At 67.8% G+C, this 56025-nt stretch carries 57 protein-coding genes and 1 tRNA gene (2 of these 58 cut by a window edge); 20 read left to right on the top strand and 38 right to left on the bottom strand.

Annotated elements, in window-relative coordinates:
* The 11 genes in view from FHD67_RS03165 to FHD67_RS03215 are tightly spaced (at most 13 nt apart) and all read right to left on the bottom strand, a layout consistent with a single transcriptional unit that may run on beyond the window.
* A protein-coding gene (locus tag FHD67_RS03165) for a class I adenylate-forming enzyme family protein (protein WP_046000736.1) crosses the window boundary here: on the bottom strand, positions 1-63 show its start. 1431 nt of this gene lie to the left of the window's left edge; the window shows 63 of its 1494 coding nt (coding positions 1-63); it begins with the start codon at positions 61-63; the stop codon falls past the left edge of the window.
* Positions 60-869 (bottom strand): oxepin-CoA hydrolase, alternative type, encoded by an 810-nt coding sequence (locus FHD67_RS03170; protein WP_139597789.1) that lies wholly within the window; start codon positions 867-869, stop codon positions 60-62. Before FHD67_RS03170 ends, FHD67_RS03165 begins: the two co-directional genes overlap by 4 nt.
* Positions 866-1264, bottom strand: coding sequence for a PaaI family thioesterase (locus tag FHD67_RS03175; protein WP_139597790.1), 399 nt, complete (start codon positions 1262-1264; stop codon positions 866-868). The genes FHD67_RS03170 and FHD67_RS03175 overlap by 4 nt, the downstream gene beginning before the upstream one ends.
* Positions 1261-2259, bottom strand: a complete 999-nt coding sequence (locus tag FHD67_RS03180; RefSeq protein WP_046000733.1) for an acyl-CoA dehydrogenase family protein — start codon at positions 2257-2259, stop codon at positions 1261-1263. The genes FHD67_RS03175 and FHD67_RS03180 overlap by 4 nt, the downstream gene beginning before the upstream one ends.
* Before the next feature lie 4 nt (positions 2260-2263).
* The gene (locus tag FHD67_RS03185) at positions 2264-3445 is read right to left on the bottom strand and encodes an acyl-CoA dehydrogenase family protein (RefSeq protein ID WP_046000732.1); all 1182 of its coding nucleotides are present in this window, start codon (positions 3443-3445) and stop codon (positions 2264-2266) included.
* On the bottom strand, positions 3445-4620 hold the full coding sequence (locus FHD67_RS03190) for an acetyl-CoA C-acyltransferase (RefSeq protein ID WP_139597792.1): 1176 nt from the start codon (positions 4618-4620) through the stop codon (positions 3445-3447). Before FHD67_RS03190 ends, FHD67_RS03185 begins: the two co-directional genes overlap by 1 nt.
* Positions 4617-6701: a 3-hydroxyacyl-CoA dehydrogenase NAD-binding domain-containing protein gene (locus FHD67_RS03195; RefSeq protein WP_246071205.1), complete on the bottom strand. Its 2085-nt coding sequence runs from the start codon at positions 6699-6701 to the stop codon at positions 4617-4619. The genes FHD67_RS03190 and FHD67_RS03195 overlap by 4 nt, the downstream gene beginning before the upstream one ends.
* 13 nt (positions 6702-6714) lie before the next feature.
* Complete coding sequence (locus tag FHD67_RS03200; protein WP_139597794.1) at positions 6715-7548, bottom strand: IclR family transcriptional regulator; 834 nt, start codon at positions 7546-7548, stop codon at positions 6715-6717.
* Entirely contained in the window at positions 7548-8876 is a 1329-nt protein-coding gene (locus tag FHD67_RS03205; RefSeq protein WP_139597795.1) for a TRAP transporter large permease, read from the bottom strand. The genes FHD67_RS03200 and FHD67_RS03205 overlap by 1 nt, the downstream gene beginning before the upstream one ends.
* Entirely contained in the window at positions 8876-9382 is a 507-nt protein-coding gene (locus FHD67_RS03210; RefSeq protein ID WP_045980970.1) for a TRAP transporter small permease, read from the bottom strand. The genes FHD67_RS03205 and FHD67_RS03210 overlap by 1 nt, the downstream gene beginning before the upstream one ends.
* A gap of 4 nt (positions 9383-9386) precedes the next feature.
* A complete protein-coding gene (locus FHD67_RS03215) occupies positions 9387-10445 on the bottom strand; it encodes a C4-dicarboxylate TRAP transporter substrate-binding protein (protein WP_046000728.1) in 1059 nt (352 codons plus the stop codon).
* Between the two features lie 145 nt (positions 10446-10590).
* Here FHD67_RS03215 and FHD67_RS03220 point away from each other — a divergent pair, with 145 nt between their 5' ends.
* Together FHD67_RS03220 and FHD67_RS03225 are read left to right on the top strand one after the other, a co-directional pair.
* Entirely contained in the window at positions 10591-11934 is a 1344-nt protein-coding gene (locus FHD67_RS03220; RefSeq protein WP_139597796.1) for a L,D-transpeptidase family protein, read from the top strand.
* The gene (locus FHD67_RS03225) at positions 11931-12752 is read left to right on the top strand and encodes an extensin-like domain-containing protein (protein ID WP_046000727.1); all 822 of its coding nucleotides are present in this window, start codon (positions 11931-11933) and stop codon (positions 12750-12752) included. Before FHD67_RS03220 ends, FHD67_RS03225 begins: the two co-directional genes overlap by 4 nt.
* 4 nt (positions 12753-12756) lie before the next feature.
* Here the strand turns inward: FHD67_RS03225 and FHD67_RS03230 are convergent, their stop codons facing one another.
* Both FHD67_RS03230 and FHD67_RS03235 read right to left on the bottom strand, forming a co-directional pair.
* Positions 12757-13488 carry a Crp/Fnr family transcriptional regulator gene (locus FHD67_RS03230; protein ID WP_045980973.1) on the bottom strand — a complete coding sequence of 244 codons (732 nt, stop codon included), beginning with the start codon at positions 13486-13488 and terminating at the stop codon, positions 12757-12759.
* Between the two features lie 113 nt (positions 13489-13601).
* Entirely contained in the window at positions 13602-14924 is a 1323-nt protein-coding gene (locus tag FHD67_RS03235) for a FliI/YscN family ATPase (RefSeq protein ID WP_046000726.1), read from the bottom strand.
* Between the two features lie 99 nt (positions 14925-15023).
* Here FHD67_RS03235 and FHD67_RS03240 point away from each other — a divergent pair, with 99 nt between their 5' ends.
* The 10 genes from FHD67_RS03240 to FHD67_RS03285 all read left to right on the top strand — a co-directional run bounded on the left by FHD67_RS03240 (position 15024) and on the right by FHD67_RS03285 (position 20649).
* Positions 15024-15413: a FlgB family protein gene (locus tag FHD67_RS03240; RefSeq protein ID WP_139597797.1), complete on the top strand. Its 390-nt coding sequence runs from the start codon at positions 15024-15026 to the stop codon at positions 15411-15413.
* 12 nt (positions 15414-15425) lie between these two features.
* The gene (gene flgC / locus FHD67_RS03245) at positions 15426-15818 is read left to right on the top strand and encodes a flagellar basal body rod protein FlgC (RefSeq protein WP_139597798.1); all 393 of its coding nucleotides are present in this window, start codon (positions 15426-15428) and stop codon (positions 15816-15818) included.
* A gap of 12 nt (positions 15819-15830) precedes the next feature.
* Positions 15831-16115, top strand: coding sequence for a flagellar hook-basal body complex protein FliE (gene fliE / locus FHD67_RS03250; protein WP_127897719.1), 285 nt, complete (start codon positions 15831-15833; stop codon positions 16113-16115).
* 15 nt (positions 16116-16130) lie between these two features.
* Complete coding sequence (locus FHD67_RS03255) at positions 16131-16397, top strand: flagellar biosynthetic protein FliQ (RefSeq protein ID WP_042250834.1); 267 nt, start codon at positions 16131-16133, stop codon at positions 16395-16397.
* A gap of 1 nt (position 16398) precedes the next feature.
* On the top strand, positions 16399-17115 hold the full coding sequence (locus FHD67_RS03260) for a flagellar hook-basal body complex protein (RefSeq protein ID WP_045980978.1): 717 nt from the start codon (positions 16399-16401) through the stop codon (positions 17113-17115).
* A 9-nt stretch (positions 17116-17124) separates the two neighbouring features.
* On the top strand, positions 17125-17910 hold the full coding sequence (gene flgG, locus FHD67_RS03265; RefSeq protein ID WP_045980979.1) for a flagellar basal-body rod protein FlgG: 786 nt from the start codon (positions 17125-17127) through the stop codon (positions 17908-17910).
* Positions 17910-18323 carry a flagellar basal body P-ring formation chaperone FlgA gene (gene flgA / locus FHD67_RS03270; RefSeq protein WP_139597799.1) on the top strand — a complete coding sequence of 138 codons (414 nt, stop codon included), beginning with the start codon at positions 17910-17912 and terminating at the stop codon, positions 18321-18323. The genes flgG and flgA overlap by 1 nt, the downstream gene beginning before the upstream one ends.
* Positions 18324-18334: 11 nt before the next feature.
* Positions 18335-19060 (top strand): flagellar basal body L-ring protein FlgH, encoded by a 726-nt coding sequence (flgH, locus tag FHD67_RS03275; protein ID WP_046000723.1) that lies wholly within the window; start codon positions 18335-18337, stop codon positions 19058-19060.
* Positions 19061-19070: 10 nt separating this feature from the next.
* Positions 19071-19637, top strand: coding sequence for a hypothetical protein (locus FHD67_RS03280; protein ID WP_139597800.1), 567 nt, complete (start codon positions 19071-19073; stop codon positions 19635-19637).
* 85 nt (positions 19638-19722) lie between these two features.
* On the top strand, positions 19723-20649 hold the full coding sequence (locus FHD67_RS03285) for a glycosyltransferase (RefSeq protein WP_218062266.1): 927 nt from the start codon (positions 19723-19725) through the stop codon (positions 20647-20649).
* 3 nt (positions 20650-20652) lie between these two features.
* Here the strand turns inward: FHD67_RS03285 and FHD67_RS03290 are convergent, their stop codons facing one another.
* The 12 genes from FHD67_RS03290 to FHD67_RS03345 all read right to left on the bottom strand — a co-directional run bounded on the left by FHD67_RS03290 (position 20653) and on the right by FHD67_RS03345 (position 34882).
* A complete protein-coding gene (locus FHD67_RS03290; protein ID WP_045980982.1) occupies positions 20653-21756 on the bottom strand; it encodes a flagellar basal body P-ring protein FlgI in 1104 nt (367 codons plus the stop codon).
* Entirely contained in the window at positions 21753-22766 is a 1014-nt protein-coding gene (locus FHD67_RS03295) for a hypothetical protein (protein WP_045980983.1), read from the bottom strand. The genes FHD67_RS03290 and FHD67_RS03295 overlap by 4 nt, the downstream gene beginning before the upstream one ends.
* A gap of 2 nt (positions 22767-22768) precedes the next feature.
* Entirely contained in the window at positions 22769-24214 is a 1446-nt protein-coding gene (gene flgK, locus FHD67_RS03300) for a flagellar hook-associated protein FlgK (protein ID WP_139597802.1), read from the bottom strand.
* Between the two features lie 36 nt (positions 24215-24250).
* Positions 24251-25549 (bottom strand): flagellar hook protein FlgE, encoded by a 1299-nt coding sequence (locus FHD67_RS03305; RefSeq protein WP_139597803.1) that lies wholly within the window; start codon positions 25547-25549, stop codon positions 24251-24253.
* A 76-nt stretch (positions 25550-25625) separates the two neighbouring features.
* Positions 25626-26402, bottom strand: a complete 777-nt coding sequence (locus FHD67_RS03310; protein ID WP_046000719.1) for a flagellar motor protein MotB — start codon at positions 26400-26402, stop codon at positions 25626-25628.
* A gap of 79 nt (positions 26403-26481) precedes the next feature.
* Positions 26482-27696, bottom strand: a complete 1215-nt coding sequence (locus FHD67_RS03315; protein WP_139597804.1) for a phenylacetate--CoA ligase family protein — start codon at positions 27694-27696, stop codon at positions 26482-26484.
* A gap of 10 nt (positions 27697-27706) precedes the next feature.
* The gene (locus tag FHD67_RS03320; protein ID WP_045980988.1) at positions 27707-28528 is read right to left on the bottom strand and encodes an ABC transporter ATP-binding protein; all 822 of its coding nucleotides are present in this window, start codon (positions 28526-28528) and stop codon (positions 27707-27709) included.
* Between the two features lie 55 nt (positions 28529-28583).
* On the bottom strand, positions 28584-29864 hold the full coding sequence (locus FHD67_RS03325) for an ABC transporter substrate-binding protein (protein WP_046000717.1): 1281 nt from the start codon (positions 29862-29864) through the stop codon (positions 28584-28586).
* A 47-nt stretch (positions 29865-29911) separates the two neighbouring features.
* Entirely contained in the window at positions 29912-30988 is a 1077-nt protein-coding gene (locus tag FHD67_RS03330) for a branched-chain amino acid ABC transporter permease (protein ID WP_046000716.1), read from the bottom strand.
* A gap of 82 nt (positions 30989-31070) precedes the next feature.
* A complete protein-coding gene (locus FHD67_RS03335) occupies positions 31071-32054 on the bottom strand; it encodes a branched-chain amino acid ABC transporter permease (RefSeq protein ID WP_046000715.1) in 984 nt (327 codons plus the stop codon).
* Positions 32055-32087: 33 nt separating this feature from the next.
* Positions 32088-32909 carry an ABC transporter ATP-binding protein gene (locus FHD67_RS03340; protein ID WP_139597805.1) on the bottom strand — a complete coding sequence of 274 codons (822 nt, stop codon included), beginning with the start codon at positions 32907-32909 and terminating at the stop codon, positions 32088-32090.
* Positions 32906-34882: an AMP-binding protein gene (locus FHD67_RS03345; RefSeq protein WP_139597806.1), complete on the bottom strand. Its 1977-nt coding sequence runs from the start codon at positions 34880-34882 to the stop codon at positions 32906-32908. The genes FHD67_RS03340 and FHD67_RS03345 overlap by 4 nt, the downstream gene beginning before the upstream one ends.
* Positions 34883-35053: 171 nt before the next feature.
* On the opposite strand from FHD67_RS03345, the gene FHD67_RS03350 reads away from it, so the two are divergent.
* Both FHD67_RS03350 and FHD67_RS03355 read left to right on the top strand, forming a co-directional pair.
* Positions 35054-36940 carry a hybrid sensor histidine kinase/response regulator gene (locus tag FHD67_RS03350; protein ID WP_139597807.1) on the top strand — a complete coding sequence of 629 codons (1887 nt, stop codon included), beginning with the start codon at positions 35054-35056 and terminating at the stop codon, positions 36938-36940.
* Positions 36937-37638, top strand: a complete 702-nt coding sequence (locus FHD67_RS03355) for a response regulator transcription factor (protein ID WP_046000711.1) — start codon at positions 36937-36939, stop codon at positions 37636-37638. The genes FHD67_RS03350 and FHD67_RS03355 overlap by 4 nt, the downstream gene beginning before the upstream one ends.
* A gap of 232 nt (positions 37639-37870) precedes the next feature.
* Here FHD67_RS03355 and FHD67_RS03360 read toward each other — a convergent pair whose 3' ends face one another.
* Positions 37871-39313 carry an aldehyde dehydrogenase family protein gene (locus FHD67_RS03360; protein WP_139597808.1) on the bottom strand — a complete coding sequence of 481 codons (1443 nt, stop codon included), beginning with the start codon at positions 39311-39313 and terminating at the stop codon, positions 37871-37873.
* 141 nt (positions 39314-39454) lie between these two features.
* Between FHD67_RS03360 and FHD67_RS03365 the strand changes: the two genes are divergently transcribed.
* Entirely contained in the window at positions 39455-40111 is a 657-nt protein-coding gene (locus tag FHD67_RS03365) for a peroxiredoxin (RefSeq protein ID WP_045980997.1), read from the top strand.
* Here the strand turns inward: FHD67_RS03365 and FHD67_RS03370 are convergent, their stop codons facing one another.
* The 9 genes from FHD67_RS03370 to FHD67_RS03410 form a co-directional block, all read right to left on the bottom strand.
* Positions 40112-40936 (bottom strand): glycosyltransferase, encoded by an 825-nt coding sequence (locus FHD67_RS03370; RefSeq protein ID WP_139597809.1) that lies wholly within the window; start codon positions 40934-40936, stop codon positions 40112-40114.
* Positions 40933-41724 (bottom strand): hypothetical protein, encoded by a 792-nt coding sequence (locus FHD67_RS03375; protein WP_046000708.1) that lies wholly within the window; start codon positions 41722-41724, stop codon positions 40933-40935. The genes FHD67_RS03370 and FHD67_RS03375 overlap by 4 nt, the downstream gene beginning before the upstream one ends.
* The gene (locus FHD67_RS03380; protein WP_139597810.1) at positions 41721-42845 is read right to left on the bottom strand and encodes a rhamnan synthesis F family protein; all 1125 of its coding nucleotides are present in this window, start codon (positions 42843-42845) and stop codon (positions 41721-41723) included. The genes FHD67_RS03375 and FHD67_RS03380 overlap by 4 nt, the downstream gene beginning before the upstream one ends.
* A 91-nt stretch (positions 42846-42936) precedes the next feature.
* Positions 42937-45081 (bottom strand): polyribonucleotide nucleotidyltransferase, encoded by a 2145-nt coding sequence (pnp, locus tag FHD67_RS03385; RefSeq protein ID WP_046000707.1) that lies wholly within the window; start codon positions 45079-45081, stop codon positions 42937-42939.
* Between the two features lie 230 nt (positions 45082-45311).
* On the bottom strand, positions 45312-45842 hold the full coding sequence (locus FHD67_RS03390; protein ID WP_139597811.1) for a hypothetical protein: 531 nt from the start codon (positions 45840-45842) through the stop codon (positions 45312-45314).
* 298 nt (positions 45843-46140) lie between these two features.
* Complete coding sequence (gene rpsO, locus FHD67_RS03395; protein ID WP_045982834.1) at positions 46141-46410, bottom strand: 30S ribosomal protein S15; 270 nt, start codon at positions 46408-46410, stop codon at positions 46141-46143.
* Positions 46411-46544: 134 nt separating this feature from the next.
* The gene (locus tag FHD67_RS03400; protein ID WP_246071207.1) at positions 46545-47498 is read right to left on the bottom strand and encodes a calcium-binding protein; all 954 of its coding nucleotides are present in this window, start codon (positions 47496-47498) and stop codon (positions 46545-46547) included.
* A 197-nt stretch (positions 47499-47695) separates the two neighbouring features.
* A complete protein-coding gene (gene ykgO, locus FHD67_RS03405) occupies positions 47696-47821 on the bottom strand; it encodes a type B 50S ribosomal protein L36 (RefSeq protein ID WP_042245282.1) in 126 nt (41 codons plus the stop codon).
* An 82-nt stretch (positions 47822-47903) separates the two neighbouring features.
* Positions 47904-47978: transfer RNA gene (locus tag FHD67_RS03410), tRNA-Val, on the bottom strand.
* Between the two features lie 155 nt (positions 47979-48133).
* Between FHD67_RS03410 and FHD67_RS03415 the strand changes: the two genes are divergently transcribed.
* A complete protein-coding gene (locus FHD67_RS03415; RefSeq protein ID WP_245008393.1) occupies positions 48134-48997 on the top strand; it encodes an N-formylglutamate amidohydrolase in 864 nt (287 codons plus the stop codon).
* Complete coding sequence (locus FHD67_RS03420) at positions 48994-49404, top strand: NUDIX hydrolase (protein WP_139597813.1); 411 nt, start codon at positions 48994-48996, stop codon at positions 49402-49404. Before FHD67_RS03415 ends, FHD67_RS03420 begins: the two co-directional genes overlap by 4 nt.
* Here the strand turns inward: FHD67_RS03420 and FHD67_RS03425 are convergent.
* On the bottom strand, positions 49385-50089 hold the full coding sequence (locus FHD67_RS03425; protein WP_139597814.1) for a hypothetical protein: 705 nt from the start codon (positions 50087-50089) through the stop codon (positions 49385-49387). The two genes, FHD67_RS03420 and FHD67_RS03425, sit on opposite strands and share 20 nt — an antisense overlap.
* A 48-nt stretch (positions 50090-50137) precedes the next feature.
* A complete protein-coding gene (gene pyrF / locus FHD67_RS03430) occupies positions 50138-50818 on the bottom strand; it encodes an orotidine-5'-phosphate decarboxylase (protein WP_176695044.1) in 681 nt (226 codons plus the stop codon).
* A gap of 147 nt (positions 50819-50965) precedes the next feature.
* Here pyrF and clpB point away from each other — a divergent pair, with 147 nt between their 5' ends.
* A complete protein-coding gene (clpB, locus tag FHD67_RS03435) occupies positions 50966-53596 on the top strand; it encodes an ATP-dependent chaperone ClpB (RefSeq protein WP_139597816.1) in 2631 nt (876 codons plus the stop codon).
* Positions 53597-53634: 38 nt separating this feature from the next.
* Here clpB and FHD67_RS03440 read toward each other — a convergent pair whose 3' ends face one another.
* Positions 53635-54525, bottom strand: a complete 891-nt coding sequence (locus FHD67_RS03440; RefSeq protein ID WP_139597817.1) for a 5'-methylthioadenosine/S-adenosylhomocysteine nucleosidase — start codon at positions 54523-54525, stop codon at positions 53635-53637.
* 147 nt (positions 54526-54672) lie between these two features.
* Here FHD67_RS03440 and FHD67_RS03445 point away from each other — a divergent pair, with 147 nt between their 5' ends.
* Complete coding sequence (locus tag FHD67_RS03445) at positions 54673-55641, top strand: NAD(P)H-dependent flavin oxidoreductase (protein WP_139597818.1); 969 nt, start codon at positions 54673-54675, stop codon at positions 55639-55641.
* 65 nt (positions 55642-55706) lie between these two features.
* A protein-coding gene (gene msrB / locus FHD67_RS03450) for a peptide-methionine (R)-S-oxide reductase MsrB (protein WP_045982827.1) crosses the window boundary here: on the top strand, positions 55707-56025 show its 5' portion. 131 nt of this gene lie beyond the right edge of the window; only the first 319 of its 450 coding nucleotides appear in the window; the start codon lies at positions 55707-55709; the stop codon falls past the right edge of the window.

A 56025-nucleotide genomic window follows, 5' to 3' on the forward strand; every position in this document is an offset into this window, starting at 1 on the left:
CAGGGCCGGGCGGTCAGGATGGGCCGCGCGGGCGGCGTCGAACAGCTGGTGGATACGGGTCATGAATCCTCGCGAAGGCGGCGGAAATCGGGGGGGCGCTTGGCCAGGAAGGCGGTAATGCCCTCGGCCGCCTCGCGCGAGGCAAGGGCCGTGGCCATCGCGTCGCGTTCGGCGGTCAGCTGCGCCTCCAGCAGGGTGGCGCGGGCGCCGGTCAGCAGATGCTTGATCGCGGCCTGGGCCTCTGCGGGCCCTGCGGCCAGGCGATCGGCCAGGGCCATGGCGGCCATGATGGCCTCTCCGGGCTCGGTCAGTTCCTGGATGACGCCCAGGGCGTGCAGGCGTTCGGCGCCCACGGGCTGGCCGGTCAGGGCCATGGACGCGGCCATCTGCGGCGGCAGGCAGGCGGTCAGCGCCGCGGTCAGCCCGCCATCGGGCACAAGCCCGGCATTCACATAGGCTGCCGTATAGCGCGCGTCGCGGGCCGACACGATCATGTCGCAGGCCAGGGCCAGCGACAGGCCCGCGCCGGCGGCGCCCCCCTCGACCACGGCGATGACCGGGCGGGGGCAGGCCACGACCGCGCGCATCAGGTCGTTCAGCGCGTCGATGCGGGCGCGGCGCTGATCCTCGGACATCTCCTGCGCCTTGATCAGCATGGTCAGATCGCCGCCCGCGCAGAAGAAGTCGCCCTCGCCCATGATCAGCACGGCGCCGATGCGGGGGTTGTCGGTGGCCAGCTCCAGCGCGCGGTGCAGGCCCTTGTAGAAATCGGGCGTCAGCGCGTTGCGGCGGGCGGCGTTGCGGTTCTCGACCACCAGGCGGTCGCCCAGGTCGCTGATTTCGCAATGCGGATTGGTGAGGTCGGTCATGGGGCGGCCCTTGTCTTGCGGAAGACGCCGGTCGCGGTGGCGATCAGCGTGCCGTCCTCATGCCGCAAGGCGCCCTCGATGAACAGGGTGGCGCGCCCGCCCCCGGTGACGCGACCGGTGGCGGTCACGCGTCCCGGCAGGCCCGGCGCCAGATAGTTCACCGTCAGCGACAGGGTGGTGAAGGGATGGCGGCCCGTGGCATCGACCGTCAGGCTGCCCGTGGCGCCCATCGCGCTGTCCAGAAGCGTCGCGGCCAGCCCGCCATGCAGGATGCCCTGACGGTTCAGATGGCGGTCGTCCAGATCCAGCCAGCAGACCGCCCCCGCCCGGCAGCCCACGTCCAGGACATAGCCGATCAGGGACTGGGTGCCGGTTTCGCCGTGGATCAGGGTCATGCGAATGCGGGCTCGCCGCGCGCGAACCGCTCCAGATGGAAATCCGCGTCGCCCATGGCCGTGTCGGCGGCCAGCAGGCGGCGGATCATGCCGCCAAGCGCGTATTCCTCGGTCATGCCGATACCGCCATGCAGCTGCACCGATTCCTCGGCCACCAGCCGCGCGACCCGGCCCAGGGTGACCTTGCAGGCCTGCAGATGCCGGTCGCGCAGGGGCGCCTCGGCATCCAGATGGCCCGCGAAATTGGTGACGGCGGAGCGCGCCTGTTCGACCTCGACCGACAGGTCGGCGGCCCGATGCGCCAAGGCCTGGAACGCGATCAGCGGCTGGCCGAACTGCTTGCGGGTGCGCAGATAGTCCAGCGTCAGATCGACCGCTGCGCTCAGCGTGCCCAAGGCATAGGCCGCATGGGCCAGAACGCCCCGCGCCAGCACCGCGTCGAAATCGGCCAAGGCCCCAAGCCGCGTGGCAGGGGTGGCGTCAAGGATCAGGTCCGCGCCGCGCTGATCGTCCATCAGCGGATAGGGGCGCACCGTCAGCCCCGTCGCGTCGGGCGCGACCCGCCACAGCGCATCGGCGGTGGTGACGATGATTGCCGCCGCCCCTTCGGCCCCCGCCACCATGGTCTTGCGCCCGGTCAGGCGGTCGCCCTCCGCGCGGATCGCCACGCCGCGGTCGTAACGCGTGCCGGGTTCGGCATCAGCGAAGGCGATGGTGGCCCCGTCATCGGCAGGCTGGCCCGCCTGCGCCAGGGCCGCCGCCCCGATCATCGTGCCGATCAGCGGCAGGGACGCGCCCGCCCGGCCCAAGGCCTCGAAGATCAGCGCCACGGCGGCGCCCGATCCGTCGAAGCCGCCCTCGGCTTCGGTCAGCAGGGCGTGGGGGACGCCGGCCTCCAGCAGCGCGGGCATCAGCGCCTCGCCGGAATGGCGGGCCAGGATGCCGCGCAGGCTGTCCTGCAGCATGCGGTGGTCGTCGGAAAGCTGAAAATCCATGGGCTTATCCTTTCGCCAGCGCGCCGGAGATGATGCTGCGCTGGACCTCGTTCGAGCCGCCATAGATCGACAGCTTGCGGTTGTTCAGCCAGGTGGCGCTGGCGGCCAGGGCCTCGTCGGCGCCCTCGGGGCCTTCGTTGCCCTCCAGCGTCAGGGCCATCGCCTGCCCGCCATAGGCGCGCCGGGTCAGCGCATCCAGCCGCTGGCGGATCTGGGTGCCCTTGATCTTGAGCATGCTGCTCTCGATGCCGGGTGCCTGGCCCTGGGCCGCCGCCGACAGCATGCGCAGGTTGGTGGTGGACATGGCCATCAGCTCGATCTCGACGCCCGCCATTTCGGCGGCGAACAGCGGATCGTCGGACAGGGGCTGGCCGCGATGGCGCTGCGCCTTGGCCACGCGTTTCAGGTTGTCCAGCGCGGCGGTGGCAAAGCCCACGCCCGCGATGTTCGTGCGCTCATGCGTCAGCAGGTATTTCGCATAGGTCCAGCCCTGGTTCTCCTCGCCGACCAGATTGGCGGCGGGCACGCGGACATTGTCGAACCAGACCTCGTTCACCTCGGCCGTGCCGTCCAGCAGGACGATGGGGCGCACGGTGACGCCGGGCGTCTCCATGTCGATCAGCAGGAAGCTGATGCCCTCCTGCTTCTTGCCGGTGGCATTGGTGCGCACCAGGCAGAAGATCATGTTGGCGTGCTGGCCAAGCGTGGTCCAGGTCTTCTGCCCGTTGACGACATAGTGGTCGCCGTCGCGCACGGCCTCGCAGCGCAGGCTGGCCAGGTCCGATCCGGCGCCGGGCTCGGAATAGCCCTGGCACCACCAGTCGTCGCCGTTCAGGATGCGGGGCAGCCAATAGTCCTGCTGTTCCTTGGACCCAAACTTCTGCAGGACCGGCCCCAGCATGGCGATGCCGAAGGGCACGATGCGCGGCGCGTGCGCGCGGGCCGATTCCTCCTCGAAGATGTGGCGCTGGATCGCGGTCCAGCCCGCGCCGCCGAACTCCTTGGGCCAGTTCCCGGCCAGCCAGCCGCGTGATTGCAGCTTGGCGTGCCAGCCCTCCATCTCGGCCTTGGTCAGGTCGTGATGGAGCCGCACCTTGCGGGCCAGCGCGGGGTCCAGTTCGGCCTTCAGAAAAGCGCGGATCTCGTCGCGGAAGGCGGTTTCCTCGGGGGTAAAGCTCATGTCCATCAGAAGATCTCCAGAAGTCCGGCGGCGCCCTGGCCACCGCCCACGCACATGGTCACGACGCCCCATTTGGCGCCCCGGCGGCGGCCTTCGCGCAGCAGATGGCCCGCGGTGCGCGCGCCGGTCATGCCGAAGGGATGGCCGATGGAAATGGCCCCGCCGTTCACGTTGTATTTTGCCGGGTCGATGCCAAGCGTGTCGCGGCAATAGAGGCACTGGCTGGCGAAGGCCTCGTTCAGCTCCCACAGGTCGATGTCATCGACCGTCAGCCCGTGGCGCTCCAGCAGGCGCGGCACGGCAAAGACCGGGCCGATGCCCATCTCGTCGGGCGCGCAGCCCGCGACGGCAAAGCCGCGGAAGGCGCCAAGCGGTTCCAGGTTCAGCGATGCGGCCAGGTCGGCCTCCATCACCAGCAGCGCCGCGGCCCCGTCGGACAGCTGGGACGCGTTGCCCGCCGTGATGAACTGGCCCGCGCCGCGCACCGGCTCCAGCTTGGCCAGCGCCTCCAGCGTGGTGCCGGGGCGGTTGCCCTCGTCGGCGGCGATGGTGACCTCGCGGTCGGCGGTCTCGCCGGTCGCCTTGTCGGTGACGGACATGGTGACCGTCATCGGGATGATCTCGTCGTCGAAGATCCCGGCAGCCTGCGCCGCGGCCGTGCGGGCCTGGGATTCGACGGCATAGGCGTCCTGCGCCTCGCGGCTGACGCCATAGCGGGCTGCCACGATGTCGGCGGTCTCGAGCATGGTCATGTAGAGGTCGGGGCGGTTCGCCTCGATCCAGGCCTCGCGCGAATGGCGCACGGGCGGCTGGACCATCGAGATGCTCTCGACCCCGCCGACCAGCACGGCGCGCGCGCCCTCATGGGCGACCATCTGCGCGCCCTGCGCTAGCGCCTGCAGGCCCGATGCGCAGAAGCGGTTGACCGTGGCGCCCGCGATGCTGTCGGGCAGGCCCGCGCGGATCACCGCCTGGCGGGCAATGTTGCCGCCCGTCGCGGCCTCGGGATAGCCGCAGCCCCAGAGGCTGTCCTCGATCAGCGCGGGGTCGATGCCCGCACGCTCGACCACGGCGCGGGCGGTGGCGCCGGCCAGCACGGCCCCGTGGGTCTGGTTGAAGGCGCCGCGTTTCGCGCGCCCGATGGCGGTGCGGGCGGTCGAGACGATCACGGGCTGTTTCATGCGGATGTTCCTTGGTTCAGGTCGGCAAAGCCGCGGCCGTCGGCCACCAGTTCGGCCAGAAGCGGCGCGGGCTGCCAGAAATGGTCGTCGTCTTCGGCAAAGCGGCGGATGTCGGACAGGATGCGGTCCAGACCGTGGGCGTCGGCCCAGTGCATCGGCCCGCCCCGCCAGCGCGGAAAGCCGTATCCGTTCAGCATCACCACATCGACGTCCAGCGGTCGCAGCGCGGTGCCGTCGGCCACCGTGCGGGCAGCCTCGTTCACCATTGCGGCCATGGTGCGGGCGACGATTTCGGCGTCGTCGAAATCGCGGGGCGTGATGCCCAGATCGGACCGCACCGCGTCCAGGATCGCGGGCAGGTCCGGGTTCGGCTGCGGCTTGTCGTCGGCATAGACGTAATAGCCGCGCCCCGTCTTGCGGCCCAGATCGCCCTGTTCGTACAGGCGGTCGGCAAAGACCGGAACACGGTCGCGCGGATGGCGGTCGACCGCCTTGCGCTGGCGGGTCATCGCGCCGATATCCAGGCCCGCCAGGTCGCTGACCGCATAGGGGCCCATGGCGAACCCGAAATCGGTCAGCGCGCGGTCGACCTGCTGGGGCGACGCACCGTCCAGCACCATCGCATCGACCGCCGCGCGGTAATGCGACAGGATGCGGTTGCCGATGAAACCGTCGCAGACGCCCGCGCGGACCGCGATCTTGCCAAGGCGCTTGGCCAAGGCAAAGCCCGTGGCCACGACCTCGGGGGCGGTGCGGTCCGCGACCACGACCTCCAGCAGGCGCATGACATGGGCCGGAGAGAAGAAATGCAGGCCGATCACGTCGCGCGGGCGGCGCGTCGCGTCGGCGATGCGGTCCACGTCCAGATAGGACGTGTTGGTCGCCAGCACCGCATCGGGCTTTGCCACGCGGTCGATGGCGGCAAAGACCTGTTCCTTGACCTCCATCGATTCGAACACCGCCTCGACGATCAGGTCGGCCTGACCCAGGGCCGCGTAATCCGTGTCGGTGCGGAATGCCCCGGACAGGATCGCATCCCGGCGCGCGGCGGCCAGCTTGCCGCGGCTGACGGCCCCCGCCAGCAGGTCGCCGACCGTCGCCTGCGCGCGGGCGGTCGCTTGGTCGTCCCGTTCGATCAGGGTCACGTCCAGCCCGGCCAGCAGGCAGGACACCGCGATGCCCGCGCCCATCGTGCCGCCGCCGATCACGCCGATCCGGTCCAGGGGGCGCGGTGTCACGCCCTTGATCTGCGGCAGATGGGCCACGGCGCGTTCGGAAAAGAAGGCATGGATCAGTGCGGCGCGCTGCGGGCTGTCCATCAGCGCCATAAAGCCCGCGCGCTCGATCGCCATGCCCTGGTTGAAGGGCTGTGCCAGGCCGTCGGTCACCACGTCCACCGCCGTCGCCTGCGCGATCTGGCCGGGCAGCTTGCGCGCCAGGGTAGCCTTCAGCGCCTGCGCGGCATCCGGGTCCGGGGCGGGTGCGGGCAGATCGCGCGTCCGGCGCGGCGGCTGGCCCGCCAGCGTATCGGCCAGCGCGATCGCGTCCGCGGTCAGATCGCCCTGCGACAGCGCGTCGATCAGCCCCAGGTCCAGCGCCTGCGCGGCGGGAACCTGGCGGGCGCTGGTAATGATGTCCAGGGCGGCGGCGGTGCCGATCAGGCGCGGCAGGCGTTGCGTGCCGCCCGCACCGGGCAGCAGCCCCAGGGTCACCTCGGGCAGGCCCATGCGGGTGCCGGGGGCCGCGATCCGCGCATGGCACCCAAGGGCCAGTTCCAGCCCGCCGCCCAGGGCGGTGCCATGCAGCGCCGCAACGACGGGCTTGTCCAGGGACTCGATGGCGGCGATCACGTCGGGCAGGATCGGCGCCTGCGACGGCTTGCCGAATTCCGAGATGTCGGCACCTGCGACCCAGGTGCGGCCGGCGCACAGGATCACGGCAGCGTCTGCGCCTGTGTCCGCGGCAAAGTCACGCGCCGCGTCCATCAGGCCCTGCCGCACGGCATGGCCCGTGGCGTTGACCGGCGGATTGTCGATGGTGATCAGGCCGATGCGGCCTTGGCGGGCATAGGATACGGACATCTGGGAAAACCTCTCAGTCATTCGGGCTGCCGGGCCAGGCGGGCACGCCGTCGGCACCGACCAGCCGTTGCAGGCGGGCGACCGTTTCGCGCAGCACGGGGCCGACATGGGCATGGATGCGGTCGTCGGGCAGCACGTCGTCCAGCGCCCCGCAGGAGAACATCACCGGGCCGGCCAGCCGCGCCGACCGGAACGGCACCGACACCGCCGAGATGTTGGACGAATAGCGCAGCCCCAGGCGCACCACGGTATAGCCCTTGGCGATCAGTTGGCCGCGCGCCTCCAGCCGCAGATCCTCCAGCGTGCCGCCGTCCAGCGGCGGTTCGGGATGATCGGCCAGCAGGCCCGCGAATTCCTCGCGCGTGGTGGCGCCCAGCAGGGCCAGGCCCGACGACGATCCGGCGATGGGCAGGCGGTGGCCCACCTCCAGCCAGATCGACGCCGCGCGCTGCGGCCGCCAGGTGCGCATCAGGGCGACCTTGTCGCGGTCGCGCACCGCGAACAGGACCAGCGTGCCGGTCTGGTCGGCCAGGGCCTGCATCATGCCCTGCGCCGAATCCAGGAAGGCCAGCGATGCCGCCGCCACATGCCCCATCGCCAGCAGCGTCGGGCCGGGACGATAGCGGTCGTTGCGCTGCGGCTGCGTCAGGTAGCCCAGGCAGCCAAGCGTGTAGGTCAGCCGCGACACGGTCGATTTCGGCAGGCCGGTGCGTTCCGCGATCTGCGCGTTGCTCAGCCCGTCGTCATCGGTCCGGAACGCCCGCAGCACCGACAGCCCGCGCGCCAGCGCGGTGGCAAAGTTGCGGTCGTCCTCATAATCGGGGCGCGTGTCCGGGGCCGGGGTCATCACATGGACCCCGGAATCAGCAGCGACAGGATGGGGAACAGGATCAGCAGCAGCAGGACCAGCATGTCCACGGCCAGGAACCGCGTGACGCCGGCAAAGATCTTGTCGATCCCCACCGACTTGGTGACGTTGCTGACCACGAAGACGTTCAGGCCCACGGGCGGCGTGATCAGCCCGATCTCCAGCAGCTTGACGACGATGACGCCGAACCAGATCAGGTTCAGGCCGTAGCCCTCGATCAGCGGCACCATGAAGGGCAGCGTCAGGACCATGATCCCGATCGGGTCCAGGAACATTCCCAGCACCAGATAGATCACCACGACGACCAGCATCAGCATGGCCAGCGACAGTTCGGCGTCCGACACCATGCCCACAACCGCCCCCGCCATGCCCGTCAGCGCGACGAAGCTGACGAAGATCTTGGCGGCGCCCGCGATCAGGAAGATCGCCGCGGTCTGCACCAGGCTTTCGCGGACCGCGCGCCACATCACGCCCATCGTCAGGCGGCGTTGGGCAAAGCCGATGATCGTGGTCAGCACGACGCTGACGGCCGCGGCCTCGGTCGCGGTGAACATGCCGCCATAGATACCGCCGACGATGACCACGAACAGCAGCAGCGCGGGCCAGGCCGCGATGGCCGCATCGGTCCGGCTGGCATCGCCGCGTTCGCCGCGGGGGGCCGCGTCCGGGTCGCGGTTCACCCACCAGGCGATGACCAGCAGCATGCCGGCCAGCGAAAGGATGCCCGGCAGGATGCCCGCTAGAAACAGCTGCGCGATCGATGTCTCGGTGAAGATGCCATACAGGATGAACAGCACGGATGGCGGGATCAGCGACCCCAGGGTGCCGCCCACCGCCACCGATGCGGTGGCCAGCTTGGGGTCATAGCCCATGCGCAGCATCTCGGGGACGCAGATGCGTCCCATTGTCGAGGCGCAGGCGATCGACGACCCCGAGATGGCCGAGAACCCGCCGCATCCCAGCACCGATGCCATGGCCACGCCGCCCCGCACCGGCCGCAGCCAGACCGCCGCCGCGTCATAGATGCGCGTGGTGATGCCGGCATAGAACGCGATGTTGCCCAGGGCCACGAACAGCGGCACCATCGACAGATCGTAGGAGTGGACCAGGTCGAAGAAGTTCGAGAAGACCACCGAGCTGGTGGGGTTCAGCGCCCGTTCCGGCATCCACGCGCCGGAGCGCGTGGCATAGACCAGGAACGTACCCACGCTGGCCACGCCCGCCAGGGCGAACGCGATGGGCACGCGCATCGCCAGCAGCACCAGAACCGCCGCCATCGCGACAAGGCCGATCGTCATCGGGTCCATCAGTTCACCTCGTTTCCGTCGGCATCCAGGATCACGTCGCCGTGGCGCAGCTGCCGCAGGTCACCCACCAGCAGCATCGCCAGCCGCACCCACATCAGCAGCAGCCCGGCCATGAACAGCGCCACGCCCGGCCAGCGCGGCAGGTTCAGGTCGCCATAGTAGAACTCGCCCGAGGCGAAGGCCTGACCGGCCACCCGCCAGGACGCATAGATCAGCGGCATCAGCGCCAGAAGGCCAACGACATGGCCCAGCACGATCAGGGTCGCGCGCAGGCGCGGCGGCATGCGGTCCGACAGGAAGGTGACGGCGACGTGGCTGCGCGCCGCCGTCGCCGCCGCCATGGGCAGCAGGATGGCCGCGACCATCAGTTCGCGGACCAGGATGATCGCATCGGGCACGCTGGTTCCCCAGAACGCACGCATCGCGACGTTGGCAAAGATCACCAGCCCCAGCGCGATCAGCGCCAGGACGGCCAGGTCCAGAAGTGTCCGTTCGATCACGCGCATGGGATCAGCCGCGCTCCCAGGGATAACCCTGCGTTTCCAGCTCCTGCGTGTATTGCGCGATCAGCCCGCGGTATTCGTCCAGCAGCGCCTGTCCGTCCAGGCCCGCGGCATCCGCCCGTGCGACCCATTCGTCCAGGTAGGGCTGGCCCGCCTCGGTCAGCCGCGCGCGATCCTCGTCCGAGAAGCTGACGATCTCCTTGCCGGCATCCTCCAGGATCTTGATCGATTCGGCGTTCGCCTGTTCGATGATGCGGCCGAATTCGTCGGCCAGCCCCTCGCCCGCGGTCATGATGACCTGCTGCTGCTCTGGGGACAGCGAATCGAACATCGACTTGTTCATGACGATGCCAAGCGCGCCGACCTGGCCCCAGTCGATGAAGGTGTAGCTGTCGAAGACCTCGTCGAACTTCAGCGCCGCGACCAGGTAGGAATAGGTCTGGGTGCAGTCCAACAGGCCGTTCTCCATACCCTGATAGGCCTCGTATACGCTCATGTCGACCAAAGTCGCGCCCAGGTCGCGGAAGGTCTGGCCATAGGCGCCGACGCCGCGGACCTTCTTGCCCGCCAGCTGGTCGACCGAGGTCACCGCCGGCCCCTTGCAGCCCATCTGCACCGCAGAGGTGGTGTAGGTGCCCACATAGACCAGGTTCTGCGCGGCCAGGTTGGCCTTGATCTGCTCGTTGTTGCGCATCAGCGCGTCGGTGGCCTTCATGCCCACCCACGGATCGGGATTGTCCAGCGGCAGGTCGGCGATGCCGTAGGCCACCATGTCCTGGGGGAAATAGACGCCGATGACGCTGCCCAGGTCGGCCACGCCGTCGCGCAGGGACTGGACGGCGGCCTTTTCCGAAAAGAGCGCCCCGCCCCAGGTGATGTCCAGCGTCAGGTCGCCGCCCGACTGTTCGGCCACCTGATCGGCGAACCACTGCGTCGCCTCGGCGCGCGCGCCGCGGTTGGGACCGGGCTCGCCATAGATCAGCGTGGTCTGCGACATGGCGGGGGCGGCAAGGGCTGCGGTCAGGCCGGCAGCCATCAGCGCCGTGCGATACGACGGTGTGGTCATGATAAAACTCCTCCCAGTTCCACTTAGCAGGCTGCCATTCCGCACTGCGGAACGCAACCTTGAATTGACCTGATTGTGACCACTGCGCTATCTGGCGGTTTTCCGCCTGATGCCGGATGTTGCGCCTTCACCATCGGAGCTTCCCATGACGCCCCACCCCGTCCGACCGCTGCTGCTGGCCCTTGGCCTGTCCCTGGGCTGGGCCTGGTCCGCCGCGGCCCAGACCCCGGACCTGCCCTTCACCGCCGCCGAGATCGAGGCCGCGCAGTATGACGGCAGCGATCTGCCCCGGGGCCGGTCGGCCCTGACCGCCAAGGTGCAGCTGCTGCTGGACCGGTCGGGAACCTCTCCGGGCGTCATCGACGGGTTCAAGGGCGGGATGAGCCAGAGCGCGATCAAGGCGTTCGAACGCCGCACGGGACTGCCCCAGGACGGCGTGATGGACCCGCATGTCTGGAACCTGCTGCAGTCCTTCGCGACGCGCCCCGTCACCCAGACCTATGTCGTCACCGCCGAGGACGCCGCCGGGCTGGCCGCGTCGATCCCCACGGATTACGCGGAAAAGGCGCTGATGCCCGCCATGGCCCATACCAGCGTCGCCGAACGCCTGGGCGAGCGGTTCCACATGGACGAGAAGTTCATCGAGTTCCTGAACCCCGGCGTGGCCCTGGTACCCGGCGCGACCATCCAGGTGATGGCGCCGAATCCCCGCCTGCGCGGCCAGGTCACGCGGATCATCATCGACAAGGACAACCGCCGCGTCGCCGGATACAACGCCCGCGGCCAGATGGTCGTGGATTACCCGGCAACCATCGGCAGCAGCGCCACCCCCTCGCCGCAGGGGGCGCACAATGTGCGGACCGTGGCGATCAACCCGAACTATACCTATAATCCCAACGTCAATTTCCGCCAGGAAGGCAACGACAGTCCGCTGGTCATCCCGCCGGGGCCGAACGGGCCGGTGGGCACCGTCTGGATCGGGCTGACCAAGCCCACCTACGGCATCCACGGCACGCCCACCCCGTCGCAGCTGTTCGCGAACCAGTCGATGGGCTGCGTGCGCCTGACCAACTGGGATGCCGAGGAGCTGGCCGGCATGGTCACCATCGGCGGCACCGAGGTCCAGTTCCTGGATGCCGGGGTCACCATCGCCGACGTGACCGGCAGCGGCACCGCGGTCAGCCCGCCCGTGGCCGAAATCGCGCTGCCCGAAGGCACGACCGACCAGATCACGACGCCAGATCCCGCGCAGCCGCTGTCGCTGCCCGATCCTCAGGCGCCTGCCACCGTCGCCCCGACGACCCCGGCAGCTGCAGCCCCGACCCCCACTGCCCCGACGCCGATGGCCCCTGCGGCCACGGATCCGGCGGCCATCCCCGCCGCGCCGGATGCCACAGCGCCCGTGACCCCTGATCCGCTCAGCGATGCCCTCAGCGGCGCGCTGCCCGAAGGGTTCGTCGTCCCGCCCTTGGAAGAGTCGCAGCCATGATCCGCGCCGCGGGGACGATCATCGCGTTGACGCTGGCGGTGGTCCCCGCCCTGGCGCAGGAGCGCACCCCTGAGGCAGAGCCTGACACCGCCCAGACCGCCGACCGCCCGCCCGAAAAGCCCGAAGCTGCGGAACCGGCGCCAGCGCCGGACCCGGTCCCTGATGCGATCAGCGAATCGGTACCGGACGAACCTGCAGCGCAGCCCTTTGGCCCGCCTCCCCCGCCGGTCTGGTTCACCTTGGCCGAGACGGACGCGGAATATGACGCCTGCCGACTGGCGCTGTCGGTGATGGGCGCGCAATTCCGCCCCCAGCCCCCCGTGACCGACCCGGACAACCGCGACTGCGGCATCGCCCGTCCGCTGCAGGTCAGCCGCATCCTGCCCGACGTCGCCCTGTCGGGCGAGCCGGTGATGCGCTGTGCGGCCGCGCTGTCGCTGGCCTTGTGGACGCGGGATTTCCTGCAGCCTGCTGCGGGGCTTCTGCCCGAAACGCCGCGCCTGACCGCGCTGGAGACCGGACCAGCCTATTCCTGCCGCGACCGCGTGGGGACCGGAGAGGCCGACCCGAAACCATCAGAACACGGCTATGGCAATGCGATCGACGTGATGGGCTTTCGCTTCGACGATGGCGATCCCGTGCTGGTGCAGCCGCGCCAAGGCGACGGTGATGCCGCCGAAAGCTTTCAGAAGGCAGCGCAGGGAACCGGATGCCTGCTGTTCACCACCGTTCTGGGACCGGGATCGAACGCCGCGCATGACGACCACCTGCATCTGGACATGGCGGCCCGGAACGGCGGCTGGCGGCTGTGCGAATGATACCTCAGCGGCTCTGACGCTCCATGTCCAGATAGGTCGGGTCGAACCGGGCCAGCATCGCCAGGCCCTTCCAGTCCAGGATCGACACATCGGCCCCCGACCAGCGCAGCAGGCCGCGATCACGCAGATCGCGCACGGCCCGGTTCACATGAATGGGTGAATATCCCAGGATATCCGCCAGTTCGCGTTGCAGCAAAGGCAGAGAGAACTGATGGTCGGCCGCGGCGCCGACGGCGTTCAGGCGGGTATAGACCTCGCACAGCAGGTGGGCCAGATGCGCGCTCGAGCGCAGCGAGGCCGCCGCGACCAGCCATTGCCGGTGCACCGCCGCGTCGATCAGCGTCGCCATCCACAAGAGGCGCGTCAGGTGCGGAAAGTTCTCGGTGATCTCGACCAGTTCGTCGTGATCGACGAACTCGACCTCGGCGGGACCGACAGCGACGACGGAATGTTCCAGCCCGGCCAGAACGAATCCGTGCAGATCGACGAAATCGCCCGGCACGTGCAGGGCGGTGATCACCCGTTCGTCGGGTCGGCCGACCAGGCGGTGCGAACGCGCCGACATGCCGCGCAGCATCATGCAGCTGCGTTTTGCGACCCGGTCGACGGGGACGATCACCTCTCCGGAGGCGAAGCTGACATGCTGGGTGCGCAGGGCGCGAAGACGGGCCAGATCGCGTTCGGGCAAACTGTCACGTCGTTGAAGGAAGCGGATAAAATACTCGGTAATCGCCATTCCGCCCCTCCTTCTAAGGCAGCCGGACAGTTGCAAATCGGGATTCTGGACGCAATGGTCCCCCCATGCGTTCTAACATTGATTAAGCCAACGCAACGCGGCGCCGCTTGGTTTCACGCGCGCGCGCGCATGGGCAGGCGCAGCGCGGCCTCCAACGCGGCAAAGCTGTCCGCGATGCCGGGGCAGCGTCGCGTCACGAATTCGTCCAGCTGGGGGTACAATCGCACCGCCTCGTCCAGCTTGGCGTCCGAACCGGGCGCATAGAGGCCCGCGCGGATCATCAGTTCCGATTCGGCATAGGCGCCAAGCGCCGCGCGGGCCCGCCCGATGGCGGCGTTCTCGACCGCGCTGGCGGCGTCGGGCAGCGACCGTGACACCGACCGCACCACGTCGACCGCCGGAAAGCGGCCCCGTTCCGCGATGGTGCGGTCCAGCACGACATGGCCGTCCAGCGTCCCGCGCAGGATGTCGGCCACCGGCTCCTCCATGTCCGATCCCGCGACCAGCACGCTGAAAATGCCGGTGATGTCGCCCGACCCTTCCGGGCCGGGGCCTGCGCGTTCCGCCAGCGCCATGATCAGGTTCGACACCGACGGAGGAAAGCCGCGATAGCTGGGCGGCTCGCCCGCGGCCAGGGCGATCTCGCGGTGCGCCTCGGCAAAGCGGGTGATCGAATCGGCCAGGAACAGGACGTGGCGGCCCTGGTCGCGAAAATGCTCGGCCACGGCCATCGCTGCCCAGGCACAGCGCCGCCGGATCAGCGGCGACTGATCCGAGGTCGCCGCGACGATCACCGCACGGGCCATGCCCTCCGGACCCATCGTCTTTTCGACGAATTCGCGCAGCTCGCGACCGCGTTCGCCGATCATGGCGATCACCACGACATCGGCCTGCACACCGCGTGCCATCTGCGACAGCAGCGTGGATTTTCCCACCCCCGACCCCGCGAACAGGCCGATCCGCTGTCCCGCGACGATGGGCAGCAGCGTGTCGAAGACCGCCATTCCGGTGGCCAGCCGCGCCCCAAGGCGCTTGCGCGTGGCGGCAGGCGGCGCTTCGGTCCGAAAACTGCGGCGCGTCAGGCCCTGGGTCAGCGGGCGACCGTCTAGGGGCTGTCCCAACGGGTCGATGATCCGGCCGATCCAGGCATCGCAGGGCGCGATTCGGGGCGCGAAGTCCAGCTGCACCTGGGCGCCGACCGACAGCCCCTCGATCGGGCCTTCGGGCAGGATCTGGGCGGCGCGGGGCGACAGGCCCACGATCTCTCCGCCCAGATCGCCCGATTGCAGGGCGATTCGCACCCGGTCGCCGACCGATGCGCGCCCGTTCAGCCCTTCGGCGGCGATCAGGCCCGCGCGGATCGACTGCACGCGACCGTAATGCGTGGCCAAGCGCAGCTGCGACAGCCGGCGCGCGATCGATTCAAGCTTGTCCATCCGGTCTCCTTTCGCCGCGTGTCGAAAATCCGGCGGCTGAAACGGTTTCTAAACCAATTGGGGTTAAGACCGGGTTTATCGAGATTGAGGAGAAGCCTCATGTTTGAGAAGATCGAAATGCTGCGGATGGCCCGCGCGATGGGCCAGCACACGCAGGCCCGCCACATCGAGGTGGCGCGCAACATCGCCCACGCGGACACGCCCGGTTTCCGGGCCCACGACCTGCAGCCCTTTGCCGAGACCTATCGGCAGGCCGAGGAGGGCGGCACGCTGCGCGTGTCGAACGCCCGCCACCTGGATGCGCCGCAATGGTCGCCCGGCGGGGCGCGGGTGATCGAGGTCGCGGGCCCCGTCTCTCCGAACGGCAACTCCGTGTCGCTGGAGGAGGAGATGGTCCGCGCCGCCGAGGTCAAGAGCAGCCATGACCGCTCGCTGACCATCTATCGCTCGGGGCTGGACCTGCTGCGGTCCAGTCTGGGACGCAGGTAAGGAACCACCACCATGACCGATCAGATTTCACCGCTGCGCATGGCAGCGTCGGGGATGCGTGCGCAGACCGAACGCCTGCGCCACACGTCCGAGAACATCGCGAACGCCGACACGCCCGGCTATCGCCGCAAGCTGGTGGCCTTCGAGGAGGCCGTCCGTTTCGGCCGCACGACGGGCGAGGTCCAGGCCGGCCGCATGCAGCTGGACCAGTCGGAGCTGCCGCGCATCCACGACCCCGCGCATCCGATGGCCGACCAGGACGGCTATTACGACGGATCCAACGTCGATCTGGTGATCGAGCTGGCCGATGCCCGCGAGGCGGGCCGCAGCTACGAGGCCAACCTGCGCATGTTCGAACAGACCCGTCAGATGAACGGATCGCTTCTTGACCTTCTTCGCCGCTAGAAAGGCCGACCCATGATTTCCGGATTGAACGCCGCCAACGCCTATTCCGCCGCCCGCACCGCCGTGGCCCCCCAGCAGGGATCGGAGGCCCTGGCCCGCGTGGGCCAGGCCGCCGAGGATTTCGCCGCCCAGATGGCTCAGGTCGACCAAGTCGCAACCGGCGCCATGACCGGCCAGACCAGCACCCAGCAGCTGGTCCAGACCATCGCCGAGGCCGAGCTGACCATGAACACCGTCGTGGCGATCCGCGACAAGGTCGTCGAGGCGTACCAGGAAATCCTGCGGATGCCGGTGTAGGGAAGGAACGTCGTGATGGGAGAGACGGTCCTTTTCGACATGCTGCGCCAGGCGCTGCTGATCTCGGTCCGGATCTCGGCCCCGCTTCTGGGGGTCGCGCTGATCGCGGGGGTGGTGATCGGCCTGTTCCAGGCGCTGACCTCGGTTCAGGAGATGACACTGACCTTCGTGCCCAAGGTGGGGCTGATGCTGGTCGTCTTCTGGGTCTCGATGAGCTTCATGACCACCGCCCTGGCGGATTTCTACCTGGGCGAAATCATCCCCATGATCGCGGGCAGCTGAGATGGACAACGCAATCTATGCCAGCCTGTCGCGGCAATCCGGCCTGATGGCCGAAATGCGTGTCGTGGCCAACAACATCGCCAATGCCAACACCACCGGTTACCGGCGCGAGGGGGTGATCTTTGCCGAACACCTGTCCGCGCTGGACAGGCAGGGCGACACGCTGTCGATGGCCCACGCCCGCGGCCGCCTGCTGGACCTGCAGCAGGGCGGGCTGACGCAGACCAACAACAGCATGGACCTGGCCATCGAGGGCGAGGGGTTCTTTCTGGTCGAGGCGCCCGACGGGCTGCGCCTGACCCGCGCGGGCGCCTTCATCCCCTCGGCCGAGGGGGAACTGATGACCGCCGACGGCCACCGTCTGCTGGACGAGGGTCAGGCGCCGATCATCCTGCCGGCCGGCGCCAATGCGGTGGCCATCGGTGCCGACGGCACGCTGTCGTCGAACGGCCTGCCCTTTGGCCGCATCGGCCTGTTCACCCCGCCCGAAGGCACCGACCTGACCCGCCAGAGCGGCACCGGCTTCGCCGTCGAGGGCGAGCCGCAGCTGGTCGAGGAGGGCCGCATCCGCCAGGGCTTCCTGGAGGACAGCAACGTCGACCCGATCTTCGAGATCACCCGCATGATCGAGGTCCAGCGCGCCTACGAGCTGGGCCAGACTTTCCTGGATCGCGAGGATCAGCGGATCCGCGGCGCGATCACCGCCATGACCCGATAAGGAGCCACCATGAGAGCCCTGCAGATCGCCGCCTCCGGCATGAGCGCGCAGCAGACCCGCGTCGAGGTCATCTCGAACAACCTCGCGAACATGTCCACGACCGGCTACAACGCCCGCCGTGCCGAATTCGCGGACCTGCACTACCAGCAGGCCGCCCGTCCGGGCAGCGTCACCGCCGCCGACGGAACGGTGATCCCCGCCGGGGTCCAGCTGGGCCTTGGCGTGCGCCCGACAGCGGTCAGCGTGAACCTGCAGCAGGGCGCGCTGACGCAGACGGGCGGCGACCTGGACCTGGCCATCGAGGGCGATGGTTATCTTGAGGTGACGCTGCCGTCCGGGGTCTCGGGGTATACCCGCGACGGCGGGCTGAAGCGCTCGCCCGAGGGGCAGATCGTGACCTCGGACGGCTATCCGGTCGTCCCCGACATCACCATCCCCGAGGATGCCCGCGCCATCACCATCAATGCCGGCGGAGAGGTCTATGCCTACTTCGCCGACCGGGTCGATGCCGAGCTGCTGGGCCAGCTGACCCTGGCCGGTTTCGCAAACGAGAAGGGCCTCGAGGCGATCGGGTCCAACCTGTTCATCGAGACCGCAGCCTCGGGCGGCCCGCAGGTCGTGAATCCCGGCCAGGACGGCCTGGGCACCCTGCGCCAGGGCTATCTGGAGGAAAGCTCGGTCGATGCGGTGCGCGAGATCACCGACCTGATCAAGGCGCAGCGCGGCTATGAGCTGAACGCCAAGGTCATCACCGCTGCCGACCAGATGCTCGGCGCCACGACGCAGGTGCGGTGATGCGGGCGCTGATCGTGATACTGGCGCTGCTGCCGGGGGCGGCCTTCGCAGGCGCCCTGGGCGCGGCGCACACCCTGCCGGTCGGGCACGTGATCGCGGCGGGCGACCTGACGGTGATCGACAGCGACCGGCCCGGCCTGACAGACCCGTCCGCTGCGATCGGGATGCAGACCCGCATCACCATCTACGAAGGCCGGCCGCTGCACGCCAACATGCTGCAGGCGCCCCGCGTGATCGGCCGCAATCAGATCGTGCGCCTGCGCTTTCAGCGGGGCGCCCTGCAGATCGACACCGAGGGACGCGCCATGTCGGACGGCGCCGCCGGAGAACTGATCCGCGTCATGAACATGGGCTCGCGCAGCACGGTCACCGCCCAGGTGATGCCGGACGGCACGCTGGCCGTCACCAATTGAGAGGAACGACGATGAAACCCGCCTATCTGCTGTGCCTGGCCCTTGCCGCCGCGGGCTGTTCGCGCGCCGCCAATATCGGCCAGCCGCCCGAACTGACCTCGCCCCGCGAGACCGAGGAATTCCTGGCGATGACCAATCCGCCCCTGAACCTGCCGCTGGATTCGGGCCGCCCCGAGGCCGCGGCCTCACTGTGGGCCGGCACCCAGTCTTCGTTGATCAGCGACCGTCGCGCGGCCATCCGCGGCGATATCCTGACCGTCGTGATCGAGATCGACGACGAGGCGACGATCAGCAACAGCAGCGGCCGCAACCGCTCCAGCAGCGAGAGCCTGTCGATCCCGCAGATGGTCGGCATCCCGCAGCGCCTTGGCGAGAAGCTGCCCGAAGGGGCCAGCTTCGACAACCTGGCCGACGCGTCGTCGTCGTCTTCCTATCGCGGCAACGGCAACATCTCGCGACGCGATCAGCTGACGTTGCGGGTGGCGGCGACGGTCGTGGACACGCTGCCCAACGGCACGCTGCAGATCCAGGGCACGCAAGAGGTCCGCGTGAACTTCGAATTGCGCGAGCTGACCGTCAGCGGCTTCGTACGCCCCGCCGACATCGATCGCAGCAACGAGATCGCCTATGACCGCATCGCCGGTGCGCGCATCAGCTATGGCGGCCGCGGCCAGATCACCGATGTGCAGCAGCCGCGCTATGGCCAGCAGATCGCCGACATCGTCCTGCCCTATTGAAGGTGTTCCCGTGATCAAGAAAATCATTCCCATCGCCCTGCCCGTGCTGGCCCTGGTCGGCGGCGCATTCGGCGGCGACATGCTGCGCGCCCCCGCATCACCGGCCGATCCCGCAACCGAGGCCGCAGCCGCGGACGATCACGGCGCAGCCCCCGCCGATGACGGCCACGGCGGTGGCGAGGATCATGGCGGCGACGATCACGGGGGCGGAGACCACGGCGGTGGCGACCATGGTGGCGGGGGTGACCCCACCGAGGCCGCCTATTTCCAGTTCCCGACCCAGTTCTTCGTGCCCTTGATGCGTCAGGGCGACCTGCGCGACGTGATGATCCTGACGGTGACCCTGCAGACCGACGGGGCCAACCTCCAGGCGTTGTCGAAGAAAGAGCACATCCTGCGCGACGCCCTGCTGCGCCAGTTGATGATCCACGCCAATACCGGCGGTTTCGATGGCAACTTCACCGCGGATCGCAACCTTGTCACCCTGCGCGAGGGTCTGCTGCAGGCCGCCAAGGCTGCGACGGATGCCCCCGTCACCGCCGTCCTGATCGAGGATATCGCCCGCCAGCCGGGCTGACCTGCTTGCCCTTGCCGCGCCTTCGGGCCAGAACCGCAGACACCCGGAGCGACCGCTTCGGGTGTCTGCTTTTTCGGAGGGGCCGTTGCACGCGCATCACGTGGTGATCCTGATGGCGACCTGGCAGGGCGCGCCGCACCTGGGCACGCAGCTGGACAGCATCGCGGCACAGACGCACGCGGATTGGTCGCTGATCGTGTCCGATGATGGGTCGACCGATGAAACCCGGCAGATCGTCGAACGGTTCGCGGCGGATCGGCCCGCAGGACAGGTGCGGCTGGTCGACGGACCGCGCGCGGGCGCCACGCGGAACTTCCTGTCGCTGCTGGATCACGTGCCCCCCGACGCATCGGCCGCGTTCTGCGATCAGGACGACCAGTGGCTGCCGCACAAGCTGGCCCGCGCGATGTCCGCCTTGCAGGGGTTGGCAGGACCCGCCCATTACGCCGCCCGGACCATCATCACCGATGCGGACCTGCGCCCCTTGGCACCATCGCGCCGGTTCCTTCGTCCCTTGGGCTTTCGCAACGCGCTGGTCCAGGCCTGCATGGCGGGCAACACCTCGGTGTTCAACCGGCACGCCGTGGCGCTGCTGCAGCACGGCGCGCCGCATGCGATGCGGGCGGGGGTGATCTCTCATGACTGGTGGGCCTATCAGGTCAGCGCGGGCCACGGCGCGACGCTGATCCACGACCCGGAACCCGGGTTGCTGTACCGCCAGCATGCCCGATCCGAGGTGGGGCGCAACGATACCCTGCCTGCGCTGGCCGCGCGGCTGCGCAAGCTGATGGCCGGGCAGTTCGGCGGCTGGCTGCGGGCCAACCGCGCCAGCCTATTGCCCCTGGATCTTCCGTCCGACAGCCGCGCGACGCTGGCGCATCTGGGCCGGATGCTGGACAGCACCGGGCCGCAGGCCATAATGGCCATGCGGCGTGGCGGATTTTATCGGCAGACGCGGCCCGGGACGGCGGCCCTTGCGCTGTCGGCGCTGACCGGCGCCCTGCGCGCCTGATCGCTATTCGACGATCAGGTCCGCGTGCAGGGCACCTGCCGAATGGATCGATTTCAGGATGTCGATCATGTCGCGGGGCCGCACCCCCAAGGCATTCAGACCGTCGACCAGATCCGACAGGTTGGTCTCTCCGGCCACTTCGACAAAGCCAATGCCGGGTTCCTGGTTCACGTCGACGGCAGTGCGTGGTACGGTCACGGTCTCTCCAGCGGCAAACGGGTTGGGCTGGGATACCAGCGGCGCCTCGGCCACGCGCAGGGTCAGGTTGCCCTGCGACACCGCCACCCGGGAAATGCGCACGCGTTCGCCCACCACGATCGTCCCGGACTTGTGGTCGATCACGACCTTGGCCCGGTCTTCGGGTTCGATCAGCAGGTTCTCGATCCGGCCGACGACGCGGGCGGGGTTCACGTCGCCCAGGCCGCGGAAGTTCACGACGACCGTGCCGCTGTCCAGCGTCACGGCCAGTTGACGGTTGAAATCACGGTTGATCGCGTCCTCGACCCGCGTGGCGGTGGTGAAATCGGCATTGCGCAACGCGATGCGGATGTCGTCGATGCCGGCGAAATCGAACTCTACCTCGCGCTCGACCCGGGCGCCGACCGGGATGCTGCCGGTGGTGGGCACGCCCTCGACCACGCGGGCCGCGTCGCCCTGCGCCGCGACCCCGCCCGCGATGATCGATCCCTGGGCCACGGCATAGATGTTGCCATCCGCGGCCTTCAGCGGGGTCATCACCAGCGTACCGCCCAGCAGGCTTTTCGCGTCGCCGATCGCAGAGACGCTCACGTCGATCCTGCTGCCCGACCGCGCAAAGGGCGGCAGGGTGGCCGTCACGATCACCGCCGCCACGTTCTTGGACCTCAGGGCGTCGTCGGTGACGTTCACCCCAAGCCGTTCCAGCAGGCCGGCCAGCATCTCTTCGGTGAAGGGGGCATTGCGCATGCCGTCGCCCGACCCGTCCAAGCCGACGACAAGCCCATAGCCGACCAAATCGTTGCCCCGTACGCCGTCGAAATCTGCCAGATCCTTGATGCGCACGGGTACAGCCAGGGCCGAGGTCGCCACGGCCATCCACAGGATCAGTGCTTGCAGAACCGTCTTCATCGCAGGAAATCCACCAGTTTGAGGTTCGCCAGCCGCGCCTGGACCGCATAGAGCGATTCCAGTTGGCTTTGCACTTCGGTCAGGGCTGCTGCCGTCTCGAACGGGTCGGCGCTGCGAATGTCGCCGCGGGCCCGTTCCAGCGTGTTAAGGGTCGAGGTCCCGGTGACCTGCGCGCGCTCGACGGTCTGCTGGGCAAGGCCCACACGCCCCATCTCTCCCAGAACGGCGCTGTCCGCGGCGACCATCAGGGTGCCGCCCGTGGACAACAGCTCCCTCCGCTCGGCCACGTTGCCCGCCAGGATACCGCGGTCCAGGATGGCTGCGGTCGCCAAGCCCTTCAGCAGGTCGCGCACCGGGCCGGACGCACCGGTCGTCTGCATCTCGACCGAAACGCCTTCTCCGACGGTGATCCGCTGCGGCTGGCCAAGGGTCCCGTGATAGGCCGTGTCCAGAAACCCGCCCCCCCCGGCCGGAGCGTCGAACCAGTCGGACACCGCCTGCGCGACGTCTGCGGCTGTGGTCAGTGGCGCGACGATGGCCTGCAGGCTATCCAGGATGCTGGTCGCGTCCGACAGGGGGGCCACGTCTGACGCCTCTCCGGACAGAAGGTACCGGTTGCTGTTCGTGCCGTTCAGCCTCTGGATCACCGAATCGAACGCATTGGCCACTTCTGTCGACCGCGTCCCCAGCAGGGCCTGATCGTTGAACGGGTCGGTGGCCAGGGCCAGGCCCAGCTCCGTCGTGCTGAGCCGGACGGCGTCGAACATGTCCTGCACCGCCTGCAGCCGGATGCCCGCATCCTGACCGTTCTGGCGCAACTGCCCGGCCAACTGGATGCGGCCTTCGATCTCGTTCAGGGCGCGGGTGTTGCCGCCAACGCGCTGGCCCACATCCGCGACCTGCCCGGACGCGACCTCTTGGGTCAGGGTGGACAGGGTCGTCTTGATCCGGTTCGAGGCGACCTGCAGCGCATAGGCGCGGGCTTGGTCACCGATACTGTTCAGGGTCACGGCTACATCCTCAGGATCTGGTTGATCATCTCGTCCACGGCGACCAGCACGCGGGCATTGGCGGCATAGGACTGTTCGTATTGCAGCAGGCGTTGCATCTCGGCGTCGCTGTCCACGCCCTCGGCCATCAGGCTGGAGGCGATGGTCGACTGGCGGCTGCTGCGGATGGTCAGGTCGGCCTCGGCCTCGACGCGCCGCGTCGACACCCGCGACTCGACCGACCCGAACCGGGCGGTCAGCGTGCCGTTCCCCTCGAAGCCGCTGCCCGCCTGCGCCGGGCGCGAGGCGTCCAGCGCCTGGACCAGCGCGGAAAGGATCGCGGATTGGCCCGTCGGTTCGCCGTTCGCAGCCTGCAGGCCCGACCTCAGGCGCCACAGCTGGCCCCCCTGTCCCGGATCGACCGTCGCATTCAGCGCGATCCGACCGGACAGGCCCACGACCGTCGCTGCGGTCGCGCGCGCACCGCCGTCGGTGAACAGCCCGGCATCGGCAGCCCCGAGGGACGGATCGACAGCGGGATCGACCAAACGCTGGTGCAGGTCAAAGGCCATGTCGTCCAGTTCCGACTGCATCTGCGGGGCCAACTGATCGCGAATCTGGAAGTTGGCGGCCAAGGACCCGCCGCCGAACAGGCGCATCTGCGCCGCGGTGACCGGCGTCCCGTTCAGGGTCAGCAGTTCCAGGGGTGCGCCAACGACCTGGCCCGCGGTCACCTGATCCGCGCCTGAAAATCCCAGCCGGGCCGGCACGCTGCCATCCAGCAGCACCGCCCCCTCGGCGCTGAACAGGGCGACCTTGCCCGAGTCGCGCGCGACCTCTTGAATGGGAATGATGCTTGCGATGCGGTCGATCACCTGCTGGCGTTCGTCCATCAAGGGCGTCGCATCCTTGCCGTCCGAATCCAGGATGGAGATGCGCGCATTCAGATAGGCCACCCGCTCCAGCGAGGCATTCACCGTCGCCACGTCGGACGCGATGCCCTGCTGCGCGGCGCTGCGCGCGCCCTGAACCGCGGTCGACGCCGCGTTCAGCCGGTCCGCCAGCGCCGAGGCCGTGCTGACGACCTGCGACAGGCGGATCTCGTCATCGGGCCGCGTCGCCGCACTGCTGAGCGCGGCCTGGAAATCGGTCAGCGCACCCGACAGGGAATGCGCCTCTCCGGGAAGGCCGATGACCTTTTCCATCGACCGGTGAAACGACGCCCGTGCGGTGCCGTCACCGACGGACGAGGCCGCCAGGCGCGATTCGGAGAGTAGGCTGGAATTGACGATCCGGGTGATGCCGTCGATGCGCACGCCCCCGCCGTGCAGTTGGGCGGACACCACCATATCGCGCCGGGCATAACCGGGCGTCATGACGTTGGCGATGTTCGACGCCACCGTTTCGGTGCCGCGCGCGGTGGCGGTCAGCCCCGACATCGCGTTCGATATCGCCTTGGCAATGCTCATGTCCGGCCTCCTTCACCCGATCCCCTGCGGGGCGGATCAGCGCTTGATGTTCGTGGTTTCCTGCAGCATCTCATCGACCGTCTGGATGATCTTGGCGTTCGACGAATAGGCGCGTTGCGTGGTGATCAGATGCGTCAGTTCCTGCGCGATGTCGGTGGTCGACGCCTCGCGGGCATAGCCGGCGATGGCGCCCGTCGGCCCATCACCCGCATCCCACAGGAAGAAACCGCCTGAATCGGGCGATGTCTTGAAGGCCTGCCCCTCGACCGCCACCAGGCCGTTGGGATTCGGGACGTCGATGACGGGGATCTTGTACAGCGCCTTGACGAAACCGGTGTCGTAGGTCGCCTTGACATAGCCCTGCGGGTCAACCTCGACCGCGACCAGCTGCCCCACCGGAGAGCCGTTCTTGACCACGTTCGACGGAGAGAAGCTGGCCGCCAGCTGCTTTAGGCCCGAGGCTCCGCCCGGCACGCCGATGGAAAGCTCTATGTTGCCGCCCCCGACGGTCAGCGGGATCGCCCCGGTTGCCGGATCATAGCCGCCGCCGACGACGTTCAGCAGTGCGCCCCCCGCCCCCTGGCTGTCGTCGAACGTCACCTGGAAGGTGGAGATCGGGTTGGCCGCGGGATCACTGGCACTGTCGCTAATGCTGACCGTCCAGGTGTTCGACATGCCGGTTGGATCGCTGGTGTCGGGCGTGAAGGTGATGTCCAGCGATTCCGAGGTTCCCAGGTTGCCGAAATATTCGACACGCAGCGGCAGCGGGTCGCCCGAGCCGGTGGGCAGGGTCTCTGTCGCGGGCAGATTGGCGCCAAGCGACACCTGCGTCGTCGGATCCCCGACAGGGCGGTTCGATTCGATGCGGATCGGCTGCAGTGCGGCCGACGTGTCGCGCGCGACAAGCGGCATGCTGCCGTCCGCGGCCGTGGGCCAGCCCATCAGCACCAGCCCGCTTTCGGTGCGCAGCAAGCCGCCCGCATCGGGACGGAACGCACCGGTCCGCGTCATCATCAGCGACGGCGCCCCCCCACCGGTTGCATCGTTCAGGGTCGTCACGGGCAGCATGCCCCGCCCGGTCATCGCAAGATCCAGCGCATTCGACGTGGTCACGATCGCACCGTCCTGCGACACCGATCGCGTCGTCGACGCGCGAACGCCGCCTGCGGTGTAAAGACCCGCCCCCTGCCCTACGACCAGCGCATTGAAGTCGGTCTCGACACGCTTGTACCCGAAGGTCGATGCGTTCGCGATATTGTCCGAGATGGTTCCCAGCCGCGACGAGTTCGCGGCAAGGCCGGACACGCCGGCATTCATCGCAGAGGAGATGGACATGGACAGACACCCTTCTGATTTCGGTCTTGTCCGTCACCCTGCCCGTGAACGCTTAAGATAAGGCTAACCGCGACGGCTACCTGAGTAAAATCAGCTCTATCCGGTTGTTCAGCGGGTCCATCGGATTGCCCTGCCGGTTCTTGCGGTCCGCATAGCCGCTGACCCGCTGTACGCGCTTGCCGTCGAAACCCTGCTGTTCCAGCAGGTTGCGCACCGTATGTGCCCGGGCATCCGACAGCGGCCAGACCGGCGACGCGACCAGGGTTTCGGGATAGGCGCGCACATGGCCCGAGATCGCTACATCGTTCCTGACATGCCGGATGACCCGCGCGATGATTCCCATCAGTTCGGACAGGGCGGGCTGGGGCTGGGCGGTGTCCTCGACGAACAGGGGGGCGTCGGTCAGATCGCCCAGCTCGATCACCAGCCCTTCGTCGGTCATGCGGGTCACGACATGCTGCAGCAGGTTGGTCAGCTGGGATGATTCGGCGCCCGTGCCGGTCAGGCTGTCCTGGACGGCGCGGGCGACCTCCTCGAAGTCGCCTGCACTGTCGCTGTCGGGCAGCGGCGCCTCGACCGCGTGACGGACGCCGTCCTCGGTCCCGTCGCCGCCGCCGCTGGTGGTGGCGTTCGGCGTCTGGATCACCGTCGGTGCGAAGTAGTCGGCCAGACCGGTCTTCTGCTCCTCGGTGGTGGCGTTCAGCAGCCACATCAGCAGGAAGAACGCCATCATCGCGGTCACGAAATCCGCATAGGCGACCTTCCACGCGCCACCGTGGTGGCCGCCGTCGGACGACGCCTCGACGCGCTTGATGATGATGGACGGCCCGTTCAGCCCCTTGCCCGCAGCCATGATGTCTATCCTTCGTTCCGGTCAGGCATCCTTGTCGCCGGGGCAAAGGTTTCGATCAAGTTAACGGATCAAATGCGTCCTATTCATAGCTGCGGCGATCCTCGATGACCTTGCCATCATTGGGCAGGCTGCCCGGTGCCACCAGTTCGATGTCGCCGCGCAGCTTCAGCGTGTCCATGACCGATGCGGCATAGTCGCCCCCCTGACCCGCAGTTTCCAGTTGCACGGTCATCACGTCCATCTCTCCGCGACGATCGGCGATCACGCGGGCGCGGGACACGTCCGCGTGGCGCGCGACCAGGGCCGCCACCTGTTCCGGGCGCACGAACATGCCCTTGATCTTGGTCGTCTGATCGGCGCGCCCCATCCACCCCTTGATGCGCATGTTGGTACGACCACAAGGGCTGGTGCCTACAAGGACCGCAGACAGGTCACCCGTCGCGAAACGAACCAGCGGATAATCCGGGTTCAGCGTGGTCACCAACACTTCGCCGACCTCGCCGTCGGGAACCGGATCGCCAGTGCCGGGGCGCACGATCTCGACGATCACGCCCTCGTCCACGATCATTCCCTCCATCGCCTCGCTCTCATAGGCGATGTTGCCCAGGTCGGCGGTGGCATAGCACTGCCGCGTGACGATCCCCCGGTCGGCATACATCTGGCGCAGCGACGGGAACAGCGCGCCGCCGCCCACCACGGCCTTGGTGAAGGACAGCACCTCGCCCATCTCGTCGGCACGGTCCAGGATCACCTTGAGGAAATCGGGCGTGCCGGCATAGCAGGTCGTGCCGATGTCGACGGCCGCGCGCACCTGCAGTTCTGTCTGCCCGGTGCCGGCAGGCAGGACCGCCGCATCGACGGCCCGCGCGCCCGATTCGAACATCATCCCGGCAGGCGTCAGGTGATAGCCGAAGCAGTTCTGGACGATGTCTCCCTGCCCCACGCCCGCGGCATGCAGGAAGCGGCCAAGCCGCCACCAGTCGCCGTCGCGCCGACCGGGTTCATAGATCGGGCCGGGGCTTTGAAAGATGTGGTCGAACTGCGCGGCGGGGCGGGTGGTATAGCCGCCGAAGGGGGGCTGCTTGCGCTGCGCCTCGGACAGCTCGGCCTTGCGGATCACCGGCAGGCGGGCCAGCGCGGCGCGGTCGGTCACCACCTCCGGCTCCACGTCGCGCAGAAGGCGCGCCATCGCGGGGGCCAGCTTGGCGCGGCTCAGCGCCAGCGGCAGGGCCTGGGCCAGCGCCTCGGCGCGCTGACCCTCGTCGCGCGTTTCCAGATCGTCGTAATATCCCATGATGACCCCCTCAGGCCAGCCAGCGCTTGCGCCGGCGATAGCTGCGCACCTCGCGGAAGGACTTGCGCCCCTCGTCCGACATGCCCAGGTAGAATTCCTTGACGTCCGGGTTCTCGCGCAGCTGCGCGGCCGGACCCTCCATCACGACGCGCCCGTTCTCCAGGATATAGCCCTGATGGGCATAGCGCAGCGCGACGTTGGTGTTCTGCTCGGCCAGAAGGAAGGTGACGCCCTCGCCCTCGTTCACGGCCTTAACGATCTGGAAGATCTGCTCGACCAGTTGCGGGGCCAGGCCCATCGACGGCTCGTCCAGCAGGATCATCTGCGGGCGCGACATCAGCGCGCGACCCATCGCGGTCATCTGCTGTTCGCCGCCCGAGGTGTATCCCGCCTGGCTCTTCCGCCGCTCGCGCAGGCGCGGGAAATAGTCATAGACCATCTCCAGATCGCGCTTGATGGCGGCCGATCCGTCGCGGCGGGTATAGGCGCCGGTCAGCAGGTTCTCCTCGACCGTCAGGTGCTCGAAGCAGTGGCGGCCCTCCATCACCTGAATGACGCCGCGCCGCACCAGGGCGGCAGGGTCCAGCGCGGTGATGTCGTCGCCCTGATAGGTGATCGAGCCCTTGGTCACCTCTCCGCGTTCACTGGCCAGCAGGTTCGAGATTGCCTTGAGCGTCGTCGTCTTGCCTGCCCCGTTGCCCCCCAGCAGCGCAGTGATGCCGCCCTTGGGGACCGTCAGGCTGACACCCTTCAGGACCAGGATGACGTGGTTGTAGATCACCTCGATGTTGTTGACGTCCAGCAGCGTCTCTTGGGTCCGGGTATCGAACATGGGCAGCCCCCTTGGATGCGGAACCGGCGGCGGAATGACCGCCGCCGGTCGTGGATCAGTTGCAGCGCGCGGTCAGGCCCGCCTCGGCGGCATAGGCGGCGCTGTCTTCCTTGATCAGCGGGTCCAGGATCTCGGCATCCGGCTCGATGAAGTCGGTGATCAGCGACCAGCTGCCCTCGGCGGCATTCCACTGCTGCACGCGGGCCAGGCCGTCGCCGCCATGGTTGTCGCAGGACAGCGCGATGGGCGCGCCGAAATCGGGCAGGCCCAGCTCGGCCATGCGCTCGGCGGTGATGTCCAGCGCCTCGAAGCCGTCGCGCATCTGCGCGGGCGTGATCTCGGGGGTGCCGGCCAGCTCCTGCGCCTTGGCGATGGCCTCGGCGATCACCAGCGCCGCATAGGCGCCGCGCGAATAGAGAACGCTGCCCGCCTGATCGCCTGCACCGGCCGCCAGACCCTTGTCATAGACATGCGTCTGCAGGTCCTCGTACAGCGGATAGTCTCGGCCCACGCCGTGGAAGGTCAGCGCCTTGTAGCCCTCGGCCCCGGCCCCCGCCGCGCGCACGTCGTTCTCCGATCCCGACCACCAGATGCCGATGAACTTGTCCATCGGAAAGCGGATGTTGACGGCCTCCTGGATGGCGACCTGGTTCATCACGCCCCAGGCATACATGATCACGTAATCGGGTCGGTCGCGGCGGATCTGCAGCCATTGCGACTTCTGCTCCTGGCCGGGTGCGTCCACGGGCAGCAGGCTCAGTTCGAACCCGTGCTTTTCGGACAGTTCCTCCAGCGTCCGGATCGGCTCCTTGCCATAGGCCGAGTTGTGATAGACCAGCGCGATCTTCTTGCCGGACAGGTCGCCCCCCTCCTGGTCCAGGATATGCTTGACCGCGACCGAGGCGCCGTCCCAATAGTTCGCCGGCGCGTTGAACACCCATTCGAAGACAGAACCGTCCTTGGCCGAGGTGCGGCCATAGCCCGGCGTATAGAGCGGGATACCGTCCTGGGTGATCCGCGGGATCAGCTGATAGGTGATGCCGGTCGACAGCGGATTCAGGACCAGCGGGTTCTGGGTGCGCAGCGATTCATAGCACTCGACCCCCTTCTCGGTGTTGTAGGCGGTCTCGCATTCCGGGACCTGGATGCGCTGGCCGCCGATGCCGCCGTCGCGTTCGTTGAGCAGCGTGAAGTAGTCGGCAAAGCCGTCGGCATAGGGGATGCCGTTCGCGGCATAGGGGCCGGTCCGATAGGACATGTTCGGCACGATCAGGTCCGCCAGTGCGGGGCTTGCGGCCATCATCGTGGTGGCCAGGGCGGCAAGGGTCAGTTTCATTGCGGGTCTCCTCCCAGAGATGCGATGCCGGTTGCCCGGTCTTGACGTTAATGCGGGAACGGCCACAGCCGCAGCTTGTCCTTGGCCAAGCGCCACAGGCGCGCCAGGCCGTGCGGCTCGACGATGAGGAAGGTCACGATCAGCGCGCCCACGATCATCAGCTCGATATGGGCGGCCAGATCGGTGGGCCAGCCCATGTTGCCGACCAGGAAGTTCTTGAGCAGCACCGGCAGCAGCACCAGGAAGGCCGCGCCGGCGAAGCTGCCGAAGATGCTGCCCAGGCCGCCGATGATGATCATGAACAGCACAAGGAAGCTCTTGTTGATGCCGAAGGCCTCGCCGACCTCGGCAGCCCCCAGATAGACCGCGAACAGAAGCGCGCCCGCGATGCCGATGAAGAAGCTGCTGACGGCGAAGGCCGACAGTTTCGCGCGCAGGGGGTTCACGCCGATGATCTCGGCCGCGATGTCCATGTCGCGGATTGCCATCCACTTGCGCCCCAGGCTGCCGCGCGTCAGGTTGCGCGCGACCCAGGCCAGCACGAAGGCGAAGACCAGGCAGATCAGGTATTTCGCGGGCGCGGTCGCGGCCGGGCCGGTCACTGCCTGGTCGAACACCGTGCGCGTCGGCGCGGTGATCTGGCCCGAGGCCGAATAGTTGTAGAACCACGGCACCTTGTTGAACAGCCAGACCAGGAAGAACTGCGCGGCCAGCGTGGCCACGGCCAGATAGAAGCCCTTGATCCGCAGGCTGGGCAGGCCGAACAGGACGCCCACCCCGGCGGTGATGCCGCCCGCCAGCAGGATGTGGATGACGATGCTGACATCCGGGAATGCCGTCATCAGCTTGTAGACTGCATAGGCCCCCACGGCCATGAAGCCGCCGGTTCCCAGGCTGACCTGACCCGCATAGCCGGTCAGGATGTTCAGCCCCAGGGCCGCGATCGCGTAGATCAGGAACGGCACCAGCACCGCATTGGCCCAGTAGTCGTTGATGACGAAGGGAATGATCCCGAAGGCCAGCGCCAGGATCGCGTAGTAGCCCCAACGGTCCAGCCGGATCGGGAAGGTCTGGCCGTCATCCCGGTAGCTGGTCTTGAAGTCGCCTGCCTCGCGATAGATCATGCGGTCGTTCCCTGTGCTGCGGTCGTGGCGGGGGCCAGCCCCCGCACCCCCGGGATATTTTTCTGAAGAAGAAGGGGCATGCTCACACCCGCTCGATGATGCGTTCGCCGAACAGGCCTTGGGGTCGGAACACCAGGAAGAGGAGCGCGAGCACATAGGCGAACCAGTTCTCGGTCGCGCCGCCGACCATCGGGCCGATGGCGAATTCGAATAGCTTCTCGCCCACGCCGATGATCAGCCCGCCCACGATGGCCCCCGGGATCGAGGTGAAGCCGCCCAGCATCAGCACCGGCAGCGCCTTGAGCGCGATCAGCGACAGGCTGAACTGCACCCCCGATTTCGTGCCCCACATGATGCCCGCGACGAGGGCCACGAAGCCCGCGATCGACCAGACCATCACCCAGATGAAGCGCAGCGAGATGCCCACCGACATGGCCGCCTGGTGGTCGTCGGCCACGGCGCGCATGGCGCGGCCCTGCTTGGTGTATTGCGCGAAGGCCACCAGTGCGGCCACCAGGATCGCCGCGATCAGCGTGGCCCACAGGTCCAGCCGGTCGATGAAGAAGCCGTAACCGAACCATTGCGCGGTGACGGCCTCGATCCCGTCCGAGATGCCCTGCGGCAGTCCCACATCCAGCGTCTTTATGTCGGCACCCCACATCACGTCGCCCAGGCCCTCCAGGAAATAGGCAAGGCCGATGGTCGCCATGAAAAGGATGATCGGTTCCTGCCCCACCAGGTGCTGCAGGACCAGCTTCTCGATCAGGAAGGCCAGGCCGACCATCACCAGCGCGGTCAGGGCCACGGCCAGAACCGCGGGCACCGTCCAGCCGAAATGGTGCAGCGAGGTGCCGAAGGCCGCGTTGATCAGATGCGCGAAGGGCACCTGGCCGTTCTGGATGCCCACCAGCGTCAGAGCCGCGAACAGCGCCAGCACCCCCTGGGCATAGTTGAAGACGCCCGACGCCTTGAAGATCAGTACGAAGCCCAGCGCCACCAGCGCGTACATGACCCCGGTCATCAGGCCGTTCAGCACGACCTCGGCGGCGAAGATCAGCTGGTCCATGGGTCGCGTCCTTTCACTTCTGCACGGATCGGATCAGTCATGGGCCACCCCCAGATAGGCGTCGATCACCGCCTGATTGCTGCGCACCTCGACCGGCGTGCCGTCGCCGATCTTCTTGCCGTAATCCATCACCACCACCCGGTCGCTGAGGTCCATGACCACGCCCATGTCGTGCTCAATCAGGCAGATCGTGGTGCCGAACTCGTCGTTCACCGACAGGATGAAGCGGGACATGTCCTCCTTCTCCTCGACGTTCATGCCGGCCATCGGCTCGTCCAGGAGCAGCAGGTTCGGTTCCGCCGCCAGCGCGCGGGCCAGTTCGACCCGCTTCTTCAGGCCGTAGGGCAGACGGCCCACGGGCGTCTTGCGAATGTTCTGGATCTCCAGGAAGTCGATGATGCGTTCGACCACGGCGCGGTTCTCGTTCTCCTCGCGCTCGGCCGCGCCCCACCACAGGGCCTGGGACAGGAAGCCCGCCTTCATCTTATTCAGGCGCCCGGTCATGATGTTGTCCAGAACCGACATGCCGTCGAACAGCGCGATGTTCTGGAAGGTGCGGGCGATGCCTAGGCGCGCGACCTGATAGGGCTTCATCGCCGGGCGCGGCTGGCCCTTGAAGATGACCTGCCCCTCCTGCGGGTTGTAGAACCCCGAGATGATGTTCAGCATCGACGACTTGCCCGCGCCGTTCGGGCCGATGATCGCGCGGATCTCTCCCTGGCGGATGTCGAAGCTGATGTCCTTGATGGCTGTCACGCCGCCGAACCGCAGGGTGATGTTTCGCAGCTCCATCACCACGGGGCCGATCTGACGGCCGTCGGCGGTCACATAGCCGTCCTGGGTCATCGCGTTCATTGGGCTGCTACCTTCTGACGGGCCGCGTCGCCGAAGACGCGGGCATCCTCGATGCGCAGGGTCGCGCTGATCGCACCCTTGCGGCCGTCCTCGTAGGTGACCTCGGTCCGGGTATGGACGCTGGACGAGCCGTCATAGAGCGCGGTGACCAGGTCGTGGAACTTCTCGGTGATGACGGCGCGGCGGACCTTGCGGGTGCGGGTCATCTCTCCGTCGTCGGGGTCCAGCTCCTTGTGCAGCACCAGAAAGCGATGGACCTGGCAGCCCGACAGCATCGGGTCCTGCGCGACGGATTCGTTCACCGCCTCGACATGGCCGCGGATGGTCTCATAGACCTGCGGGTGGCCCGCCAGCTCCTGATAGCTGCCATAGGCGATGTTGTTGCGTTCCGCCCAGTTGCCCACCGCGGTCAGGTCGATGTTGATCATCGCGGTGCAGAAGTCGCGGCCGTTGCCGATGACCACGGCCTCCAGGATGTTGGGATAGAACTTCAGCTTGTTCTCGACATATTTGGGGGCGAACATCGCGCCACTGGCCATGCGGCCCACGTCCTTGGCGCGGTCGATGATGCGCAGATGGCCGGTCGCCTCCTCGAAGAAGCCCGCGTCGCCCGTGGCGACCCAGCCCTCCGGGTCCTTGGTCGATGCGGTGCTGTCGGCGTTCTTGTAATATTCGACGAAGGTGCCGGGGCTGCGGTAGTAGACCTCGCCGTTCTCGCCGATGCGGACCTCGACGCCGGGGCTGGGCACGCCCACCGTGTCCGAGCGCACCTGCCCGTCGGGCTGCTGGGTGATGAAGACCGAGGCCTCGGTCTGGCCGTAAAGCTGCTTCAGGTTGATGCCCAGGCTGCGGTAGAAATCGAAGATCTCGGGGCCGATCGCCTCTCCGGCGGTGTAGCCCACGCGCACGCGGCTGAGGCCCAGGGTGTTCTTCAGCGGGCCGAAGACGAAGATCTTGCCCAGCGCATAGGCCAGCTTGTCGCCCAAGCCGACCGTCTTGCCGTCCAGGAGCGCCGGGCCCGCGCGATGCGCGACCGCCATGCCGCGCTTGAACAGCCACCGCTTGAAGCGGCTGGCATCCTCCATGCGGATCATGACCGAGGTCAGCTGACCCTCGAAGACGCGGGGCGGCGCGAAGAAATAGGTCGGCCCGATCTCGCGCATGTCGGTCATCATCGTGTGCGCGCCCTCGGGGCAGTTCACGGTGAAGCCCGACCACATCGCCTGGCCCATCGAGAAGATGAAGTCGCCCACCCAGGCCATCGGCAGATAGGCCACGATCTCCTCGACCTCGGTCAGATGGTCGAAATCGGCGGTGTTGCGGGCGGTCTCGATGATGTTTCGGTTGGACAGGACCACGCCCTTGGGCTTGCCCGTCGTGCCGCTGGTGTAGAGCATCACGCAGGTGCTGTCGTAATTCAGCCCGGCGATGATCGCGTCCAGCCGCGGCCCCAAGGTGGCGGCCCCCGCCCGGCCCTGCGCCTGCACGTCGGCCAGCGACGCCATGTTGGCATGGTCGTACTTCCTCAGGCCCCGCCCGTCGGTATAGATGATGCGGGCCCGCGCGCCGGTGGTCTGCTCGACCTCCAGCACCTTGTCGACCTGCTCCTGATCGCCGCACAGCACGAAGCGCGCGCCGCAATGATCCAGGACATAGGCCATCTCCTCGGCCACGGCGTCCTGGTACAGGGGCACCGGGATCGCGCCGCACATCTGTGCCGCGATCATGCCCCAGTAATGCGCCGGACGGTTGCGCCCGATGATCGCCATGTGATCGCCCGGCGCCAGCCCCTGCGCCATCAGCCCCATCGCCAGGGCGCGGATCTCGTCCGCGGCCTGGGTCCAGGTCCAGCTTTGCCAGATCCCGTATTCCTTCTCGCGATAGGCGGGGCGGTCGCCAAAGCGGGCGACGTTGCGCGCCAGCAGCGCGGGCACGGATTGCAGATCGCCCGGGGGCGTGTGCTGAACGGTCATGTATCCTCCCTCAAGGCGCGGACGCCCTGTCGCGCGGCACCTCCCCGTGCCCCGCGACACACATACCATTGGCGCCAAACCTTGCGCCAGTTTTACGCGATTCCTACGAAATGTTACGACGCTTTCGCACGCTGCACACCGGTGCTAGGCCAACGGGCGGAGGAGACCGCCATGCACCACCCCGACCCCGTCACGCGGGCCGAGATTCGCGCCGACCTGACCCGGTCGGGGCTGAACCTGATCGGCCAGGCGCTGTCCATCTTCGACGCGGACCTGCGCCTGGCGGTGGCCAACCGGCAGTACCAGACGATGTTCGACCTGCCCGACGACCTGACCCTGCCGGGCAGCCATTTCGAGGACACGATCCGCTTTCTGGCCCGGCGCGGCGAATACGGCCCGACCGAGGACCCCGAACAGGCCGTCGCCCTGCGCGTGGCCCAGGCCCGCACGTTCCAGCCGCACTACTTCGAACGCGAACGCGCCGACGGCCGGTGGGTCGCGGTCGAGGGCGCGCCGCTGTCCCAAGGGGGCTGGGTCACCGTCTATACCGACATCACCGACATCAAGCGCCAGGAAGCGCTGCTTCGGGCGCGGTCGGACGCGCTGTCCGAACAGGTGCTGCTGAATGCCGAACGGCTGGCGGCGGCGAACCGCAAGCTGGCCGCGACGAACGCCGCCCTATCCGAAGCGCAGCGCATCCTGACCCGGACCGAGGCCCGCACCCGCCAAGTGACCGAGATGGTCCCGGCCCATATCGCGCATATGGACGCGCAGTTCCGCTATACCTTCTCCAACCGGCGGCTGCCGGTGATCTTTCCGGGGGCCGAGGGCGACATCGTCGGACTGACGCTGGAACAGGCCCTGGGGGCGGCCACCGCGCGAACCCTGCACCCGTTCATGGAGCGCGCGCTGGCGGGCGATCCCCAGGTGTTCGAGATCACCCACCCCACCTCGGGCCGGCGCATCCGCATCGCGCTGACGCCGGACCGCGATGGTCAGGGGGTTTATATCCTCTCCACCGATGTCAGCGCCGAGGTCCAGTCGCGCGAGGCGCTGGCCCATGCCGCGCGGCGCAACCTGGCCGCCCAGCTGACCAGCGGCATGGCGCATGATTTCGGCAACTTGCTGACGATCATCCTGGGCCTGCAGGCCCGTCTCGCCGCCCGCGACCTGCCACCGGACGCGGCCGAGGATGTCCAGGCGACGCTGGCGGCCGCCCGCCGCGGGGCCTCGCTTCTGGACCGGCTGGCGCAGATCACCGGCGCGCGCGAACCCGCGCTGGAGCCGACGGACCTGCCGACGTTGCTGTCCGATCTGGCGGTGCTGGCCCGCCCTTCGTTGTCCGAAGGGACGCGGCTGGACCTGGCCGTGGCCCTGCCGCCCGGACAACTGCTGCTGGACCCCGGCGCGCTGCAGGATTCGGCGCTGAACCTGATCCTGAACGCCAATGCCGCGATCACCCCGCCCGGCGTCATCACGCTGAAGGCGCGGCGCAGCGGCGACTGGCTGGAACTGACGGTGGGCGATACCGGACCCGGCTTCACCCCCGAAGCCCTGTCCCGCGCGACGGAACCCTTCTTCACCACCAAGAAGGGCCAGGGATCGGGTCTGGGCCTGTCGATGGTCTATGACCAGACCAAGATGGTCGGGGGCACCATGCGCCTGTCGAACGGGCCGCGGGGCGCGCAGGTGATGCTGCGCCTGCCCTGGCGGCCCGTGGCGCGACGGATGGTGCTGCTGGTCGAGGATGACGACCAGATCCGCGCCCAGGTCCGCGACCAGCTGACCGGGCTGGGCCATGCGGTGATCGAGGCCGCGTCCCTGTCGGAGGCCCGCGCCCTGACCGACCTGCCGGGGCTGGAGGTGATCCTGTCGGACATCCAACTGGGCGATGGGCTGGGACTGGATCTGGTGGGGACGGTGCCCCTGGTGATGATGACCTCGCTGCCACCGGGCGATCCGCTGCGTGCCCGCGCGCCGGGGCCGGTGCTGACCAAGCCCGTAACGGCCCCGCGCCTGGCCGCCGCACTGGCAGCCCCCGCAGAGGAGATGCCATGACCGACGCCCCCCTGATCGCGATCCTGGACGACGAGCCGCAGATCCGCCGCATCCTGTCCGCCGCGCTGGAACAGGCAGGCTTTCGCACGCAAAGCTTCGGTCGCGCGACCGAGTTCGAGGCCGCGCTGCGCCGCATCACGCCGGATGCCTGCCTGATCGATTTGGGCCTGCCGGACCGGGACGGGTTGGCGCTGGTTCATCGGCTGGCATCCGATTCGGGCGCGGTCATCATCATCGTGTCGGGACGGGCGCAGGTCCAGGACCGGGTGACGGGATTGGAGCTGGGGGCCGACGACTACATCACCAAGCCCTTCGAGCCGGCCGAGGTCGTGGCCCGCATCCGCGCCCGCCTGCGACGGCCGTCCCAGAGCGCGACCCAACGCCCCCAGACGCTGCGCTTTGCTGGCTGGACGGCGGATTTCGACCGTTACCTGCTGACCGCGCCCGACGGCATCGAGACACCGCTGAGCCATGCCGAGGCAGAGGTGCTGCGCCTGTTCACTGATAACCCCCGCCGCCTGATCACCCGCGCACAGATGCTGGAAACCCTGGGCGGCACGGCCGGCGACAGCTTTGATCGGGCGATGGACGTCCGCATCTCGCGCCTGCGGACCAAGCTGGGCGAGGATCCCAAGAACCCGCGGCTGATCAAGACGATCTATGGCGCGGGCTACATCTTTCTGGCCGAGATCGGCTGAGTTCCGCACCGGATCACGGTTTGCCCTGCCGGGCGGTAGCGGCGCAAGCCGGCCCCATCGAGGGGCTGGCTTGCGCGCGGGGGCTATGCCCCCGCAGGCCCTACACCATCAACGTCGTCGCAATCCTGCACCGCTGTCGCATCTTGACCCGGTCTGTGGGGTATCCCAGCAGGGGGGTCCGGGGGGACGGGAAGTCCCCCCGGCACGTCGCGGGACGCAGACGGCCCGACGGTCAGGCGTCGCGGTCCCATCCGCTGATGGCCTTGCTGTCCATGAACTCCTCCAGCCCCATCACGCCGCCTTCGCGCGCCCGGCCGGATTTCTTGACCCCGCCAAAGGCCGATCCGGCCCCGCGCGATTCGCCGTTCATCTCGACCATGCCCGCCCGCAGCTGCCGCGCCACGCGGTTACGGCGCGCGCCGTCCTGGCTCTGGACATAGTTCGTCAGCCCGTAGGGGGTGTCATTGGCGATGGCCACGGCCTCCTCCTCGCTGTCGAAGGGGATGATTGACAGAACCGGGCCAAAGATCTCCTGCTGCGCGACTGTCATGTCGTTCGACACATCCGCAAAGACCGTCGGCCGCACGAAATAGCCGCGGTTCACCCCCTCGGGCAGGCCCGGCCCGCCCGCGACCAGGCGCGCACCCTCGTCGATGCCCGCCTGGATCAGGCCCTGGATCTTGTCCCATTGCTGGCGGCTGACCACTGGGCCGATATGCTTGCCCGGCTGATGGGCGCTCGCCACGGCGGTCTCCTCGGCCACCTTGGCCGCGACCTCGACCGCGCGGTCATAGGCCGAGCGTTCGACCAGCATCCGCGTCGGCGCGTTGCAGGACTGCCCGCTGTTGTAGAAGCAGTGCCGCGCCCCCCGCACCACCGCCTTGTCGTCGGCATCGGCAAAGACGATGTTGGCGCCCTTGCCACCCAGCTCCAGCACGACCTTCTTCAGGCTGTCGGCCGCGGCCCTGCTGATCGCGATGCCTGCGCGGGTCGAGCCGGTGAAGCTGATCATCTCGACATCCGGATGCACCGACAGCTGGCTGCCGACCCCCGCCCCGTCGCCGTTCACCAGGTTGAAGACGCCCGCGGGCACGCCCGCCTCGTCCAGCACCTCGGCAAAGACCATCGACGACAAAGGCGCGATCTCGGAGGGCTTGAGCACGCAGGTATCCCCCGCCAGCAGCGCCGGGATCACCTTCAGCGTCACCTGGTTCATCGGCCAGTTCCAGGGCGTGATCAGGCCCACCACGCCCACCGGCTCCCACGCGACCATGCTGGTCGGCGCATGCGCCCCCAAGGGCCGCACGAACTGGAACTCCTTGAAGGCGGTGATGAAGTTGCGCGTGTGCCAGGCCCCGGCCTCGGCCTGGTCGGCCAGCGACATGTCCTCGGGCGCGCCCATCTCCAGGCTGATCGCGCGGGCGATGTCGGGCATGCGCCGCTCATAGATCGCCAGGATGCGCTCGACCACGGCCAGGCGTTCGGCGGGCGGCGTCGCGGCCCAGGCCGGAAAGGCACGCTTGGCCGCGGCCACCGCGGCATCGGTATCCGCCTGATCGCCGATCGAGATAACCGCGACCGCATCCTCGGTCGACGGGTCGATCACCTCCAGGTCGCGTGCCTGCACGGGGTCGACCCAGGCTCCGTCGATATAGAATTTCCGCTGGTCCAGCATCTGGTCCTCCTGACTGGCATTCGGGCAAAGCCTGTCACCCCGCAGGCCGCGCCGCAACCCCGGCCGCATGGCGCCCCCACTGGCATTCCGCGCCGCGGCGCTTATCTATGGGGGACGCAACCAACCGGAAAAGGAGCGCCCATGTCCCTGCGCATCAATGACACGGCCCCCGACTTCACCGCCAATTCGACCGAAGGGCAGATCCGCTTCCACGACTGGATCGGCGACAGCTATGCCATCGTCTTCAGCCATCCGCGCGACTTCACCCCGGTCTGCACCACAGAATTCGGCGCCGTGGCGCAACTGGCCCCCGAATTCGAAAAGCGTAACACCAAGGTGCTGGGCGTGTCCGTGGACAGCGTGGACGACCATCAGAAATGGAAGGCCGATATCGGTAAGGTCGCGGGCGTTCCCGCGAACTTCGCCATCATCGACGACAGCGACCTGGGGGTCGCCAAGGCCTATGACATGCTGCCGGCCGAATACTACCTGCCGACCGAAGGCCGCACGCCCGCCCATTCCGCGACCGTGCGCACCGTCTTCATCATCGGGCCGGACAAGAAGGTCCGCCTGACCATGACCTATCCCATGTCCGTGGGCCGCAATTTTGCCGAGATCCTGCGCGCGCTGGACGCGGTGCAGAAGACTGACGGCGTGCCGATTGCCACGCCCGCCAACTGGGTGCCCGGTCAGGACGTGATCGTGGCCCTGTCCCTGGACGATGCCGCGGCCGAGGCGAAATACGGCCCCCTGGACATCAAGCTGCCCTATCTGCGCTATGCCAAAGACCCGGCCTGATCACGGCCAGCCGTAATGATCCAGCAGGGCGGCGATGGCACGGTCATTGCCGCCCTGCCCTGCGGCGGGGCGGTTCACCGAACGCAGGCTGACCGCCTGGCTGCCTTCCCATTCAAAGATGCGGGCACGTTCGCCGATCTTGACGGGCTGAGATCCGGCCATGCGATGCATCCAGTACAGCCAGATGTCGTCCGCCCCCGGCGCCAGCCGCATGAACAGATCGTCGCGCGTGACGTCGGCATGGAACACGCCGGGGGCATAGATCACCCCCGACACGCCGGTCGGAAAGACCAGCGGCCCGGTCTGTGGCGTCCGCAGATTGTGATCCCAGCCCTCGTAAGGGGCGGGACGGCTGCCTTCCATCACCACGCCATGTGCTCGCAGGCAGGCGACACCCGCGCCCCGATGCGCGGCTTCGACCAGACGCTCCAGCCAGTCGGCAGGATAGTACAGGTCGTCATCCGCCGTGGCGACATAGGCGTCGGGGTGCTCCAGCAGGGTCGGCACGATCTTCTTGTAGGACCGCCACAGCGGGCAGACACGGATCTCCAACCGCGACATCGCCCGGACTTCGGCGGGCAGGTGCTGCTGATCGCCCTCGTCCAGCCACAGGATCACGCGATCGGGCTGCACCGTCTGGCGCAGCAGCGCGCGCAGCGTCGGCGCCAGCGTCGCGAACCGCGCGCGGTGGCTGGTCAGCGACACGATCAGCGGCGCAGGCAGGCCGTGCGGCCTGCCGGGACGGTCCGGGCGGCTGGCGGTTTCCGCCAGTGCGCGGGCCAGCCTGCGGCGGTGCTTGAACCGGCGGAACGCGTCGCGGATCACGGGTTTTCCCACGCGCGGCGCAGCCAGCCGATGTCGCCGATGCGGCGATACCACTTGTGCCCACGCCCGGCAAAGACGTCCTCCATCTTGGGCGCGCCGGCGAACAGCACGATCCTTGCCCCCTGGGGCAGCGACGGGTCGCGCAGATAGCTGGCCAGATTGCGCGGCACGCAGTCGTTCTTGAAGCTGACGCACCAGCCCTTTGGCCAGTAATGCAGGTTCCCATGCGCGGCCAGCTGCGCCGACTGGAACTGCTGGCTGATCTCATAGTCCCGGGTGGCCGCCGCCGGATCGGCCAGATAGGCGTCCAGCACATAGCCATGATCGCCCACCCGATAGCGGAAGACGCTGGAATTGCCGACGCTGTGCAGGAACCGGTCGCGGTCCGGATTCACCTTGCGCAGGGGTTTTGCCCGGAACAGGTCGTCGTCACGGATGATGAAGAAGTCGCCCGGCAGATCGAAGAACGGGCCCAGGTCATCCACCACCACCAGGTCGATGTCCAAGAACAGCGCCGTCCCCGACAGGGCCGCATCGGCGCCGCCCAAGTCGCGCCGGAACAGGGCCAGCTTGCGCCAGCGGGTGTCCGAATGGCCCTGGGGCAGCCCCAGCTCGGGCAGCGGCAACGCCTCGACCTGCGGATCGAGGCCCGCCGCATCGTCCGTGAAGCAGATGAACCGGTGCGGCCGGTCCAGATGCCGCCGGACCTGTGCCGCAAGCCGGTTCACATCGGCACTGCTGTAGAGCGTGCCCCATTTCATCGTCAGGATCAGCAGGGGTTCGGTCATCGCTTGTCCCACATTTCGACTTCGCGCCGGATCGGTTCGGGATAGGCGGCGTGCAGGCCCAGCTCGATCATCTTGGCACGCTTGCCGACCATCATCTCGACGCGCTGCTTCTTGAGGAACGGAAACCCAAGCGAGGTCATGACCGCCGGATGCAGCGCGGTCGAAAAGACCAGCAGTTCGGTGTTGTCGATACGCTCGCGCAGCATGTCGCGGATCTGCAGCGCGCTGAGCGCCGGGTCCGCCAGCAGCGGATCCAGCAGGCGCGAATCCTTACGGTTCACCTGCGCCTGGTGGTGCAGGATGTCGCGCATCATCTGTTCGTCATCCAGCGTCAGCAGGAATTGCACCACCTCGCGCCAGCTGTGCAATCCGCCGACGGAATAACCCAGCTTGCGGAAATGGCGGGTCAGACCCAGTTCGCGCAGCTGGATCACGATGCGCTTCTCGTTGACCAACGACATCTTGCGCCAATAGCGGTCGAAATCCGGGTCGCGCACCATCCGGCCCGAAAAGCGGAAGAAATATGACTGCACATGCTGGGCGTTCATGTCGCCCGTCTCTCGATGCTGCTGGTCCAGGTCGATGAACAGGCCCCACAGATCCTCGGGCGCGGCACGGCTGCGCTTCAGCACGTCGGAATCCTCGGACAGGGGGAACCACATGCTGTCGTTCATGATGTACAGCGCCTTGGGGCGAATGCCGCGGTCAAGAACCTGCAGCACGCCCTCGCGGTATCCGCCGAAATCATAGCCCAGGTTGGGTCGTTCGACGACAAGATGGGACAGCTCTGCCAGACGCGCGCGGTCATCCGCCGCCAGCGGTGCATTGGTCACCACGACCACCGACACGCCCTGCGACGCCATCCAGCGCAGCTGCCACAGCGTCGAATCCAGCAACCCGCGCGGCTGATAGATCAGAAGGACCGCGACCTCGTCCATCAGGGGCTGGGCGCCTTCTGTCACGTGAACCGTCTTGTGGCGCCGCAGATCGTGCGCCGCCCGCGCGACGTGGCCCCAGGACGGCAGCACCAAGGCCGCGATCTGACGACCGACGCGCCGCGTCTCTCGGACCAGCTTTTCGGAAAGCGTCTTCTCGGGCGGCATGAAGGGTTTTTCGGTCACGACACTGGCCTTGTGCAGCGTGCACGCCACGGCGTGCGGAATGTCGAAAGGGGGCAGATGCCCTGCCCCCTTCTGTCTTTCGGTGCGGATATCAGCCTTCGGCCGACTGGTCCTGCTTTTCCTCGATCTCGGCGCCGGTTTCCTGGTCGACCATCTTCATGCCCAGACGAACCTTGCCGCGATCGTCGAAGCCCAGCAGCTTGACCTTGACCTCCTGGCCCTCCTTCAGGATCTCGTTCGGATGACCCAGGCGGCGGTTCGCGATCTGGCTGACATGAACCAGCCCGTCGCGCTTGCCGAAGAAGTTCACGAAGGCGCCGAAGTCGACCAGCTTGACGACCTTGCCGGTATAGACCTTGCCCTCTTCCGGCTCGGCCACGATCGAATAGATCATGTCATAGGCCTTCTTGATCGAATCGGCGTTGGCCGACGCGATCTTGATGATGCCGTCGTCGTTGATGTCGACCTTGGCACCCGAAACCTCGACGATCTCGCGGATGACCTTGCCGCCCGAACCGATCACTTCGCGGATCTTGTCGGTCGGGATCTGCATCGTCTCGATGCGCGGTGCATGGGCGCTGAACTCGGTCCGGCCTGCGGTCAGGGCATTGGCCATTTCCGACAGGATGTGCAGACGACCGTCCTTGGCCTGGGCCAGGGCCTGCTCCATGATCTCGGGCGTGATGCCCGCGACCTTGATGTCCATCTGCAGCGACGTGATCCCGTTCTCGGTCCCCGCCACCTTGAAGTCCATGTCGCCCAGGTGGTCTTCGTCACCCAGGATATCCGTCAGCACGGCAAAGCGGCCGTCCTCTTCCAGGATCAGGCCCATCGCCACGCCGGCGACCGGCGCCTTGAGCGGCACGCCCGCATCCATCATCGACAGCGAACCGCCGCAGACCGACGCCATCGAGGACGATCCGTTCGATTCTGTGATCTCGGACACGACGCGGATGGTGTAGGGGAAGTCCGTCGCCGCGGGCAGAACCGCCTGCAGCGCGCGCCATGCCAGCTTGCCGTGGCCGATCTCGCGGCGGCCGGGGCTGCCCACGCGACCCACCTCGCCGACCGAATACGGCGGGAAGTTGTAGTGCAGCAGGAAGTTCGAACGCGAGTTACCATGCAGCGCGTCGATGATCTGTTCGTCATCGCCGGTGCCCAGGGTCGTCACGACCAGCGCCTGCGTCTCGCCCCGCGTGAACAGCGACGAGCCGTGGGTGCGCGGCAGGATGCCGACCTGGCTGACGATCGGACGGACGGTCTTGGTGTCGCGGCCGTCGATGCGGGCGCCGCCGCTGATGATGTCGCCGCGCAGGATGCCCGATTCCAGCTTCTTCAGCGCCGAACCCAGGTTGGCATCGGCCAGCTCTTCCTCGGTCAGGGCGTCCTTGACCTTGGTCTTGGCGGCGGCGATGGCGTCCTGACGCTCGGACTTGTCGCGGATCGCGTAAGCCGCACGCATGTCGGCCTCGCCCAGCGACTTCACGCGGTTGTAGAGCGCGCTGTAGTCGGGCGACTGGAAGTCGAACGGCTCCTTGGCGGCATCCTCGGCCAGGTCGATGATCAGGTCGATCACCGGCTTGATCGCGTCATGGCCGAACTTGACCGCGCCCAGCATCTCCTGTTCGGTCAGCTCATAGGCCTCGGATTCGACCATCATCACGGCGTCGGCGGTGCCGGCGATGACCAGGTCCAAGCGCTGTTCGGGGTTGTTGCGCAGGCCGTCCATGTCCTGAACCTCGGGGTTCAGCACGTATTCGCCGTTCGAGAAGCCGACGCGGGCGCCTGCGATCGGGCCCATGAAGGGCACGCCCGAGATGGTCAGCGCGGCGCTGGCCGCGATCATCGCGACGATGTCGGGATCGTTGACCAGGTCGTGGCTCAGCACGGTGCACATCACCAGCACTTCATGCTTGAAGCCGGGGGCGAACAGCGGGCGGATCGGACGGTCGATCAGGCGCGCGGTCAGCGTCTCCTTTTCGGACGGACGCGCCTCGCGCTTGAAGAAGCCGCCCGGGACCTTGCCGGCGGCATAGTATTTTTCCTGGTAATGCACTGTCAGCGGAAAGAAGTCCTGTCCGGGCTTCGGCGCCTTCGCGAAGGTGACGTTGGCCATGACGCTGGTCTCGCCCAAAGTGGCGATGACGCTGCCGTCGGCCTGACGGGCAACCTTGCCCGTTTCCAGCGTCAGGGTTTCCTGGCCCCACTGGATCGATTTCTTCACTTCATCAAACATCTGATTTCCTCAAAGGGTGCTCCGGCCCTCCGGCCACCCATGTCATGTATCGCGGCCCCATTGCCGCCGCCCCTATCCTTTGCATGTGCCCCGGGGCAGGACCTCACGTCACAGATGACAGGGGCCATACAGGAAAACGCCGGATTTGGGAAGGGCGGCGACGGATGCGCCAAAGGCGGCCGTACCACGGTGCGGCCGCCCGTTTCCGGCCCGCCGACCGGGCGGTCGCGTCAGGCGGCGACCGGCGCGCGGCGATCGGCCACCGGGGCGGCGGCGGCCGAAACCGGGGCCGCCGCCTCTGGCGCGCGGAACAGGTCGCGCAGTTCGGCATAACCCGTCCTGGCAAGGTTCAGCAGACGGTCGCGCTGCAGCTGGCTTTCGCCAAAGCTGCGCGCCTGCGCCTCCTCACCTAGACGCGGCTCCTCGGATTTGACGGCAGCGGGTACGGCATCCGCGACCGGCGCGGCCTCGCCCAGCGGCGCGGGGCGCGGGGCGGCGGGGGCTGCCGTGGGCGTCGCATCGGGGGCAGGCTCCGTCCGGGCCACCTGGCTGCCTTCGACGGCCCGGGCCATGGCGTCGGGATCATAGCCCGCCTCGGCGTCCGGCGTCGGTTCCGGTTGCACCGCCACGGCCTGCTCCTCGGCCGGGACGGGCTGGGTCTGCTGCGCCGGGGCGGTTTCCTGCGGTTGCTGCGGCGGGGGGCTGCTGGGTGCCGGTGCGGTGTTCGTGCGCCAGCCATTGGTCAGGCCACTGATCAACATGTCAACTCTCCTACGATGATGGCGGGCTGTTAACGTTTCAGTCACCACACGATCCAGAAGACGGTCCTGAAAGTTTTAGCGATTGCCCGGACGCGGCAAGGCCCCGCGATTGCCGGGCATGCAGGCTGTTTTCGACAGCATATTGATTTGACTTTGATTCTTTCCGCGTGACTGCCCAGGCGGGGCCACTGGGCCGTTCGGGGATTGCCAAGCGACCTGCCCTTAAGGACAGCCGCCGCCCGCAATGCAAAACGCCCGCGACAGGGTCGCGGGCGCCAGGGAAATGCGGGTGCCGGTCTTAGCGACGCAGGCCCAGCTTGCCGATCAGGGCGGTGTAACGCGCCTCTTCCTTCTTCTTCAGATAGTCCAGCAGCTTGCGGCGCTGTGCGACCATCATCAGCAGACCACGACGCGAGTGGTTGTCTTTCTTGTGCGACTTGAAGTGCTCGGTCAGGGTGGCGATGCGCGAGGACAGGATCGCGATCTGCACTTCCGGCGAACCGGTGTCGCCTTCCTTGGTGCCGAACTCTGCGATGACGCGGGCTTTTTCTTCGACGGTGATCGACATCGGGATCTCCTTTCGGATGAAGGGTGAGGGCACAGGCCGGGATGTCGTCCAGCAAGGTCCATGAAACACCGCACGGACCGGATGTCCGGCGGATGCGCGCGTCTAGCCCATCAGGGGCGAAAAGGAAAGCCCGTTCAGCCGCCGATGGCCACGATGCGAATGTCGCCCAGGCGCAGGGCCTCGGGGTTCAGCAGGCGCCCCACGGCCTGGCCGTTCACCTCCAGCAGCGTGCTGCCATCCGCGTCCTCGCGCAGCGACAGCTGCACGTCGCGCGCGACCTGCGCATCCAGATGCAGGACCAACTGGTCGTGATCGCCGTGGAAATCGGCCAGCGTCGGAAAGCCCTCCTGGACCTGGCGCAGCAAGAAGGTGTCGTCGCCCGCGTTGCCCGACGCAAAGTCATGCGCGCCGGGCATCAGCGTGTCGTTGCCGTCCCCGCCGTTCATCCAGACGGTTTCGGGGCCGTCATGGCCGATCAGCACGTCGTCGCCCGCGCCCCCGTCCAGATCATCCGTGCCGCCGGTCGAGACCAGCAGGTCGTTACCCTCATGCCCGGCCAGGACGTCGTCGCCCTCGCCTCCGAAAAGCGAATCATCGCCCTCCCCGCCCATCAGGGTGTCGTCGCCATCCTCTCCGAACAGCATGTCATTGCCGCCCTGACCGGCCAGCAGGTCGTCGCCCTCGCCACCATAGATAAGGTCGTCGCCGCCAGGCCCATAGACCGCGTCGCCCTGAACCCAGTCATCGCCGGCCCCCGCCTCGATCGTGTCGGCGCCCAGGCCGCCCCGCAGGTCGTCCGCGCCGCCCTGCCCGCGAATCAGATCGTCGCCGGGCGTCCCCATCAGGAAATCCAGCCCGTCCGATCCGTCGATCACCGATTCGTCCGGCGCGGCCGGCACTTCGGGCTCCGGTTCGGGCTCGGGCTCCGGCTGGGGTTCGGGCATGGTGGGGGGCAGGCTCTCGCCCTCCTCCTCATCGGGGACGGGGGTGTCGTCGTCGTCATCCTCGGCATGCCGACTGGTCAGCGCGCTGACATCGACCATCATCCCGGCCATCAGCACGCCCAGAATCCCGCCCAGAATGATCATCGACCCAGACCCCGTTCGCGACCGGCCCCATGCCGATGCCCCGATACTAACGCGCCATGGCCCGGCATCGTACGGAAAAGTTGATAAAACCTTAATGCGGGTTGGCGGCCCGGCATGAAAAAACCCGCCCTATGCGGGGCGGGTGATTCTGTCGTTTCCGCGTGACCTGCCGGATGACCCGGCCAGGACCCCACCGATCAGCCCTGGCGGGCCTTGAAGCGGCGGTTGGTCTTGTTGATCACGTAGATGCGGCCCTTGCGGCGCACGACCTGGCAGTCGCGGTGCCGGCTCTTGAGCGAGCGGAGCGAGTTGCGAACCTTCATCGGTTTTCTCCATCGTCGCGGCGCGTCGCAGCCGCATTGGAAAACGAAATGCCCCCGGTTTTGGCCGGGGGCGGCGAAATAATGGTGGGCGGTACTGGGATCGAACCAGTGGCCACTACGATGTCAACGTAGTGCTCTACCGCTGAGCTAACCGCCCGTTCCTTGGTGATTCCATCACGTTTCCTTGCGAAAACCCGATGCAATCCCCTCGGTCCGCAGGTCTTTAACCGAGGTGTCTGGGGTATTCAAGGCCTATCGGTGGGCAATTTTTCAGGTTTATATGCGATGACGCGCCGGATGCCGAGGTCTGCCTTGTCCCAGCCTGATCTGCCCTATGTCGTGACCCGCCCCCGCCACTGGCTTTCGGGGGTGATCTTCGCATCCCCGCATTCGGGCCACGACTATCCCGACTGGTTCCTGCAGGGCACCCGCCTGCCCATCCAGACCCTGCGATCGTCCGAGGACGCCTTCATCGATCGGCTGATCGCGCCCGCCACGGCCTTCGGCGCGGTCACGCTGGCCGCGCGCATCCCGCGCTGCATCGTGGACCTCAACCGCGGCGCGGACGAGATCGACCCCCTGGTCGTGCGCGGCGTGCCGCGTCACCCGCTGAACCAGCGCACCCTGGCCGGGCTGGGGGTGATTCCCCGCGTTGTCAGCCAGGGTCGGGTGATTCACGACCGCCAGATCGACCGGGCCGAGGCCGACCGCCGGATCGACGCCTGCTGGCGCCCCTATCACGCGGCGCTGTCCGGGCTGATCGCGCAGGCCCGTGCCCGATTCGGGCAGGCGATCCTGATCGACATGCACTCCATGCCCCATGATGCGCTGTCGCATCTGCAGGGGACGCGGCCCGACATGGTGCTGGGCAACCGTCACGGCCTGTCGGCGGCGGCGCGCATCTCGGACGCGGTCAGCGCCGCGGTCGAGGCCGAGGGCTGGACCCTGCGCCGCAATGCCCCCTTCTCGGGGGCCTACATCTGCTCGGCCTATGGCCGCCCCGCCCAGAACGTCCATGTCGTGCAGCTGGAGATCGACCGCTCGCTCTACATGGACGAGGCGACGATCACCCCCCGCCCCGACTTCGACGACTTCGCGGCGCGAATCGCGCGGGTGATCGGCCGCCTGTCCGGCCTGGGCCAGGATCAGTCGGGCGGGCGCGTCGCCGCGGAATGACCGCCGCGGCCTTCAACGGTGCCAAGCTGCTGCTGACCCATGGCGACCGGCTGCTGACCTGCCTGCGCGACGATCGCCCCGACATTCCCTTTCCGGCGCATTGGGACCTGCCCGGCGGCGGCCGCGAAGGACAAGAGACGCCCGTCCAATGCGCCCTGCGCGAGCTGGACGAGGAGTTCGGGCTGCACCTGTCCCCGCAAGCGCTGACCGGTCGGGCGTTTCCGTCGCATTCCGCGCCCGGACTGATGTCCTGGCTGTTCGCGGGGCAGATCAACGCGGCCCAGATCGCCGCGATCCGGTTCGGGGACGAAGGTCAGGGGTGGTGCATGATGCCGGTGGCCGACTATCTGACCCATCCGCGCGCGATCCCGCATTTTTGCCGCTGGATCACCGCGATGCGGCGATGACGGCGCGGGTCAGCGGGCGCAGGCTGTCGCCCTTGACTGCCCAACTGGTCGCAAAGGCAAAGGTGGCCGCCGTCTCCAGCCAGAAGACCGGGCGCACGCGCGCCAGCGTATCGTCCAGGCCCGTCGCGAACAGCAGCCCGATCAGGCCGATGCTGACGATGATCGTCCATCCGCAGATGCGATAGATGCGGTTCGACGCGGCCTTTTCCGGGCCGTCCACGGTACCCCTGACGAACAGCACCAGGCAGAACACCGCCAGCGCGGCAAAGAACAGCCCCGCCGCGACGACATGGATCAGCGCCGACAGGCCCGGACCCGCGATGCACTCCAGCGCGGTGCAGGGCCCGTCCGGCCCGTCGGTGGGCACCAGGGCCACCAGCGCGATGGAGACCGCCGCCAGCCGCGCCATGGCCTTGTCGGTGATCCATTCGCCCGCATCGGGGCGGAACCCTTCATAGCTCCACAGGAACACGGCCTGCGCGATCAGCGTGCCGACGAAGACCTCGCGCATCGGAGAGTAATAGTAGGCCGAGATGCTGGTCCGCAGCGGCTCGGGCCACAGCACCGCATAGGCCAGCAGCGCCAGCGGCAGAAAGAACCCCAAGGCGCCGATGGCGCGGCGCACCGCCAGGAAGGACAGGACCAGCTCGTTGCGGACCTTCTGCACGCCGCCGTCATCGTCCATCGCACCCCCCACGTTTAGCGCCATGCTGGGACGCGGGGGCGCCGGGCGTCAAGCCAGTTCGGCCAGGATCGCCTGCGCCGCCGCGCGCGGATCGGCGGCCTGCCAGACCGGGCGGCCCACCACGATGTGGTCGACCCCGGCGGCGATGGCCGATGCGGGCGTCTCGACCCGCTTCTGGTCGCCCAGGGCGCTGCCCGCGGGGCGCACGCCCGGCGTCACGATCAGGCGCGACCCCGGCAGGGCGCGGATGTCGGCGGCCTCGCGCGGGGAGCAGATGATGCCGTCGGCCCCCGCCTCGAAGGCGCGGGCGGCGCGTTCAACGGTGATCTGGTGCAGGTCGCCCGCCTGCATCATTCCTGCGTCCAGGTCCGCCCGGTCCAGCGAGGTCAGGATGGTCACGCCCAGGATCTTCAGGTTCGACCCCGCCGCCCCCTGCTTGGCCGCCGCCACCACATGCGGGTCGCCATGCACGGTCAGGAAGTCCAGATCGAACTGCGCCAGGCCGCGCACCGCGGCCTCGACGGTCGCGCCGATGTCGAACAGCTTCATGTCCAGGAAGATGCGCTTGCCGTGCTCCTGCTTCAGCTCGTTGGCCAGGGCCAGGCCGCCGCCGGTCAGCATGCCCAGCCCGATCTTGTAGAAGCCCACGGCGTCGCCCAGGCGTCCCGCCAGGTCCAGCCCCGCCACGGCATTCGGCACGTCCAGCGCCACGATCAGCCGGTCATCCATCACGCATTCCCTTCTTTGTTCCGCGGGCCTTATGACATGCTTGAAACCACCCCGCGACCCCCCCAAATCTGATCCATCAGACCCGGACCGGGGCGTGCCGCAACAGGGCGCCACCAGCACGGGGGCTTTGCAAAAGGAGTACTGCCGATGAACATGGAAAAGTTCACGGAACGGTCGCGCGGCTTCCTGCAATCCGCCCAGACCATCGCGATCCGCGAGAACCAGCAGCGCGTGATGCCCGAGCATCTGCTGAAGGCGCTGATGGATGACGACCAGGGACTGGCCTCGAACCTGATCACCCGTGCGGGCGGCGACGCCAGGCGCGTGCGCGAGGCGGTGGATGCCGCCGTGGCGAAACAGCCCAAGGTCAGCGGCTCGGGCAGCGGTCAGGTCTATGTCGACCCCACGCTGGTCCGCGTGCTGGACGAGGCGGAATCCGTGGCCAAGAAGGCCGGCGACAGCTTCGTGCCCGCCGAACGGGTGCTGATGGCGCTGGCCATGGTCAACACCAATGCCCGCGATGCGCTGGCCGCGGGTTCGGTCAACGCGCAGGCGCTGAACGCCGCGATCAACGACATCCGCAAGGGACGCACCGCCGACACGGCATCGGCCGAGGACAGCTATGAGGCGCTGGAGAAATATGCCCGCGACCTGACGGCGGCCGCGCGCGACGGCAAGATCGACCCGATCATCGGCCGTGACGAGGAGATCCGCCGCGCCATGCAGGTCCTGTCGCGGCGCACCAAGAACAACCCTGTCCTGATCGGCGAACCCGGCGTCGGCAAGACCGCCATCGCCGAGGGCCTCGCGCTGCGCATCATCGACGGCGACGTGCCGGAATCGCTGCGCAACAAGCGACTGATGGCGCTGGACATGGGCGCGCTGATTGCGGGCGCAAAATATCGCGGCGATTTCGAGGAGCGACTGAAGTCGATCCTGAAGGAGATCGAGACCGCCGCAGGCGAGATCATCCTGTTCATCGACGAGCTGCACACGCTGGTCGGCGCGGGCAAGGGCGACGGCGCGATGGATGCCGCCAACCTGATCAAGCCGGCCCTGGCGCGGGGCGAGCTGCATTGCGTCGGCGCGACCACGCTGGACGAATACCGTAAGTATATCGAGAAGGACGCGGCCCTGGCCCGGCGCTTCCAGCCCGTGCTGGTCGAGGAGCCGACGGTCGAGGACACGATCAGCATCCTGCGCGGCATCAAGGAGAAGTACGAGCTGCACCACGGCGTGCGGATCAGCGACGCGGCTTTGGTCGCGGCGGCGACGCTGTCGCATCGCTACATCACCGATCGTTTCCTGCCCGACAAGGCCATCGACCTGATGGACGAGGCGGCCTCGCGCCTGCGCATGGAGGTCGACAGCAAGCCCGAGGAGCTGGACCAGCTGGATCGCCAGATCCTGCAGCTGCAGATCGAGGCCGAGGCGCTGAAGAAGGAGGACGACGCGGCATCGAAGGACCGGCTGGAACGGCTGGAGAAGGACCTGTCCGGCCTGCAGGAGCGCAGCGCCGAGATGACCGCCCGCTGGCAGGCGGAACGCGACAAGCTGCAGGGGTCGCGCGACCTCAAGGAGCAGCTGGACCGCGCCCGCGCCGACCTGGATCAGGCCAAGCGCGAGGGGAACCTGGCCCGCGCCGGAGAGCTGTCCTATGGCATCATCCCTGGGCTGGAGAAGCAATTGGCCGAGGCCGAGCAGGGCGACGGTCTGATGGTCGAGGAGGCCGTCCGCCCCGAACAGATCGCCGAGGTCGTGGAACGCTGGACCGGCATTCCCACGGCCAAGATGCTGGAGGGCGAGCGCGACAAGCTGTTGAAGATGGAGGAGCAGATCGGCAAGCGCGTGATCGGTCAGCAGGAGGCCGTCACCGCAGTGTCAAACGCCGTCCGCCGCGCCCGCGCGGGTCTGAACGACGAGAACCGGCCGCTTGGCAGCTTCCTGTTCCTGGGGCCCACGGGTGTCGGCAAGACGGAATTGACCAAGGCGCTGGCCGAATACATGTTCGACGATGACAGCGCGATGGTCCGCATCGACATGTCCGAGTTCATGGAAAAGCATTCCGTGGCCCGGCTGATCGGCGCGCCTCCGGGCTATGTCGGCTATGACGAAGGTGGCGTCTTGACCGAGGCCGTGCGGCGGCGTCCCTATCAGGTGATCCTGTTCGACGAGGTCGAAAAGGCGCATCCGGACGTCTTCAACGTGCTGCTCCAGGTGCTGGATGACGGGGTGCTGACCGACGGCCAGGGCCGGACGGTGGACTTCAAGCAGACGCTGATCATCCTGACCTCGAACCTGGGTTCTCAGGCGCTGTCGCATCTGCCCGAGGAGGCGGATGCGTCGGACGCCCGCCATCAGGTGATGGAGGCGGTGCGCGGCCATTTCCGCCCCGAATTCCTGAACCGCCTGGACGAGATCATCATCTTCCGCAGGATCTCGCGGACGAACATGGACGGGATCGTCAAGGTGCAGATGGCGCGGCTGGAAAAGCGCCTGGCGGGTCGCAAGATCACGCTGGACATGGACGACGCGGCGCGGATGTGGCTGGCCGATCAGGGTTACGACCCGGTCTTCGGCGCGCGCCCGCTGAAGCGCGTGATCCAGCGCGCCCTGCAGGATCCGCTGGCGGAACTGCTGCTGTCCGGAGATGTCATGGACGGGGCGACCGTCCATGTCAGCGCCGGGCCGGACGGCCTGCTGGTCGGCAACCGCGTGGGCCAGGCGGGACCGCGGCTCGGCGCGATCGGCGAAGGCCCGCGCCCGCCGATCCACTAAGGAAGACGGCCCCCGGAGCGATCCGGGGGCCGTTTCCGTCAGGGCATCTCGGCCAGGAAGGCCTTGACCAGCGCCGCCGAATTGTCGGAGGCCAGCGACATGAAGACGCCCATCTCGTTCTCGCCCTCGCCGCCGCCGGCCAGGTCCGACAGCGAGCGGAAGGCGATGAACGGCACCTGGTTCGCCCAGGCCACCTGCGCCACGGCGGCCGATTCCATGTCGACCACCTGCGCCTCGAAGGTCGTGGACAGCCAGTCGCGCACCCCCGCATTGTCCATGAAGGACGACCCGGACACGCCGTTTCCGCCCACGCGGATCTGCGGCGCGGTGGCCAGGCAGTCGTTCTGGGCATTGCAGTCGGCCAGATCGGTCGCCTCGGCCACGCGGGCGGCGACCTCCAGCAGGGCCGGGTCGGCGGGAAACCAGAACCGCGTCTCGGGCTCGCCCCGGTCCGAGGCCACGGTCGTCTCGCGCGTGTAGATCATGTCATAGTTCGGAAAGGGCGATTCCAGGAAGCCCGGCAGGGCGAAGCCCTCCTCGGTCCGGCGCGCCATGACCGTCTCCAGCCACTGGCCCCACTGGTCCGCCACGACCACGTCGCCGATGTTCAGCGCCGGATCGACGCCGCCCGCGATTCCCGAGAACACGATCGCCTCGATGTCGAACCGCTCCAGCGCCATCTGGGTGGTCATGGCCGCGTTGACCATCGACACGCCCGACAGGAACAGGACGACCTCCTGCTCCGACAGGGTGCCGGTGATGAACTCGGTGCCGTTGATGGTCTGGGTTTCCGCGCCCTCCAGGTCAGCCTGCAGGCTGATCCATTCCGGCTCGAAGGCCGACATGACGGCGATGCGGGGCGTGTCGTCGACGCCATGCGCGGCCAGGGGCGCGGCAGACAGCATCAGGGCAAGGGCGGGACGGATCATGGGGCGGGCCTTTCACGATATGCAATTCCGCCCCCGGCTTACGCTGCGGCACCCGCGATGGCCAGTGCCGCCGCCCTGTCGCCGCGTCACGGCTTGCCCGCTGCCCAAGGCGCGGGCATCGTGACGCAAATCCAAGGGAGATCATCCATGCTGCCACCGATCCTGCAGGGCCTGCGCATTCCGGTCGTCGCCTCGCCCATGTTCATCGTCTCGGGGCCCGATCTGGTCATCGCGCAGTGCAAGGCGGGCATCGTCGGCAGCTTTCCGGCGCTGAACGCCCGCGAAAAGGACGGCGAGCCGTCCATGCTGGACGCCTGGCTGACCCGGATCGAAGAGGAGCTGGACCGTCACAACCAGGCGAACCCCGACCACCCCGCCGCCCCCTTCGCGGTCAACCAGATCGTGCATCGCAGCAATGCGCGGCTGGAGCGCGACATCGAGATCTGTCACCGTCATAAGGTGCCGATCTGGATCACCTCGCTTGGCGCGCGGGTCGAGGTGAACCAGGCCGCCCATGACTGCGGCGGGATCGCGCTGCATGACGTGATCAACAACATGTTCGCGAAGAAGGCCATCGAGAAGGGCGCCGACGGGCTGATCGCGGTGGCGGCGGGCGCGGGGGGCCATGCCGGGCCGCAATCGCCCTTCGCGCTGATCCAGGAGATCCGCGACTGGTTCGACGGGCCGCTGCTGCTGTCGGGCTCGATCGCCACCGGGCGCGCGGTGCTGGCGGCGCAGGTGATGGGGGCTGATCTGGCCTATATCGGCAGCCCGTTCATCGCGACCGAGGAGGCGAATGCCCAGCCCGACTACAAGCAGATGATCGTGGACAGCACGGCGGCCGACATCGTGACCTCGTCGCTGTTCACGGGCGTCTCGGGCAACTACCTGGCGCCGTCGATCCGCAAAGCGGGGCTGGACCCGGACAATCTGGCGGGGGCGGATGCCAGCGCGATGAACTTCAGCGACGGATCGTCGAAGCCCAAGGCCTGGTCCACCATCTGGGGCGCGGGCCAGGGCATCGGGGCCGTGCGCGCGATCGAACCGGCCGGCGCGCGCATCGACCGGCTGGCTGCGGAATATCAAGCCGCGAAAGAGGCCGTTTCGCGCCTGTGACCTTTGCGGATGGGCGGGGCGCTTCCCATATAGGGGATCGAACCGTCCCATCCGTGGAGGACCAGATGGCCTATGAGAAAACCCCCGACGCGATCGCCCGGCTGACCCCGGAGCAGTATCGCGTCACCCAGGAGAACGGCACCGAGCGGGCCTTCACCGGCGAATACGACCACCATTTCGATGCGGGCATCTATGTCGATGTCGTCTCGGGAGAGCCGCTGTTCGTCAGCAGCACGAAATACAATTCCGGTTGCGGCTGGCCCGCCTTTACCAAGCCCATCGACGGCAACGTGACCGAGCATCGCGACACCACCCACGGCATGGTCCGGGTCGAGGTGCGGTCCAAGCACGGCGACAGCCATCTGGGCCACGTCTTCCCGGACG

Source organism: Paracoccus haeundaensis (genome assembly GCF_006239215.1).
GTDB classification, from domain to species: domain Bacteria; phylum Pseudomonadota; class Alphaproteobacteria; order Rhodobacterales; family Rhodobacteraceae; genus Paracoccus; species Paracoccus marcusii.

Coding starts and splice junctions, on each gene's coding strand:
- FHD67_RS03225 (WP_046000727.1), top strand. CDS start 11,931: ATGATCCGCGCCGCGGGGACGATCATCGCGTTGACGCTGGCGGTGGTC.
- FHD67_RS03190 (WP_139597792.1), bottom strand. CDS start 4,620: ATGAAACAGCCCGTGATCGTCTCGACCGCCCGCACCGCCATCGGGCGC.
- FHD67_RS03365 (WP_045980997.1), top strand. CDS start 39,455: ATGTCCCTGCGCATCAATGACACGGCCCCCGACTTCACCGCCAATTCG.
- FHD67_RS03175 (WP_139597790.1), bottom strand. CDS start 1,264: ATGACCCTGATCCACGGCGAAACCGGCACCCAGTCCCTGATCGGCTAT.
- FHD67_RS03195 (WP_246071205.1), bottom strand. CDS start 6,701: ATGTCCGTATCCTATGCCCGCCAAGGCCGCATCGGCCTGATCACCATC.
- FHD67_RS03445 (WP_139597818.1), top strand. CDS start 54,673: ATGCTGCCACCGATCCTGCAGGGCCTGCGCATTCCGGTCGTCGCCTCG.
- FHD67_RS03355 (WP_046000711.1), top strand. CDS start 36,937: ATGACCGACGCCCCCCTGATCGCGATCCTGGACGACGAGCCGCAGATC.
- FHD67_RS03325 (WP_046000717.1), bottom strand. CDS start 29,864: ATGAAACTGACCCTTGCCGCCCTGGCCACCACGATGATGGCCGCAAGC.
- FHD67_RS03360 (WP_139597808.1), bottom strand. CDS start 39,313: ATGCTGGACCAGCGGAAATTCTATATCGACGGAGCCTGGGTCGACCCC.
- FHD67_RS03400 (WP_246071207.1), bottom strand. CDS start 47,498: ATGATCATTCTGGGCGGGATTCTGGGCGTGCTGATGGCCGGGATGATG.
- FHD67_RS03335 (WP_046000715.1), bottom strand. CDS start 32,054: ATGGACCAGCTGATCTTCGCCGCCGAGGTCGTGCTGAACGGCCTGATG.
- rpsO (WP_045982834.1), bottom strand. CDS start 46,410: ATGTCGATCACCGTCGAAGAAAAAGCCCGCGTCATCGCAGAGTTCGGC.
- ykgO (WP_042245282.1), bottom strand. CDS start 47,821: ATGAAGGTTCGCAACTCGCTCCGCTCGCTCAAGAGCCGGCACCGCGAC.
- FHD67_RS03260 (WP_045980978.1), top strand. CDS start 16,399: ATGGACAACGCAATCTATGCCAGCCTGTCGCGGCAATCCGGCCTGATG.
- FHD67_RS03390 (WP_139597811.1), bottom strand. CDS start 45,842: ATGTTGATCAGTGGCCTGACCAATGGCTGGCGCACGAACACCGCACCG.
- flgA (WP_139597799.1), top strand. CDS start 17,910: ATGCGGGCGCTGATCGTGATACTGGCGCTGCTGCCGGGGGCGGCCTTC.
- FHD67_RS03200 (WP_139597794.1), bottom strand. CDS start 7,548: ATGACCCCGGCCCCGGACACGCGCCCCGATTATGAGGACGACCGCAAC.
- flgH (WP_046000723.1), top strand. CDS start 18,335: ATGAAACCCGCCTATCTGCTGTGCCTGGCCCTTGCCGCCGCGGGCTGT.
- flgK (WP_139597802.1), bottom strand. CDS start 24,214: ATGAGCATTGCCAAGGCGATATCGAACGCGATGTCGGGGCTGACCGCC.
- FHD67_RS03210 (WP_045980970.1), bottom strand. CDS start 9,382: ATGCGCGTGATCGAACGGACACTTCTGGACCTGGCCGTCCTGGCGCTG.
- FHD67_RS03185 (WP_046000732.1), bottom strand. CDS start 3,445: ATGGACATGAGCTTTACCCCCGAGGAAACCGCCTTCCGCGACGAGATC.
- flgG (WP_045980979.1), top strand. CDS start 17,125: ATGAGAGCCCTGCAGATCGCCGCCTCCGGCATGAGCGCGCAGCAGACC.
- FHD67_RS03425 (WP_139597814.1), bottom strand. CDS start 50,089: ATGGACGATGACGGCGGCGTGCAGAAGGTCCGCAACGAGCTGGTCCTG.
- clpB (WP_139597816.1), top strand. CDS start 50,966: ATGAACATGGAAAAGTTCACGGAACGGTCGCGCGGCTTCCTGCAATCC.
- FHD67_RS03230 (WP_045980973.1), bottom strand. CDS start 13,488: ATGGCGATTACCGAGTATTTTATCCGCTTCCTTCAACGACGTGACAGT.
- fliE (WP_127897719.1), top strand. CDS start 15,831: ATGATTTCCGGATTGAACGCCGCCAACGCCTATTCCGCCGCCCGCACC.
- FHD67_RS03340 (WP_139597805.1), bottom strand. CDS start 32,909: ATGAACGCGATGACCCAGGACGGCTATGTGACCGCCGACGGCCGTCAG.
- FHD67_RS03305 (WP_139597803.1), bottom strand. CDS start 25,549: ATGTCCATCTCCTCTGCGATGAATGCCGGCGTGTCCGGCCTTGCCGCG.
- pnp (WP_046000707.1), bottom strand. CDS start 45,081: ATGTTTGATGAAGTGAAGAAATCGATCCAGTGGGGCCAGGAAACCCTG.
- FHD67_RS03235 (WP_046000726.1), bottom strand. CDS start 14,924: ATGGACAAGCTTGAATCGATCGCGCGCCGGCTGTCGCAGCTGCGCTTG.
- FHD67_RS03290 (WP_045980982.1), bottom strand. CDS start 21,756: ATGAAGACGGTTCTGCAAGCACTGATCCTGTGGATGGCCGTGGCGACC.
- pyrF (WP_176695044.1), bottom strand. CDS start 50,818: ATGGATGACCGGCTGATCGTGGCGCTGGACGTGCCGAATGCCGTGGCG.
- FHD67_RS03320 (WP_045980988.1), bottom strand. CDS start 28,528: ATGTTCGATACCCGGACCCAAGAGACGCTGCTGGACGTCAACAACATC.
- FHD67_RS03440 (WP_139597817.1), bottom strand. CDS start 54,525: ATGATCCGTCCCGCCCTTGCCCTGATGCTGTCTGCCGCGCCCCTGGCC.
- FHD67_RS03345 (WP_139597806.1), bottom strand. CDS start 34,882: ATGACCGTTCAGCACACGCCCCCGGGCGATCTGCAATCCGTGCCCGCG.
- FHD67_RS03255 (WP_042250834.1), top strand. CDS start 16,131: ATGGGAGAGACGGTCCTTTTCGACATGCTGCGCCAGGCGCTGCTGATC.
- FHD67_RS03205 (WP_139597795.1), bottom strand. CDS start 8,876: ATGGACCCGATGACGATCGGCCTTGTCGCGATGGCGGCGGTTCTGGTG.
- FHD67_RS03215 (WP_046000728.1), bottom strand. CDS start 10,445: ATGACCACACCGTCGTATCGCACGGCGCTGATGGCTGCCGGCCTGACC.
- FHD67_RS03180 (WP_046000733.1), bottom strand. CDS start 2,259: ATGGATTTTCAGCTTTCCGACGACCACCGCATGCTGCAGGACAGCCTG.
- FHD67_RS03220 (WP_139597796.1), top strand. CDS start 10,591: ATGACGCCCCACCCCGTCCGACCGCTGCTGCTGGCCCTTGGCCTGTCC.
- FHD67_RS03315 (WP_139597804.1), bottom strand. CDS start 27,696: ATGGGATATTACGACGATCTGGAAACGCGCGACGAGGGTCAGCGCGCC.
- FHD67_RS03240 (WP_139597797.1), top strand. CDS start 15,024: ATGTTTGAGAAGATCGAAATGCTGCGGATGGCCCGCGCGATGGGCCAG.
- flgC (WP_139597798.1), top strand. CDS start 15,426: ATGACCGATCAGATTTCACCGCTGCGCATGGCAGCGTCGGGGATGCGT.
- FHD67_RS03375 (WP_046000708.1), bottom strand. CDS start 41,724: ATGACCGAACCCCTGCTGATCCTGACGATGAAATGGGGCACGCTCTAC.
- FHD67_RS03350 (WP_139597807.1), top strand. CDS start 35,054: ATGCACCACCCCGACCCCGTCACGCGGGCCGAGATTCGCGCCGACCTG.
- FHD67_RS03310 (WP_046000719.1), bottom strand. CDS start 26,402: ATGGCTGCGGGCAAGGGGCTGAACGGGCCGTCCATCATCATCAAGCGC.
- FHD67_RS03330 (WP_046000716.1), bottom strand. CDS start 30,988: ATGATCTATCGCGAGGCAGGCGACTTCAAGACCAGCTACCGGGATGAC.
- FHD67_RS03170 (WP_139597789.1), bottom strand. CDS start 869: ATGACCGACCTCACCAATCCGCATTGCGAAATCAGCGACCTGGGCGAC.
- FHD67_RS03420 (WP_139597813.1), top strand. CDS start 48,994: ATGACCGCCGCGGCCTTCAACGGTGCCAAGCTGCTGCTGACCCATGGC.